The organism is Mycobacterium sp. NGS51, from assembly GCF_059812525.1.
The window spans coordinates 1-54,949 of record NZ_JCALCV010000015.1; the positions used below are offsets into that span (position 1 = coordinate 1).

The window sequence follows — 54,949 nt, forward strand, 5'->3', positions numbered from 1 at the left end:
CAAGATGGTGACCATGCCCGACAGGCCCGCTGCCGGTTCACGGCAGATTGCCGGCTTGGCACTACCGGCGCTCGGTGTGCTTGCGGCCGAGCCGCTCTACCTGTTGTTCGACACCGCGGTCGTCGGCCGGCTGGGTGCGCTGAGCCTGGCCGGACTGGCCATCGGGGGGCTGATCCTCGCTCTCGTCGGCTCCGACCTGACGTTTCTGTCCTATGGCACGACGGCACGTTCGGCCCGCTATTTCGGTGCCGGCGACCGCGCCTCGGCAGTGGCCGAGGGTGTGCAGGCGACCTGGCTGGCGCTGGGTCTGGGCGCGCTGATCGTCGTGGTCGTGCAGGCCGCAGCGGTGCCGCTGGTCTCGGTGATCGCATCCGGCAGCGACATCGCCGATGCCGCACTGCCATGGCTGCGGATCGCGATCTTGGGCGCCCCGGCGATCCTCATCTCGCTGGCTGGCAACGGGTGGCTGCGCGGGGTCCAGAACACCGTGCGGCCGCTGCGCTACGTGGTCGTCGGTTTCGGGCTGTCGGCGCTGCTGTGCCCATTGCTGGTGTACGGCTGGCTGGGACTGCCGCGCATGGGGCTGGCCGGTTCGGCGCTGGCCAACCTCGTGGGCCAGTGGCTGGCCGCAGTGCTGTTCGGCCGCGCGCTGCTGGTCCAGCGGATACCGCTGGGGCTCGACCGCGCCGTACTGCGAGCGCAGCTGGTGATGGGCCGCGATTTGATGGTGCGCACCCTGGCTTTTCAGGCCTGTTTCGTGTCGGCCGCCGCCGTGGCGGCGCGGTTCGGCGCCGCGGCGCTGGGTGCCCACCAGGTGGTACTGCAGTTGTGGACGTTTCTGGCGCTTGTCCTGGATTCGCTGGCGATCGCGGCACAGGCACTGGTGGGCGCGGCGCTCGGGGCCAACCGCGTCGAGCATGCCAAATCGGTGGCCCTGCGGGTCACGGTGTTCTCGACGGTCGCTGCCGGAGCTCTGGCCGTGGCGTTCGCGGCCGGGGCTGCGGTGCTGCCTCACCTGTTCACCGACGACCATTCGGTGCTGGCTGCGATCGCTGTGCCGTGGTGGTTTTTGGTTGCCCAATTACCAGTCGCCGGAATCGTTTTCGCGCTCGACGGGGTGTTGTTGGGTGCCGGCGACGCCGCCTTCATGCGTACCGCGACGGTGCTCAGCGCGCTGGTTGGATTCCTGCCGCTGGTCTGGCTATCGCTGGTCTTCGCCTGGGGCCTGGCCGGAATTTGGTCGGGACTGACCATGTTCATGGCGCTGCGGCTGCTCTTCGTGGGATGGCGCGCGTTGTCGGGTCGCTGGGCGGTGACGGGGAGTTGAGCCGAAACCCGTTGAGCGGCAAACCGGCATCCGCCTGGCCGTAGGATCGGTGGGCGTGACCAGTCAGCGCGAGCGGATGCTCAGCGGCGCCCTCTACTACGCCAACGACCCCGAACTCGTCGCGAGCCGCAGGGCGTGTCAGCGCCTACTCGACGCGTTCAACGCGACGCAGGCCGACGACGACGAGCGACGCCAACAGCTGCTGACGAAGTTATTTGCTTCGCTGGGCGAAGGGGCGACGATACTGCCGCGGTTTCAGTGCGACTACGGGACACAGATAAGCATCGGGGCAAACAGCTTCATCAACTACGACGCCATCATGCTGGATTGCGCACCGATCACCATCGGCGACGACGTGTCGATCGGTCCACGCACGCAGCTTGTCACGGCGCTGCATCCCGTCGAGGATCACGATGTACGACGGCAAGGCTGGGAGTCGGCGTCACCCGTGGTGATCGCCAACAACGTGTGGATTGCTACCGGCGTTATCGTCTGCCCCGGAGTGACCATCGGCGACAACTCGGTCATTGGAGCCGGCAGCGTCGTCATCAAGGACGTGCCGGCGAACGTGTTCGCCGCCGGCAATCCGTGCAAAGTGATCCGACAAATTTCGTCGCCGAGCGGCCAGTCACCCGCCGGGTAGGGCGGATCGGGCGTCATGCTTTGCTCAGCGCACCTGCGCACGGCCCCGCTGCAGCACCGCCTCCCGGTTGCCGGCGATGTCGTCGCCGGTCGCGGTGCTCATCCACTGCTTGGCCGCGCTCGCTTCCAGCCACAACCCGGCGGCAGTCTGCGACTCGTCAATGCGGTGGTAGGACGCCAGCAAGGCCCGCACCGCGTTCTGGTTGTTGCCCGCGATCGAGGCCGCTACCTGCCGGGCGGCGGTGAGCAGCTCATCGTGGGCAACCACCTCGGTGACCAGCCCGGCGCGCAGCGCGTCGGATGCGGACAGGTAATCACCGGTCAGGCTCATCCGCCGGGCCAGGCCGACACCCACCTTCTGCGGTAGCCGCACACTCAACCCCCAGGTGGGCAGCAGACCCACCCGGGCGTGAGTATCGGCGAATCGGGCATGTTCTGACGCGATCAGAATGTCGCAATACAGCGCCAACTCCAGCCCGCCGGTCACGGCCGCGCCATTGATCGCGCCGATCACCGGCTTGCTCATCGCCGGCCAGCGCGGCGAAATATCCGGCAGCGCCGACTGCCCGCCCAGCTCTTTGAGGTCCAGTCCCGCGCAGAACACCGGGTCGGCCCCGGTGACGATCACGACGTCGACGGCGTCGTCGGCCTCGGCCTGGGCCAGGGCGGCGAAGAATCGGTCCCGCAGCGCCGTCGACAGCGCATTGCGGGATTCGGGACGGTTCAACGTCAGGACGCGGACCCGCTCGTCGGTGTCGATCAGCAAGATGTCGGTCATCGCATCACCGTAGCCAGTGCCGGCGCACCTATCGTGAGGGGTATGTGCCGGAACATCACCGAACTGCGCGGCCTCGAACCGCCGGCCACGGCCGTCGAGATCGAAGCCGCGGCGCGCCAATACGTCCGCAAAGTCAGCGGCATCGCGCGGCCGTCGTTCGCCAACGCCGAGGCGTTCGAGGCGGCGGTCGCGCAGGTCGCCACCGCGACGGCCCAACTGCTCGACGCGCTGCCTGCGCGGCGCCAGCCTCCCAAAAGCGTCCCGCCGCTGCGCCGACCCGAAGTGGTTGCCCGGCTGGCGGCGCGATGACCCAAACCGCGACGATGCCCGCGCTCAAGGAGTGGAGCGCGGTCGTGCACGCGTTGCTGGACGGGCGGCAGCAGGTGTTGTTGCGCAAGGGCGGGATTCACGAAAAGCGCTTCGACGTCACCGCTCCCGAGTTCGTCTTGTTCCCGACGGTCGCGCACAGTCACGCACAGCGGGTCCGCCCTGAACACGAAGATCTGCTCGCGCCCGCGACCGCGGACAGTACCGACGACCGGGTAATCGTTCGGGCAGCGGCGAAAGTTGTTGCCGCGCTGGCGGTCAACCGGCCCGACGAACTCGGTGCGATCGAGGATCTGCATATCTGGACCGCCGAGTCAGTGCGGGCGGATCGGCTGGACTTCCGGCCCAAGCATCGCCTGACGGTACTGGTCGTGCAGGCGATCCCGTTGGCGAAGCCGCTCCAACTGGCGCGCACCCCGGAGTACGCGGGCTGCACCAGTTGGGTGCATGTCCCGCTGACCCCGACATTGGCTGAACCGGTGTACGACGAGACCGCGCTACGCCAGGTCGCCGCCCGTGTCCGCGAGACCGTCGAATGACGACGTCTGGTCGACCAGCACTGCGCCGTCGGGCCGGTTACCCAAGGTCTGCAGGGGCATTTCCGCACCGCCTACCGTGCTCCGAATGATGTCGGCCAGCTGCGGTGCCGTGTCGCACTGCAGGTAGTGGTCTGCGGCCGGCACGATCCAGTAGCGGTTACGTCCGGGCTTGTCTTTGAGAAACCTCTGCCAGACGAAGTTCGCCACTCGCAGCGGGGCCACGTTGTCGTGGCAGCCCCAGACCAGACTGGTGTTGACGTCATTGCGGGACAGCGCTGTCAGCCAATTGGTTTCGTCGGCAGCGCGCTCATGCAGGTATTGAATCGTGTCGGGGAGCACGGCGATGCCGTCGTTGTACGCGAAACATTGTGCCAACGCGCTGATTTCGGGATCATCCAGGGTTCGTCGCGGCATGAATGTCGTCGCTCCCATGCCGGCGGCCAGCATCTCCGGTGTAGTGGCGCGCGCTGTGTCGCGCGCGGTCGCAGGGTCGAGCAGCGCCTTTTGGAATGCGGTGAGATTGGCCAGCGGCAGATAGATGTTGGCGTTGGTCAAGATGACTTCGGCGGGTGGGATCGGCTGCGGTGCGGCGGTGATCATCTCCAGCGCAATCATGCCGACGCTGGTGCCCCGGTCATGGGTGAGCATCGCGTAGCGCTTCAGTTCCCACACGTCGGCGATCGCGTGGACCAGCAGGCGGGCATCGTCGTAGAGCGAATACACGTGTGGGGCGGGCGGCTTGTCGGAGAATCCGTAGCCGGGGAAGTCCAGCAGGAAGATCTCGAACTCGGCGCCCAGTTCCCGCGTCAACGCGTAGTAGTCGATGCTGGATGTCGGAAACCCGTGAACACACACCAGCGCCGGGGCCCCCGGCGTGCCGCAGCGGCGGGCGAAGACCGTGACGTCGGCTCCGCTGTTGGCAGCCGTCGACGACCGCCAACGGATTTCGGTGCCGCCGCGTTGCCAGTCATCGACGATACTCATCGGCTAATCCGGAGCGGCACCTGCGTCGGCGGCTTTAGAAGACGTAGTAGGGGGAAAGCTCGTTGGCCCGTTGCAGGTTGGTGGACGGGCAGTCCACGTCGGGATCGGAATAGACCGTGGAGTAGAACAGCGCCTGCTGGATCAACCCGTAACTGGTCTTGAACGCCACCATGCAGGAGGCGAACCAGTAGCTGTTGTGATACGTCGGCTTCAAGATCCAGTACTGCGCGACGCGGTGGCCGTTGACGGTGGTCTCGAGCGCGTCGGCGGGCAACGTCTGGTCATAGTTGCGCCAGATGATCGGTTCGACGGCCAGCTGGTAGTTGCCGGCGTCGTATTGACAGCGCAGCCCCTCTTGGGGCTCCGGCGGGGTGAACGACAGGCCGAGCCGCTGGACGACATCGAACGGAACGTCGTTGCACGGGTCGAAGGGGCTGGGGTCGGTGGTCGCGATGATCGGGCTTTTCATCGTGCTGGCCGGCGACATCGGCATTCCGGTGGAGCGCAGCTGCACCGTTTCGTTAGCGGCGCCCGGTGGGGGTGCACTCTGCCAAACCACGACGACGGCCATCACCAACGCACCCAGCGCGGCGATCAGGCGCACTTTGGCGACCACGACACCCCTTCCGATCCGCTGGCTATTGCGTGGGAGTGTACAAGTCGCGACAGTGTGCCGATAGCAGAAACGAGAACCTGTTCTAGTCCGGTGTGCCGGCCGGTGGTTAGGCTGGTGAGTCGTGGCAACTCGGCAGGGCGCGACGCAACCCACGTTGTGGGCTGTTTCTGACCTGCACACCGGCCATCAGGGCAACAAGCCGGTCACCGAATCACTGCACCCGTCGTCGCCCGAGGATTGGTTGATCGTTGCCGGCGACGTCGGCGAGCGCACCGACGATATTCGCTGGTCGCTGGATCTGCTGCGGCGACGGTTCGCCAAGGTGATCTGGGTGCCCGGCAATCATGAGCTGTGGACCACCGGCAAGGACCCGGTGCAGGTCTTCGGCCGCGCCCGCTACGACTACCTGGTCCACATGTGCGACGAGATGGGCATCGTCACCCCGGAGCATCCGTTCCCGGTCTGGACGGAGCGGGGCGGGCCCGCCACGATCGTGCCGATGTTCCTGCTCTACGACTACACCTTCCTGCCGGAGGGCGCGACCAGCAAGGCCGAAGGGCTGGCCATCGCGCGGCAGCGCAATGTGGTGGCCACCGACGAGTTCCTGCTGTCGTGCGAGCCGTACGGCACCCGGGACGCCTGGTGTCGCGATCGGCTGGCCAGCACCCGCAGGCGCCTCGACGAGCTCGACTGGATGACGCCGACGGTGCTGGTCAACCATTTCCCGCTGGTGCGCGACCCCTGCGATGCGCTGTTCTACCCGGAGTTCTCGCTGTGGTGCGGCACCACCGAGACCGCCGACTGGCACACCCGTTACAACGCCGTGTGTTCGGTCTACGGTCATCTGCACATTCCGCGCACCACCTGGTACGACGGGGTGCGCTTCGAGGAGGTGTCGGTCGGCTACCCGCGGGAATGGCGACGCCGCAAGCCCTACAGCTGGCTGCGTCAAGTGCTGCCCGATCCGCAGTACGCGCCGGGCTATCTCAACGATTTCGGCGGTCATTTCGTCATCACCCCCGAGATGCGTGAGCAGGCCGAGAAGTTCCGGGAACGAGTCCGCCAGCGGCAGTCGCGATGACGGGAACGCTGTTGTCGTCGGTGCTGCCCGACGACGCCGGGGACCTCGCGTCGGCCGAGCTCTACGCCGACCCGCCCGGCCTCACACCGATGCCCGAAGAGGAGCCGTTGATCGCGCGGTCAGTAGTCAAGCGGCGCAACGAATTCACCACCGTTCGGCACTGCGCCCGGGTCGCGCTGGGCGAGCTCGGGTTTCCACCGGCACCGATTCTCAAGGGGGACAAGGGCGAGCCCTGCTGGCCCGGCAGCGTGGTGGGCAGTCTGACCCACTGTGCGGGGTTCCGCGGAGCGGTGGTTGCCCGCAGTTCGGCGGTGCGCTCGGTGGGCATCGACGCCGAACCGCACGACGTGCTGCCCGACGGGGTGCTCGGGTCGATCGCGCTGTCCGAGGAGCGCCATGAAATCGCGGCCATGCCGGACGGCCTGCATTGGGACCGGATCCTGTTCTGCGCCAAAGAAGCCACCTACAAAGCGTGGTTTCCGCTGACCAAACGGTGGCTTGGTTTCGAAGACGCTCACATCGTGTTCGACGTCGACCCGATGAACGGAATGGCCGGCGAGTTCGTCTCCAAAATTCTGATCGACGGGGCCGCGCTGTCCGGCCCGCCGCTGACGGCGCTGCGGGGACGGTGGTCGGTTGACCGTGGGTTGGTGCTCACGGCCATCGTGTTATGAGCACCGGGCCGGGCATCGTCGTCGTCGACAAACCGGCCGGCATGACCAGCCACGACGTGGTCGCACGCTGCCGGCGGATTTACGCGACCCGAAGAGTCGGGCATGCCGGGACGCTGGACCCGATGGCCACCGGCGTGCTGGCGATCGGTGTCGACCGCGCGACCAAGATCCTCGGGCTGCTGACAGCGACGTCAAAGTCCTATACCGCCACCATTCGCCTGGGCCAATCAACGTCCACTGAGGACGCGGAAGGGGAACTGCTGCATGCGGTTTCCGCACAACACCTGACCGACGACGCGATCGCGACGGCCATCGGGCAGCTGCGCGGCGACGCCATGCAGGTGCCGTCGGCGGTCAGCGCGGTCAAAATCGATGGCCGGCGCGCCTACCGGCTGGTTCGCGAAGGCCGGGCCGTCGAATTGGCTGCCCGGCCGGTGCGCATCGACCGCTTCGACATGCTGGCCGCGCGCCGCACCGGTGAGCTGATCGATCTCGATGTCGAGGTGGACTGCTCGTCGGGGACCTACATCCGTGCGCTGGCCCGCGATCTCGGAGCGACGCTGGGCGTGGGCGGGCATTTGATTGCACTGCGGCGCACCCGGGTCGGGCGGTTCGGGCTGGATCAGGCCCATACCCTCGATGAACTGGCCGAGCAGCCGCAGCTGAGTCTGGACCTCGACCAGGCGTGCCTGCTGATGTTTCCGCGGCGAGAGCTCAGCGCCGAGGAGGCCGAGGCGGCCGCCAATGGGCGGCCCCTGACACCTGCCGGTTTCGACGGCGTCTACGCCGCGGCTGCCGACGACGGCCGGGTGATCGCACTGCTGCGCGACGACGGCCCGAGGACGAAGTCAGTAGTCGTCATCCGGCCCGCGACGCTGTAGCCCGTTGTCCGCCACCGGCATGATTGCGACATGACCGCCGCCGTGATCGCGAAAATCGAGACCGTCCCGTTGCGTATCCCACTTCGCGCAGGCAGCACCCCAGGCGCGTCGCTGTGGGGCGAGAAGTTGTCTGCTGCTCATGCACTGCTCGTCAAGGTGACGACCCGGGACGGAATGGAAGGCTGGGGCGAAGCTTTCGGTTACGGCGCAGTGGATTCGGCCCGGCTCGCCGTCGATGAACTGATCGCGCCGTTGTGCATCGGTCAGGACGCCACACGCATCGGACCCCTGATGTTGGCGGTGCAGAAAAAGTTGCACGTCTTAGGCCGCGGGGGACCGGTGACCTATGGACTCTCGGCGGTGGACATCGCATTGTGGGATATCGCCGGCAAACGCGCTAACGCACCGATATCTGAACTTCTCGGTGGCGGCGCGCCTGCGTTGCCCTGCTATGCGAGCTTGGCCTGCTATGACGAGCCGACCCTGGTCCGCGCTGTGGTTCGGCAAGCCCTGGACGCCGGCTTTCAAGCGATCAAACTGCACGAGTCGGACTTGGCGGCGATCCTGGCAGCCCGCGCGGAAGTCGGCCCTGGTGTCGAGTTGATTGCCGATGTCGGCTGTGCCTGGACGTTGACCCAAGCACGTGCCGCGCTCGACAAGCTGACGACGGCCGGGCTGAAATTCCTTGAGGAGCCGCTCTGGCCACCGGAGAATTTCGACGGTCTCGCCGAGCTGCGGAGACTGCGCGGAACCCCGATTTCATCCGGGGAGAACGTCGCCACGCTCATGGAGTTCGAACGGATGCTCGCCGCGCAGGCGGTCGACTTCGTTCAGCCGAGTCCCGCCAAGATGGGCGGAATCACCGAACTGTGCAAGGTGTTTCCGCTGGCGGCTGCCCGCAACATCCCGGTGATGACGCACTCCTTCTACGATGGTCCGGGGTTGCTTGCGGCGATCCATGTGACTGCGGCGCTCGGTGGTGCCGATGCGATGATCGAGTGGCGCCGATTCGATCTGGAAGCATCAATCTACGGCGAGGCGCTGTCTGCGAACCGGGGACAGGTTTCGGTCCCGCAGGGGCCCGGACTGGGCCTCGACCCCGATCCTGCGGTCATTAGCGCCTATCGGCAAGAGCCGGGCACGATCTGAGATATGCCGGTGGGTGGGCTGAGATGCCGACCGCTTGCAGTTACGCACCCGGAAAACCGTACGCTGTGGCAATGACAAACAAGGTGTACGTCGTCGGGGTCGGCATGACGAAATTCGAAAAGCCGGGACGACGCGAAGGCTGGGACTACCCCGACATGGCGCGCGAGTCGGGAACCAACGCGCTGGCCGACGCCGGCATCCGCTATCACGAAGTCCAGCAGGGCTACGTCGGTTATGTCGCCGGCGATTCGACGTCGGGGCAGCGAGCGCTCTATGAGCTGGGTATGACCGGAATACCGATCGTCAACGTGAACAACAACTGCTCCACCGGGTCGACCGCCTTGTACCTTGCCGCGCAGGCGATCCGGGGCGGCCTTGCCGACTGCGCCATCGCGCTCGGCTTCGAGAAAATGCAACCCGGTTCGCTGAGCGGTGGTGCCCAGGACCGTGAATCGCCGATGGGCAGGCACGTCAAGGCGATGGCCGAGATCGACGAGTTCGCGATGCCCGTCGCGCCGTGGATGTTCGGCGCAGCCGGCCGCGAGCACATGCGCCAATACGGCAGCACCGCAGAGCATTTCGCCAAGATCGGCTACAAGAACCACAAACACTCCGTCAACAACCCGTTCGCGCAGTTCCAGGAGTCCTACACGCTGGACGACATCCTGGCGGCGCGGATGATTTCTGATCCGCTGACCAAACTGCAGTGTTCGCCAACCTCGGACGGCTCCGGTGCAGCGATTCTGGCCAGCGAGTCGTTCGTCGACCGACACGATTTGGCCGGCCAGGCGACGGAGATCGTCGGCCAGGCGATGACCACCGACTTCGGCTCCACCTTCGACGGCACCGCCAAAGCGCTCATCGGCTACGACATGAATGTGCAAGCCGCACAACAGGTTTATCAACAGTCCGGGCTTGGCCCGGAAGACTTCCAGGTCATCGAGCTGCACGACTGCTTCTCGGCCAACGAGCTGCTGCTCTACGAGGCGTTGGGCCTGTGCGGCGAGGGCGAGGCGCCCAAGCTGATCGACAACGGCGACACCACCTATGGCGGACGCTGGGTGGTCAACCCGTCCGGCGGCCTGATCTCCAAAGGCCACCCGCTGGGCGCGACGGGTTTGGCGCAGTGCGCCGAATTGACCTGGCAGCTGCGCGGCACCGCCGACAAGCGCCAAGTCGACAACGTCAGCGCGGCACTACAACACAACATCGGCTTGGGTGGCGCCGCCGTCGTCACCGCCTACCAGCGGGCCGAGCGCTGACCCGCGCGAGCAGACGCAAAAGCCCCCAAAGACACGTGTTGGCGGCTTTTGCGTCTGCTCGCCCCTAAGCCACCACCCAGATCGCCCGGGCGGCCGGGCTGCCCAGGTCCACGGTGGTCGGTGCGCTGTCACCGGACTCGACCGCGACCGAGATCATCCCGGCGAACTCCCGGCGGGTCAGCACCCGCAGCCGCGAATCAAGGCTGATACCGATGCTGTCGAAGTAGCGCAGCATCTCCGGGTCGGCATCGGAGATGCGCGCCACCGTCCCGGCTTCCCCGTCGCCGCAGGCCCACAGCTGACGGGCGGGCGGGGTCGGTACTTGCCCGTCGGTGGCAGGGATCGGATCACCATGCGGGTCGCGCTGTGGGAACCCCAGTTTGGCGTCGATACGGGCCACCAGTTGGTCGGAGACGGCGTGCTCGAGCACCTCAGCCTCGTCGTGCACCTCATCCCAGCTGTAGCCGAGCTCGTTGACCAGAAACGTCTCCAACAGTCGGTGCCGGCGCACCATGGCCAGCGCCGCACGGCGGCCGGAATCGGTGAGCGTGACAGCGCCGTACTTCTCGTGGTCGACAAGGCCTTGCTCGGCGAGCTTGCGGATGGACTCCGAGGCGGTACTGGCCGATACACCCAGCTTTTCGGCCAGCATCTTGGTGCTGATCTTCTCCCGAGACCACTCCTGGGCGTTCCAGATGATCTTCAGATAGTCCTGGGCAACCGCTGTGAGCTCGCCAGGCTCGTCGTCAGGTCGCACACCGGAAGTTTAAGCAATGCTCACCTGATCTGGGACTCTGGCGCGGTCAGAGACCGCCTCGCGCCGTACGCTTGCGGTTGTGCAACGGTGGCGCGGGCAGGACGAGATACCCACGGACTGGGGCAGATGCGTGCTCACCATCGGGGTGTTCGACGGGGTGCATCGCGGCCACGCTGAGCTGATCTCGCATGCGGTGAAATCCGGCCGGGCCCGTGGCGTGCCGACGGTGCTGATGACCTTCGACCCGCACCCGATGGAAGTCGTGTTCCCCGGTAGCCATCCCGCGCAGCTGACGACGCTGACCCGGCGCGCCGAGCTCGCCGAGGAGTTCGGAGTCGACGTATTTCTGGTGATGCCATTCACCACCGATTTCATGAAGCTGACGCCGGACCGCTACATCCACGAGCTACTGGTCGAGCGCCTGCACGTGGTCGAGGTCGTCGTGGGCGAGAACTTCACCTTCGGCAAAAAAGCCGCCGGCACCGTCGACATCCTGCGACGGGCCGGCGAGCGGTTCGGCTTCGCGGTGGAATCGATGTCGCTGGTCACCGAACACCACAACGCCGAGACCGTGACGTTCTCCTCGACCTATATCCGCTCCTGCGTAGACGCCGGTGACGTGGTGGCCGCCGCCGAAGCGCTCGGCCGTGCGCATCGTGTCGAGGGTGTGGTGGTCCGCGGCGACGGGCGGGGCAAGGCGCTGGGCTTTCCCACCGCGAACGTGGCGCCGCCGATGTACTCCGCGATCCCGGCCGACGGCGTGTATGCCGCATGGTTCACCGTGCTGGGGCACGGGCCGGTGACGGGCACCGTCGTCCCGGGCGAGCGCTACCAGGCCGCCGTGTCGGTGGGCACCAACCCGACCTTCTCCGGCCGCACCCGCACCGTCGAGGCGTTTGTCCTGGACACCACCGCCGACCTGTACGGCCAGCACGTGGCGCTGGACTTCGTTGCGCGGATCCGCGGGCAGGAGAAGTTCGCCGCGGTGGAGGACCTCGTCGCGGCGATGGGTACTGACACCGACCGGGCGCGGGCCCTGCTGTCGGCGGGCTGAGCTGCGGTTTGGGGCCCGCGCGGGGCCCGCTGCTAAACTTCCCGGCGACATGGCGCGTGCTGCAGTTCGCGGCGGCCGCGCCCCAGATTTCGATGATCGCGGACCAATTGATGGAGATATTTTCGTGGCGCTGACAGCCGAGCAGAAAAAAGAAATCCTGGGCTCCTACGGCCTGCATGAGACCGACACCGGTTCGCCGGAGGCGCAGGTCGCGCTGCTGACCAGGCGGATCGCGGACCTGACCGAGCATCTCAAGGTGCACAAGCACGACCACCACTCACGTCGGGGGTTGCTGTTGCTGGTGGGACGGCGGCGGCGTCTGCTCAAATATGTGGCCCAGATCGATGTGGCGCGATACCGCTCGCTCATCGAGCGCCTGGGCCTGCGTCGCTGATTCGCCGTCGCGATGCGCGCGCTTGCCGCGGCCGCGATCGCAGCAGTCGCCGTCCTCGCCGGACTGACCGGTTGCTCGTCGTCTGCGACCAACGCCGCGGACCTCAAAGTGGGGGATTGCCTCAAGCTGGGCGGCACCGCCGACCGGCCGGAGGCCAGCAAGGTCGCCTGCGGTAGCCCCACGTCGAACTTCAAGGTTGCGGCCACTGTCGCCGACCGCGATCAGTGCCCGGACGACGTCGACTCCTCGTATTCGATGCGGAACGCATTCAGCGACTCGACCAACACCGCGTGCCTCAATATCGACTGGGTGGTCGGCGGTTGTATGAGCGTGGACCCGGAGCACAACGCCGACCCGGTCCGCGTCGACTGCGACGACAAATCAGCACCGCATCGCCAACGCGCCACCCAGATCCTCACCGATCTCCGGGACCCGGTCAGCGTCGATCAGTGCGCCAGCGGCGTGGGCTACGCGTATGCCGATCAGCGGTTCACGGTCTGCGTGGAGGATGTCGCCTGAACTTCGCGACCGCCGTCGGGCTTAGGAATCGCCAGGTCGGCGTGTAGAGTGAGGTCGTTCTGGGCCAGATCGGCCCGGGCAGGTGCGGTTCGCGCGATCCGCGCGCACCGTCCCAGCGCGTCACAGCGCGACCGCGAACGCAGAAGGGCCACGTCTGTATCGGGCGGTCTTCGGTAGTGGCTGCCGGATGAGCTGTCCGGCCGCTTCGATCGACGGCCGTAGCCGTATCCAGGCAGGTTCTCTCGGGTTGCGCGTGACCGCGCAAAACAGCTGAAAATGAACCCAGAGAGGCCGCACGGACTCCATGTCTGTAGCTGAAATTGAACAAGGCGTGTTCGAATCCACCGCCACCATCGACAACGGGAGCTTCGGCACCCGCACCATCCGGTTCGAGACCGGCCGGCTGGCCCAGCAGGCCGCCGGCGCCGTCGTCGCCTACCTCGACGACGAGACCATGCTGCTTTCGGCGACCACCGCCAGCAAGGCGCCGAAGGAGCACTTCGACTTCTTCCCGCTGACGGTCGATGTCGAGGAGCGGATGTATGCCGCGGGCCGCATCCCCGGCTCGTTCTTCCGGCGGGAGGGCCGGCCGTCCACCGACGCGATCCTGACTTGCCGGCTCACCGACCGCCCGCTGCGCCCGTCGTTCGTCGACGGCCTGCGCAACGAGGTCCAGGTTGTGGTGACGGTGATGAGCCTGGACCCCAACGATCTGTACGACGTGGTGGCGATCAACGCCGCGTCGGCCTCTACCCAGTTGGCCGGGCTGCCGTTCTCCGGCCCGGTCGGTGCGGCGCGGGTGGCACTCATCGACGGCACCTGGGTGGCTTTCCCGACCGTCGAGCAACTCGAGCGGGCGGTGTTCGACATGGTGCTGGCCGGCCGGACGCTCGATGACGGTGATGTGGCGATCATGATGGTCGAGGCCGAGGCCACCGAGAACGTCATCGAACTGATCGACGGCGGCGCGCAAGCGCCGACGGAAACAGTTGTGGCCGAGGGGCTGGAGGCAGCTAAGCCGTTCATCGCCGCGTTGTGTGCCGCGCAGCAGGAGCTTGCCGAGGCGGCCGCCAGGCCGACCGCCGACTACCCGGTGTTCCCCGACTACGGCGACGACGTCTACTACTCGGTGTCCTCGGTGGCCACCGACGAGCTGTCGAAAGCGTTGACCATCTCGGGCAAGACGGAACGCAACGACCGCACCGACGAAATCAAGACCGAGGTGCTCGAGCGACTCGCCGACACCTACGCGGGCCGCGAGAAAGAAGTGAGCGCAGCCTTCCGTGCGCTGACCAAAAAGCTGGTGCGCCAGCGCATCCTGACCGACCACTTCCGCATCGACGGCCGCGGCATCACCGACATCCGCGCGCTCTCAGCTGAAGTGGCCGTGGTGCCCCGCGCGCACGGCAGCGCGTTGTTCGAGCGCGGCGAGACCCAGATTCTCGGAGTGACCACGCTGGACATGGTCAAAATGGCCCAGCAGATCGACTCGCTGGGACCGGAAACCTCCAAACGCTACATGCACCACTACAACTTCCCGCCGTATTCGACCGGGGAGACCGGCCGGGTCGGCTCGCCCAAGCGGCGCGAGATCGGCCATGGCGCGCTGGCCGAGCGGGCGCTGGTGCCGGTACTGCCCAGCATCGAGGAGTTCCCCTACGCCATCCGGCAGGTGTCCGAAGCGTTGGGCTCCAACGGTTCCACGTCGATGGGTTCGGTCTGCGCCTCGACGCTGGCGCTGCTCAACGCCGGTGTGCCGCTCAAGGCGCCGGTGGCAGGCATCGCGATGGGCCTGGTGTCCGACGATGTGGAAGTGGAGGCGGCGACTGGCACTACTACTGAGCGTCGGTTCGTGGCGCTGACCGACATCCTCGGTGCCGAAGATGCGTTCGGCGACATGGACTTCAAGGTCGCCGGCACCAAGGACTTCGTCACCGCGTTGCAGCTGGACACCAAGCTCGACGGGATTCCGTCGCAGGTGCTCGCCGGTGCGCTGTCGCAGGCCCGTGACGCGCGGCTGACCATCCTGGAGGTGATGGCCGAGGCCATCGACGCCCCCGACGAGATGAGCCCGTATGCGCCGCGGGTCACCACGATCAAGGTGCCGGTGGACAAGATCGGCGAGGTGATCGGGCCGAAGGGCAAGATGATCAACTCGATCACCGAGGAGACCGGCGCGCAGATCTCCATCGAGGACGACGGCACCGTGTTCGTCGGCGCCACCGATGGCCCGTCGGCGCAGGCCGCCATCGACAAGATCAACGCGATCGCCAACCCGCAGCTGCCCAAGATCGGCGAGCGGTTCCTCGGAACCGTGGTCAAGACCACCGATTTCGGCGCTTTCGTGTCGCTGCTGCCCGGACGTGACGGGCTGGTACACATCTCCAAGCTCGGCAGGGGCAAGCGGATCGCCAAGGTCGAGGACGTGGTCCACGTCGGCGACAAGCTGCGGGTAGAGATCGCCGACATCGACAAGCGCGGCAAGATCTCGCTGGTGCCGGTGGACGAAGAAGCCGCGGCCAGTCCCGCCCCCGACCCTGCTGCGGCGACTGGCGATTCGGGGGCCGCGACAGCCGATGCCGCGACCGCCAGCAGTTAAGACGGGCGCGCTGCGACGCGGCCGGCACAAGGCCGAACCGTCGGCTGCGCTGCGCCGTAGCACGTTGCCCGGTGGGCTGCGCGTGGTCACCGAGTACCTGCCGGCGGTGCGTTCGGCGTCGGTCGGTGTCTGGGTGGGCGTCGGTTCGCGCGACGAGGGCGCCACGGTGGCCGGAGCCGCGCACTTCCTCGAGCATCTGCTGTTCAAGTCGACGCCGACACGCACCGCGGTCCAGATCGCGCAGGCGATGGACGCCGTTGGCGGTGAGCTCAACGCCTTCACCGCCAAGGAACACACCTGCTACTACGCCCATGTGCTCGACAGTGACCTGGCGCTGGCCGTCGACCTGGTCGCTGACGTGGTGCTCAACGGACGCTGCCTGGCCGACGACGTCGAGCTGGAACGCGACGTGGTCCTGGAAGAGATCGCGATGCGCGACGACGATCCCGAAGACGCGCTCGGAGATCTGTTCCTGGATGCGATGTTCGGCGATCACCCGGTCGGGCGGCCGGTGATCGGCACCGCCCAATCGGTGTCGGCGATGACGCAATCCCAGCTGCGGTCGTTTCACGCGCGGCGCTACACACCCGAGCGGATGGTGGTCGCGGTGGCCGGCAACGTCGACCACGACGACGTGGTGGCGCTGGTGCGAGAGCATTTCGGGCCGCGCCTGGTGCGGGGACGACGTCCGGTGGCGCCGCGCAAGGGCACCGGACGGGTCGTCGGGCGGCCCCGGTTGGCGGTGACTAACCGGGAGGCCGAACAAACCCATCTCTGTCTGGGAGTGCGCGCACCGGGCCGGCACTGGGAGCATCGCTGGGCCCTGTCGGTGCTGAACACCGCGCTGGGCGGCGGCCTGAGTTCCCGTTTGTTCCAACAGATCCGTGAATCCCGCGGCCTGGCGTACTCGGTCTATTCGTCGCTGGACATCTTCGCCGACAGCGGTGCGCTGTCGGTGTATGCCGCCTGCTTGCCGGAACGTTTCGGCGAAGTGGTGCGGGTGACCACCGACGTGCTCGATGCCGTGGCACGCGACGGCATCACCGAATCCGAGTGCCGGATCGCCAAAGGTTCACTGCGCGGCGGGCTGGTGCTGGGCTTGGAGGATTCCGGCTCACGGATGAACCGCATCGGGCGCAGCGAGCTGAACTTCGGCGAGCACCGCAGCATCGAACGAACGCTGCACGAGCTGGACAAAGTCACCCTCGACGAGGTCAATGCGGTGGCCCGCAGGTTGCTGAACAAACCCCACGGCGCGGCTGTTCTCGGTCCGCACAAGTCGAAACGATCTCTGCCACAGCAGCTTCGGGCAATAGTACGGTAGCGCCATGGTACTGGGCTTCTGGGATCTCGAGGTGCCAGTGGTCGGTGCGCCGATGGCCGGCGGTCCCGGCACACCGGCGCTGGCTGCGGCGGTGTCGAATGCGGGCGGCATGGGGTTCGTCGCCGCGGGCTACCTGAGCCCGGAGCGGTTCGCCGACGACATCGCAGCCGCCCGCGCGGCGACCAGCGGTCCCATCGGTGTCAACCTGTTTGTTCCGCAACCCAGCGCCGCCGACTATGTGCAGCTGGACCACTACGCGGACCAACTCGACGAACTGGCCGAGCACTACGAGGTCGAGGTGGGCCGGCCCCGGTTCGGCGACGACGACAACTGGCAGCGCAAGCTCGAAGTCGTGGCCGACGTACGGCCCGAGGTGGTGTCGTTCACCTTCGGCGCCCCGCCGCCCGATGTCCTGCGGTGGTTCGGTGCGCTGGGCATCGTGCTGCTGATCACGGTGACGTCAGCCTACGAGGCAGGCGTCGCCATTGCCGCAGGAGCGGATGGTTTGGTGGTGCAGGGCCCGGACGCCGGCGGTCACCGTGGCACGTTCGCGCCGGACATGCAGCCCGGCCGTGAGTCGCTGGACGAACTGTTGGGCCGCATCAGCGCCGCCCACCACGTCCCGCTCATCGCCGCGGGCGGCCTGGGCGGCGCCGAGGATGTCGCCAGGGTTCTGCAGAGGGGAGCGGTGGCCGCTCAAGTCGGGACCGCGTTGCTGCTGTCCGACGAAGCCGGGACCAACAGCGCCCATCGCACCGCGCTGCAGAACCCCCAGTTCGCCAAGACGTTGGTGACGCGCGCGTTTTCCGGGCGGTATGCGCGCGGCTTGGAGAACGATTTCACTCGGCTGCTCGACGACGTTGCGCCGCTGGGCTATCCCGAGGTCAACCACATGACATCGCCGATTCGCAAGGCAGCGGTCGCCGCCGATGATCCGCACGGGACAAACCTCTGGGCGGGAACGGCTTTCGCCTCGGCCCGCCCCGGGCCGGCCGCGGATATCGTCGCGTCCCTCGCCGCCGGATGATCAGATGAGCAGCTGAGCGGAGCTATCATCGCCGGATGAGCGAATCCGGCCCGCCGTCGGCCACGGCCAGTGTGCACATCAACGCCGACGCCGACGCGGTATATGCGCTTGTCACCGATCTGGCGACGTTGGCGTCGATGGCTGAGGAGACTGTCGCGATGCGGTGGCGTAAAGGTGACGCGGTGCGCCCGGGTGCCGTGTTCACCGGCCGCAACCAGAGCGGCAACCGCCGCTGGAGCACCACCTGCACGGTGACCGACGCCGAGCCGGGCCGGCGATTTGCATTCGATGTGCGTTCGACTGTCATCCCGGTAGCGCGGTGGTGTTACGACTTCACCGCGGTCGACGGGGGCTGCCACGTCACCGAGAGCACCTGGGACCGCCGGCCAGGATGGTTTCGCAAAGTTGCCGGGCTGGCCACCGGCGTCAGCGACCGCGCGTCGGTCAACGCCGATCACATCCGGCTGACGCTGCAGCGCCTCAAAGCGCGCGCGGAAACCGGTTAACGCAGTATCTCCCGCCGCGACGGAATCACCGTTAACATATTGGCTATCTTTGCCCTCGGCGGGAAGGGGTAGATGTGCTCACCATGGTCGAGCGGGTCATGGACTTTCAGCTCACCTTCGTCGAACTCGTCTGCGTCGCAATGCTCTTGGCTGTGCCGTACCTGGCGATCGGCATTGCCTGGGCCAGTACGCACAGCGCTCATTTCGAGCAGCTGCAGGGGTTCGACCTGACAGCGTCGGTGCTCGGGTCGATCCTGTTGTGGCCGGTGCTCGGCTTCACCGGCTGCTTGGCGTGAGTCCCGGATGCTCACCCTGGTGCGCCGGCTGATGCACTACCCGATCAGCATCGGGGCGCTCGTCGAGGTCGCGCTGTTGTGCGCGATCCCCTATCTGATCGTGGGCGCAATCGTCGCCGGCACCTACGGCGAGGGACTGCGCCAGGCGCAGGTCGAGCAGGGCACTGACGGGTTGATCGCGCTCATGGCATCGATCATCTCCTGGCCGGCGCTGCTGTTCGCCAACTCCTGCACGCTGTGACGGGGCGAGGTCAGGCGTTGTCGTCCTCTTTGTTGAAGAACCGTTCGGGATCACGGTTGAATAAAACCGCTGACTGCTATGCGGCCGGTGCCCGCTTCTCGAACGGTGTGCGGGCACGGTGCGCCGTCATGGTCGCACCGAACGGGCTCGCGTTTTCTTATGGCCTGAGGGCCGCTCATGATTTAGGTGAGCGGATCTTTGGCGTTCTCTTCAAGTGCTCGCGCTGCCCGCTCGCCCTCGTCGGTGAGTTCCATCCAAATGACCCAAACCCACGCAGGCGGATCGTCATAGTGGGTTACATACACGTTGGAGACCCGCTGTATCAACTCATCAAGTGGCCCATCCCAGGCAACGAAACGCCCGCCCTCGGCCGATAGACCTCCTAGTTGAAACAGACCGTCTTTCACCAACGAGCGAATCGCCTCCAAGGTTTCGTTCTGAACCTCGGACACTGACGCCTGCGGATTGTGCCGCGTGACTTGGGAATCAACGGCACCAAGGTCGACATAATCAGCAAGGCCGTCAGTGAGCAGTTCCGCGCGTACTTTCTCGCGTGCGGTGTTCATTTGCCCGATACCTTGTCCATCGTTATCTGCTCCTGTGCTCATGGCTCGTCCTCAAAGATTTCTGACGGGGTTTCGCCTAGCCGTGGCGGTCCGTGATGGGTGTGCGGCGGCGGGACCGGATGGGGACCTGGGGCCAACCACTCGTTCGGGTCGTAGGGCATCGCGCCGCCGCCGCCACGGGCCGGTACCTGTCCTGGCTGCAGCTCAATGGGCGCACGGCCAGCAGGCGGTGACCCACTCGGCGCACGGGGCCCGGGTGCGGCCCCGCCAGACGACGGCCCCGGCCCTCCCGACGGGATGTTCGGCACGCCGCCTCTAGCCGGATTGACGTGAACCTTGAAGTAATCCTTGTTGGGAGAGCGGATCTCCATCGTCGGTCCGAACTTTTCGCTTTCGCGTATGCCAACTATGGTGCCGTCGGATAGCACGCGCTCCGTTCCCGGGTAGCCGGTACCCGTGCTATCTGGCGCGCCCTGGGTAAGCCAGTTCCAAAAGCTACGCAGATCCTCCCCACTGCGGATCTCTAAAAAGTTTGGCTTGGTGCCTTTAGGCAGTCCCTTGATCGCGTTGCGTGCATCTTGGTGTGTATGACCGGGGCTAGGTGTCGGGGTTGGCCCTTGTTTCCAGTCAACAAGTTGGACCCGGGCGTTGTGCTTATTCTCGGAGCGGTCTGGGCCGGGAAACGTGCGCTTGTTGATTTCGTCGCCGAGCTGCTGGTCGGTGCGTTCGTAGGCACTGGCCGCGCTCGCCACATTGGGGGCATTTTTACTCGCCTCATTTTGGAGAGCGGGTAGGCCTTCCGTCACCGGGGCGTCCACTTTGGATGCCTGGGCAGCGATGGCCGCCGAGAGCGGATCTGTACCTCTAGAGGTGTACGGGGCCGGGGATTGGGGGATCGCCTCAGCCGCAGCCAGCAATCGCTGGGCCGCAGCGGCCAACCGCTCCGGGTCGACGCTCAGCGGTTCCCGGGCCATGCTGCGATGGTAGCGGCGTCCGGCCCGCCGACAGCGCGGGAACCGTGGCCGGACCGACGAGGCTAGGGGATGTCATGCACCGCATTCCGCACGAAATGCAACCCGGTTAGTGTGAAGATCATGCGAGTAGGAGTGCTGGGGGCCAAAGGCAAAGTCGGTGCGACGATGGTGCAGGCGGTGCACGGCGCCGACGATCTGACATTGTCCGCCGAGGTGGACGCCGACGAGCCGCTGAGCCTGCTGACCGACAGCCAAACCGAGGTCGTTATCGACTTCACCCATCCTGACGTCGTGATGGACAACCTGAAGTTCTTGATAGACAACGGGATTCACGCCGTTGTCGGCACCACCGGCTTCACCGACGAGCGACTCCAACAGGTCCGGTCGTGGCTGGCCGCCAAACCGGGGACCGCGGCGATCGTCGCGCCCAACTTTGCGATCGGGGCGGTGTTGAGCATGCATTTCGCTAAGCAGGCCGCACCGTTCTATGACTCAGTCGAGATCATTGAACTGCATCACCCGCACAAGGCCGATGCGCCGTCGGGCACTGCGGCGAGGACCGCCGAGCTGATCGCGCAAGCACGAAAAGACTTGCCGCCCAATCCTGATGCCACCAGCAGCGGCCTGCCCGGAGCGCGCGGCGCTGACGTCGACGGTGTCCCAGTGCATTCGGTGCGGCTGGCCGGCCTGGTCGCTCACCAGGAGGTGTTGTTCGGCACCGCCGGAGAAACTTTGACGATCCGCCACGACAGCATCGACCGCACTTCGTTTGTGCCCGGCGTACTGTTGGCGGTCCGCCGCGTCGCCGAACGCCCGGGTTTGACCATCGGCATTGAATCGCTACTGAACGTGCAATGACCAACGCCGTGCGCCTCCAGCTGTTGATCGCGTTCATGTGCGCGGCGCTGCTGGTCTACCTCGCACTGCTGGCCCGCACCGCTGTCGTGATGATCGGCTCCGGCCGCGCCGCCGCCATCGGCCTGGGAGTGGCGCTGTTGGTCCTGCCCGTCATCGGATTGTGGGCGATGATCGCCACCCTGCGCGCCGGGTTCGCACATCAGAAGCTGGCCCGGCTCATCGCCGAGGACGGACTGGAACTCGACGTCAGCGCGCTACCGCGGCGGCCGTCCGGCCGCATCGAGCGGCAAGCCGCTGACACGCTATTCGAAGCGGTCCGAACGGAATTGCACGATGATCCGGACAACTGGCGGCGCTGGTACCGCCTGGCCCGCGCCTACGACTACGCAGGTGACCGCGCTCGCGCCCGGGAGGCCATGAAGAAGGCCGCCGAGCTGCAGGGGCGCCAATGAGCACAACGCTGTTGATCGTCCACCACACGCCGTCGCCGCATTGCCAGGAGATGTTCGAGGCCGTGCTGGCCGGCGCCACCGATCCCGAGATCGAGGGCGTCGAGGTGGTGCGGCGACCCGCGCTCACGGTCTCACCGACCGACATGTTGGAGGCCGACGGGTACCTGTTGGGCAGTCCCGCCAACCTCGGATACATGAGCGGCGCTCTCAAACATGCCTTCGACGTCTGCTACTACCCGATCCTGGACGCCACCGGTGGGCGACCGTATGGGCTTTACCTGCACGGCAACCAAGGCACCGAAGGAGCCGAACGTGGTGTCGACTCCATCACTACAGGGCTCGGCTGGGTAAAAGCCGCTGAGACCGTGGTGGTTTCGGGGAAGCCCACCAAAGACGACCTTGAAGCGTGCTGGAACCTCGGCGCGACCGTCGCTGCCCAGCTGATGGCTTAGCTGGCCGTCGTGCACCGCCGAGATCCAATGGCGGCGCTGAAACGCGTCGGATCAAACGACGCGAGTGCTGTACTGGTGTTCGGCGACCGCAAAAAGATCCAACGAGGATGAGCACATCGAGGCCGGTCGGTGACGTCAGCTCCTGACCCGAGCGATGATGCGGCGGGGAAGAACCGGAAGGAAACGGTGATGGCTTCAGTGAGCGCGGTGACTGAGATTCCACGTGACCACAACCCCTTCCCGACGACGGGGGTCTCCCGCGACTCGCACGGCGTCCCGCGCTACGACGAGTTACCGGCCACGCTGCTGGATATGCTTGCCGAGCATGTCCATACCCGCCCCGATAGCGAGGCGCTGGTCGAGGTGGGCTCCGATCGGTTGACCTACCGGCAGTTGTGGGATCGCGCGGCCCGGGTGGCCGGCGGGCTGCGGGCCGGTGGGCTGCAGCGAGGTGACCGCGTCGCACTGCGTTATCCCGCGGGCATCAATTGGGTGCTCGCGTTCTGGGGCACGGTGATGGCCGGCGGGGTGGCAGTGCCGGTGAACACCCGGTCGGCCCAGCCGGAGGTCGATTTCGTTGTGTCCGACGCCGGAGCCCAGCTGGATATGGCCGACACCCCGTTGCCCGACGGTGAACCCTATGTGGTCGACGGGCTCGAGCGCGGAGACGTCGCGGCGATCTTCTACACCTCGGGAACCACCGGACGGCCCAAAGGTGTACCCACGACTCACGAGGCCTTCCTGACCAACGCCGAGAACATGATCCGATGCCTGGGGCAACCGCGCGATCTCGGTGAGGAGCTGCGCACGCTGATTTCGGTGCCGCTGTTTCACGTGACCGGCTGCAACTCCCAACTGCTGTTCGCCGGGTATGTCGGCGGGGCGTCGGTCATCATGCCCGCGCTGAACCTGACCGAGCTGGTCACGGTGCTTTCGGCCGAGCGCATCTCATCCCTGGTGACCGTGCCGGCCGTGTACGCATTGCTGTTGCGGCACAGTGACTTCGCGGCATCGGATGTCTCCAGCGTCCGTTGGGTCGGTTACGGGGGCGCGCCGATCGCGCCGTCGTTGGTCAGGTCGGTGAAGCAGGCGTTTCCGCAGGCCACCGTGTTCAACGGGTACGGCATGACCGAAACCGCCTCGCTGATGACCGTGCTGCCCGACGAAGACGCCGTCGAGCACGCCGACTCGGTCGGGTATGCAGTGCCCTCGGTTGACCTCGGCGTGGTCCGCTATGGCGATGACCCGGCCGTGGGTGAGTTGGTCGCACGCGGCGCCAACGTGACGGTCGGCTACTGGGACCGGCCGGACGCCACCGCGGCCACGATCGTCGACGGCTGGCTGCACACCGGTGATGTAGTCCGGGTTGACGATGCGGGCCGAGTGCACATCGTCGACCGGCTCAAGGACATCATCAACCGCGGGGGCGAGAACGTCTCCAGCGTCGAAGTCGAGGCGGTCCTGCTGTCGGCTCCCGGCGTCGCCGACGCCTGCGTGTTGGCGGTGCCCGACGAGGTCATGGGTGAAAAGGTCGGCGCCGTGTTGTTCGGCGAGCGGATCGACGTGGCGGCGGTGCTGGACTACTGCCGCGGACAGCTTGCCGACTTCAAGATTCCGCAATACGTGGCGGTGGCCGGCGAGCCACTGCCGCGCAATCCGGGCGGCAAGCTCCTCAAGGGCCAGTTGCGCGAACATGTGCAGTGGGGCGCTGCACTGCGATGACCTTGCTGATCGCCAACCGCGGCGAAATTGCGCTTCGGATCATCCGCACCGCAACCGAATTGGGTATCGGAACCGTCGCGGTCTATGCCGAAGACGATGCCGACAGCCCGCATGTGCATGCCGCAGACGAAGCGATCGGACTGTCCGGCAGCGGCCCCGCAGCCTACCTGGATCACGCCGCGATCCTGGCGGCGGCCAAGCAGTCCGGTGCTGCGCTGATTCACCCCGGCTACGGGTTCCTCAGTGAGAACGCCGAATTCGCGCGTGCATGCGCTGCAGCAGGGTGCGCCTTCGTGGGGCCCGATGCCGACCTGCTGGAGTTGTTCGGCAACAAGTCCGCAGCCCGCAGCGCCGCGGCCGCGGCCGGGATCCCGGTGCTGGCCGGCACCGATGGGCCCAGCAGCCTGGACGACATTCGTCGCTTCTTCGCTGCCCACGACGAAGCGATAGTGATCAAGGCCTTGGCCGGCGGCGGCGGCCGGGGAATGCGGATCGTACGCCGCGGAGAGGACATCGACGACGCGTATCGCCGCTGCGCTGCAGAGGCGCAACTCGGCTTCGGCAACCCGGCGGTGTTTGCCGAGGCGTTGTTCGACGACGCCCGCCACATCGAAGTACAGATCGCGGCGACACCGGACCACGCACTCGCACTGGGGGACCGGGATTGCAGTATCCAGCGGCGCTACCAGAAGCTCGTCGAAATTGCGCCGGCGCAGGGCTTTTCAACGTCACTTCGAAGCGCGCTGCACTGCGCCGCAGCGCGGCTGTGCGCCCAGGTCGGTTACCGCGGGCTGGCTACGGTCGAATTCCTGGTCACCGGCGACCAGTTCGTGTTCCTCGAGGTCAACCCGCGCCTGCAGGTTGAGCACACCGTCACCGAGGAAGTGACCGGGATCGACTTGGTCGCGCTGCAGCTGGCAATCGCAGGCGGCGCGGCGCTCGTCGAACTCGAATTGCCGGCCGGTATCGACGGAGTCGACGTGGTGGCCGAACCTGCTGTGGCTCGCGGCATCGCGATCCAAACCCGGGTCAACATGGAGACTTTCGCACCCGACGGGGCGGTGCTGCCGGCGGCCGGCACTCTGTCGGTGTTCTCGCCGCCGAGTGGGCCCGGGGTGCGTGTCGACACCTACGGTCGTCCCGGGCTGACCGCGAGCCCGGCCTACGACTCGCTGCTGGCCAAAGTGATCACCCATGTGCACGGATCGTCCTTCGCTGCGGCACTGCGCAAAGCACAGACGGCGCTGGACGAATTCTGCATTGACGGCATCCGCACCAATATCGCATTCCTGCGGGAGTTGCTGGCCGACAGCCAAATACAGGCCGGTGTGGTGACGACGGGTTTCGTCGACGAGAAGCTGCCTGCGCTGGCGGGAGCCATCATCCGTCAACCCCAAACTCCGATTGCGCCGCTCGAGTTGTACCCCGGTGAAGAGGCGCTGCGGGCACATCTCGCCGGCACCGTCGTGGAGATCGCACCCGAAGGCGCGGACTTGGCCGCCGGCGCGCAGGTGGTGGTACTGGAAGCGATGAAGATGCAGCACGTGCTCACCGCACCGGATGCGGTGCGCACCGTGCGCAACCTGGTGGCGCCCGGTCAGGTCGTGGGCACCGGAGACCCGTTGGTGGTTTTCAGCCGCACTGCCGCGGGTGCCGAAGGGCAAGCGGCCGCTGAACTCGACTTGGACCGCGCCCGCGGCGATCTCGACGAGGTCCGCCGCCGCCACCTGCTCACCCTCGATGAGGGTCGGCCCGCCGCGGTGGCCAAACGGCACAGCCAGAATCGCCGCACCGCCCGGGAAAACATCACCGACCTGGTGGATCCCGGCAGCTTCGTCGAATACGGCGCGTTAGCGGTTGCAGCGCAACGCAGCCGGCGATCCGAGGACGATCTGATCGCCAATACGCCCGCCGACGGTTTGGTTGCCGGTTTGGCCATGATCGGCGGGGGCGAGGCAGTGGTGGTGTCCTATGACTACACCGTGCTAGCCGGCACCCAGGGCATGCGCAATCACGCGAAGACCGACCGCGTCTTCGATGTGGCTGCCCGCAAGCGCATTCCGGTGGTGTTGTTCGCCGAGGGCGGCGGCGGTCGGCCCGGTGACACCGATGTGGCCAACATCGCCGGCCTGGACGTGCCGACCTTCCGCGCGCTCGGCGCGCTGAGCGGCCAGGTGCCGCTGGTGTCCATCGTGTCGGGGCGCTGCTTCGCCGGCAACGCCGCGCTGGCCGGAACCTGCGACGTGATCATCGCGACCCCGGACGCCAACATCGGCATGGGTGGTCCGGCGATGATCGAAGGCGGCGGACTCGGCGTCTACCGGCCGGAGGACATCGGACCCATCGACGTGCAGCGGCGCAACGGCGTGGTGGGACTGGCCGCCCGCGACGAGGCGCATGCGGTAGCACTGGCCAAGCAGTATCTGTCCTACTTCCAGGGCAGCGTCGACGCCTGGGCGGCGCCGGACCCACGCCTGGCCCGACACGTGGTGCCGGAGAACCGGTTACGGGCCTACGACGTGCGCCGGGCCATCGAATCCGTTGTCGACGTGGGTTCGGTGCTGGAGGTGCGGCCCGACCACGGCGTCGGGGTGGTTACCGCGCTGGTGCGTGTCGAGGGCACACCGTTCGGGCTGCTGGCGAACAGCAGCCATCATCTCGGCGGCGCCATCGACGCAGAGGCGGCCGACAAGATCGCCGACTTTTTGATCGTGTGCGAATCGTTTGGCCTGCCGGTAATCTCGCTCTGCGATACGCCGGGGTTCATGGTTGGGCCGGACGCGGAAAAGGAAGCCGCGGTGCGGCGGTTCAGCCGGCTGTTCGTCCACGGCGCACGTTTGACCGTCCCGTTTGGAATGATCATCCTGCGCAAAGGCTATGGGTTGGGAGCGATGGCGATGGCAGGCGGATCATTCCATGCGCCGGAGTTCACCGTGGCCTGGCCGACCGGCGAGATCGGCGGGATGGGGTTGGAAGGCGCGGTGCGGTTGGGTTTCAGCAAGGAACTGGCGGCCGTCTCCGATCCAACCGAGCGTCAAAATTTGTTCGACAAACTCGTCGAGGCTGCCTATCAACACGGCAAAGCGCTCACGTCGGCCACCACCTTCGAGCTCGACGACGTGATCGACCCGGCGGATTCGCGGGCATGGATCATGAGATTGGTCCGCCGTTGACGGCCACTGGGCCCCATCTGGTATGGCTGGCCGCGACCGCTCATCAACCAGACGACACGACGGCTGGTGGGATACCACATTCCTGCTGATTACGCCAGCGTGTTACGGGTCTGTGTTACGATGCCGTGTATGGCCGAGACGCTGACGATTCGACTCGACGCTGAGGATCGGGCGGTGCTCGAGGCGGCAGCCCGTAGGCAAGGCAAGGGACTGAGTGCGTTCATTCGAGAGCTCGCCGAAGCCGCGGCGCGACAGGTGCGGCGGGAGACGATTCGGGCCGATGGGGATCGAGTGATGGCTCACCTGGCGAAGCACCCCGAAGCACGAAACGAACTCGATGCGCTCGGGACGCCGCTGACCGAGCTCCCGTGAGTCGGCACGCGGCCGGCAGCATCGTGGTAGTCGATTGGCGGGGCGGTGCATTGCCGCACGAGCCCAGCAGGGTGCGTCCCGCAGTCGTCGTCGAGGACCATGAGTTATTTCCGGACGAGTACCCGAACGTGCTGGTAGTTCCGTTGACCCGCGATGAGGGGTTGGCGCATGGGTCGTTCGCCGAGCGCATCGAACCGACCGTCGAAAACGGAGCCGATGCGACGTCTTGGGCGTTGGCCCATCACGTCACCAGCGTGTCGCTGGGGCGTGTCAACCCGACCAAGTCGCGAATTACTCCCGTGCAGTTAGCGAGTATCCGCGAACGCATCATGGTCGCGATAGGCGCCATCTGACGCCATCACATCAATCTGGCGCAATTGTGGCCCGTAACTAGAAGGATTGTGCGTGTGAAGGTTGACCACAAGGTCGCGATCGTCACCGGCGGTGGCGGCGGAATCGGCGGCGCGCTGGCGGCAAAGCTGGCGCAACAGGGCGCGCGGGTCGTCGTCGCGGATTTGGATCCGGCTGCCGCGGCGGGGGTCGTTGGACAGATCAACGCCGAGCGCTCGGGCGCGGCCGTCGGCGCGGGTGCAGACGTCTCCGACGTCACCGAGATCCGCAAGCTGATCGCACTGGCCCAAGGCGAATTCGGGCCGGTGGATTTGTATTTCGCGAACGCGGGCATTACCGGCGCTCCGGGGCTGGACCTCAGCGAGGACGACTGGGACCGGTCCATCGACGTCAATCTGCGTGCGCACATCCGCGCAGCCCAACTGCTGATACCCGAGTGGATCGAACGCGGTGAGGGTTACTTCGTCAGCACCGCGTCAGCGGCGGGGCTGCTCACCCAACTCGGCTCGGCCGCCTACTCGGTCACCAAACACGCTGCCATCGGATTCGCCGAATGGCTGAACATCACCTACGGCGACCAAGGGGTGCGGGTGAGTTGTCTGTGCCCGATGGGCGTGAACACCAAGCTGCTGTACTCCGGCGAGCAATCCGGCGACCCGCTCGGGGATCTCGCTACCCGGGCGGTGACGACCGCCGGTGACGTGCTGGAGCCGTCCGCCGTCGCCGACAGCGTGCTGACGGCCATCGACGAGGAACGGTTTTTGATCCTTCCGCACCCGCAGGTGCTGGACATGTACCGCCAGAAGGGCACCGACTACGACCGCTGGCTGCATGGCATGCGCCGTTACCAGCGCAGCCTCCAGAGGGAATCGCGATGACCGATCTCACCGGCAAAACCGCGATCGTCACCGGCGCGTCGCGCGGAATCGGGCTCGCCATCGCGCAGCGGCTGGCCGATGCCGGCGCGAACGTCGTGCTCACTTCTCGCAAGCAGGAAAGCGCAGAGGCAGCAGCCGCACAGGTTGGCGCTAACGCCGTCGGGGTCGCGGCCCACGCTGTCGACGAAGACGCGGCGCGTCACTGCGTGGAGCTGGCGCTCGACCGCTTCGGCAGCATCGACATTCTGGTCAACAACGCCGGAACCAATCCCGCCTACGGCCCGCTGATCGACCAGGACCACGCCCGCTTCGCCAAGGTCTTCGACGTCAACCTGTGGGCGCCGCTGCTGTGGACGTCGCTTGTGGTCAAGCAATGGATGGGCGAGCATCACGGGGCGGTGGTGAACACCGCGTCCATCGGCGGGCTGCATTACGCGCCGAACATGGGCATGTACAACGCCACCAAGGCCGCGCTGATCCACGTGACCAAGCAACTGGCGCTGGAGCTTTCGCCGCGGATCCGGGTCAATGCGGTGTGCCCCGGCGTGGTCCGCACCCGGCTGGCCGAGGCGCTATGGAAGGACCATGAAGACGCCTTATCGGCGTCGACTCCGTTGGGACGCGTTGGCGAGCCGGTCGACGTGGCCGCGGCGGTCGCATTCCTGGTGTCGGATGAGGCGAGTTGGATCACCGGCGAGACCATGGTGATCGACGGGGGCACGCTGCTCGGCAACGCGCAGGCGTTTCGTGGCTAACGTATTGGGCGTCGATCCGGCGGCGATCGCGGACTGGTTGCCGGAACTCGGGATCGATTTCCGTCCGCCGCTGAGCTTCGAGCGAATCGGGCTGGGACAGTCGAATTTGACCTATCGCGTGCACGACGCCCGTGGCGATCGCAGCTGGGTGCTGCGCCGCCCGCCGCTGGGGACGTTGTTGGCGTCGGCGCACGACGTCGCCCGCGAGGCGCGGATCCTGTCGGCGCTGCAGGACACCGCGGTGCCGACGCCGGCGGTGTACGGCCTGACTCGGGATCTCGATGGTGTTCCGCTGCTGTTGATGGAATTCGTCGACGGCTTGGTGCTGGACCGGATGCCGGTCGCGGAATCGCTGACGCCGCAGCGTCGCAGACAGATTGGGCTGTCAATGGCCAAGACGCTGGCCAAGATCCACGCGGTCGACATCGAGCAGGTCGGCCTCGACGACCTGGCCAGCCACAAGCCGTATGCGCAGCGGCAACTCAAGCGGTGGGCCGGACAGTGGGAGCTGTCGAAGACCCGGGAGCTGCCCGATCTCGACGACCTGACTCAACGGTTGATCGCCGCGGCGCCCGAGCAGCAGGAATTGGCCTTGGTGCACGGCGACTTTCATCTGCGCAACGTCATCACATCGCACGAGACCGGGGATGTCGTGGCCGTCGTGGACTGGGAATTGTCCACCCTCGGCGACCCGCTGGCCGACATGGGCAGCCTGCTGGCGTATTGGCCGGAATCAGCTGCTGAGGACCCCACCGGCGCGTTTGCCGCCGCTGCGCTTGACGGGTTCCCGGACCGCGCCGAGATGGCACAGGTATATCTTGCCGAAAACGGCCGCGACGCAACGACACTGAAGTACTGGCATGCGCTGGGCCTGTGGAAGGTTGCCGTCATTGCCGAGGGCGTGATGCGCCGCGCCATGGACGAGCCGCGGAACAAGGCCGCCTCGGGCACCCCGACCACCGGACGCATCGACGCGCTCGTGAGCAGGGCCCGCGAAGTGGCCGACGACGCCGGCATCTGAAAAATGGTCAAGCGCGCGAGACGCGACGGGCCACCTCGCCGTAGCGCTCGACGCGGCCCGGATCGGTCAGCGCGTTGTACAGCACGAGCCGGGTCGCGACGTCGGCGTACTTGTCGGTCAACGCGTCGGCCAGCCCGTCCCACGTCGACTCGGTGGCGAAGGCGGCGATGTGCTCGTCGCTGATCTGCGCGGCCATGCCGGCGAAGTCGCCGGCCTTCTGCTTCTCCCGGATCCGGGCGGTGGTGCCCTCGAATCCGGCCTCGTCCCAGATGAACGCGTAATTGGGCGTGCTTCCGTAAAAAGCCATGCTGACGCGCACGCGTTCGCGCTCGGCGGCCCGCTCTTCGTCATTGTCGCCGATGATCGTCAGCACCGGCACGATCACGGCGACATCCGATGCGCTGCGCCCCGCTTTCGCCGCCCCGGCGGCAATGTTCGGCACGGCGTGCCGGGTCAGGTAGCCGGGCTCGGCGATCGGATGGATGTGCACCCCGTCGGCGACTTCGCCGGCCATTCGCAGCATCCACGGATTCACCGCCGCGATATCCACTTTGGGATCGGGCGCCTCGATGGGTCCGGCGCTCCACTGCGGAGTGATGAAGTCGAGGTTGTAGAACTCGCCGTGGTGATCGAGGGTTCCGCTGCGAAACGCCGAGAAGCATGCCTTCACGGCGCGCACGTAGTCGCGCAGCCGTGGGCCGGGCCGCTCGAAGGCCACGCCGTAGCGCCGCACCACGTGCGTGCGCACCTGAGTGCCCAGACCCAGCCGAAACCTCCCACCCGTTGCCTCCTGAAGCTCCCAGGCCGCAGCGGCCGTCACGAAGGGACTGCGCGGGAAGGCCACCGCCACGCCCGTGGACAGCTCGAGGCCGGGTGCGGCCTGCGCGGCCATGGCCGCGTTGAGATAGGCCGTGCGGCCCGTCTCGGTGAACAGCAGACCGGAGAACCCCGCCGATTGGGTTCGCCGGGCGAGCTCCCCGGTCTGGAGCAACGGGACCGGGCTCGTCATCGCGTCGACGTGCATCTGCGCCGACTATTTGGCCAGCTTGGCGCCGAAGAAGTCCCGCATCGCGGTCCAATGCCGTTCGGCGGCGTCGGCGTCGTACGGCGGGTTGTCCGGGACCGCGAAGCCATGCTCAGCGGGATAGGTCTCGATGGTGTGCTCGACGCCTGCGGCGGTCAGCGCCTTGCCGAGCTGCTCGGCCTGCTGTGGTGTGAACGAGCCGTCGTTTTTGGCGCCCGCCACGTACACCGCCCCCTGAATTTGGTCGGCCAGCAGGTGTGGGCTCTCGGGGCTGTCGGTCACCAGGCCGCCACCATGAAACGACGCCGCCGCAGCGACCCGTTCCGGTTGGCGACCGGCCACCACCACCGACGTGCGTCCGCCCATGCAGTAGCCGCAGACACCGAAGCGGTTGCCGCTCACCTCCGGGCGGCCGGCCAGGTAGTCGAAGAAGGCCTCGGCGTCGATCGCCATCTTCAGTGGCGTGACGGTACCGATCATCGAAAAGAGCCGCTGACGTTCTTTGGCGTCGCTGAACGCGGTGGACATGTCGAATGGAGCCCAGTCGCCGGAGCGGTAGTAGACGTCGGGCAGCAGCACCGCGTAACCGAAGCCGGCCAGCTTGGCGGCCATCTCGTAGAAGGTGTCCCGCACACCCCCGGCGTCGGGGTACATGACCACACCGGGCCAGGGACCCTCGCCCTCGGGTGTGTAGAGCCAGATCGGGCAGCTTCCATCGGCGGTGGTGACGGTGTCGGTGATGTTCGGCATGGCTACCGTTCTACTCGCCGCGATCGTGGCTAGTTCATCGGCGTCGACCCGCCGCGCCCGGCTTCGCCGCGCTTGCGATCGCCGCTAGGCTCAGGGGCGTGTCGATCGCCACACCGTACGAGGATTTGCTGCGCCTGGTACTCGAGCGCGGCACACCGAAAGCCGATCGCACCGGCACCGGCACCCGCAGCTTGTTCGGCCACCAGATGCGCTACGACCTGTCAGCCGGCTTCCCGCTGATCACCACCAAAAAGGTGCACCTCAAATCGGTGATCTACGAACTGCTGTGGTTTTTGCGCGGCGACTCCAACATCGCCTGGCTACACGAGCACGGCGTCACCATCTGGGACGAATGGGCCTCGCAGACAGGCGATCTCGGCCCGGTGTACGGCGTGCAATGGCGATCCTGGCCCACCACCTCCGGTGCGCACATCGACCAGATCAGCGCGGCGCTGGAGTTGCTGCGCACCGATCCGGACTCGCGGCGCATCATCGTGTCGGCCTGGAACGTCGGCGACATCCCGCAGATGGCGCTGGCGCCGTGTCACGCGTTGTTCCAGTTCTACGTGGCCGACCGGAAACTGAGCTGCCAGCTCTACCAGCGCAGCGCCGACCTGTTCCTGGGCGTGCCGTTCAACATCGCCGGCTACGCGCTGCTGACCCACATGATGGCCGCCCAGGCCGGTCTTGGCGTCGGCGAATTCGTCTGGACCGGCGGCGACTGTCACATCTATGACAACCATCTCGAGCAGGTCACCGAGCAATTGCGACGCGAACCTCGGCCGTATCCCGAACTTGTTCTCGGACCGCAAGATTCGATCTTCGACTACACCTACGACGACGTCGTCGTCAAGAACTACGACCCGCACCCGGCGATCAAAGCCCCCGTCGCCGTATGACACACCTGAGCTTGATCTGGGCTCAGTCGACTTCGGGGGTCATCGGCCGCGGCGGCGGCATTCCGTGGCAGCTGCCAGAAGACCAGGCCCACTTCAAACAACTCACCATGGGCCACACCGTGGTGATGGGCCGGCTGACCTGGGAGTCGCTGCCCGAGCGGTTCCGGCCACTGCCGGGGCGCAGAAATGTCGTACTGACCCGCCAGACTGACTTCATGGCTGATGGCGCCGAGGTGGTCGGCACCCTGGAACAAGCACTGACCGACTCCGAGACCTGGGTGATCGGCGGGGAACAGATCTATGCGCTCGCAATGCCACGGGCCACCCGATGTGAGGTCACCGAGATCGAGATCGACCTGCCCCGCGACGACGGCGACGTGCTGGCCCCGATGCTCGACGAGACCTGGGTGGGCACGGCGGGGGACTGGCGCACCAGTGGGTCCGGGCTGCGTTACCGGCTGCACACCTACCTGCGGTAATGCGCACGTTGACGGTGGCGCAGGCCCGCCGGATAGCGGTCGCTGCGCAAGGATTCGCCGATGCCACCCCCACGGGCTCGATCACCCGCGGCCATCTGCGGCGCGTGATTTCCCGCATTCAGGTGCTGCAACTGGATTCGGTGTCGGTGGCCGTGCGGGCCCACTACGCCCCGGTATTCAGCCGGCTCGGACCCTACGACCGCGAGGTGCTGGACCGCGCGGCATGGAGCCATTCGGCCCGAACACCCCGGCTGCTGGTCGAGTACTGGGCACACGAGGCGGCGCTGATGGCCGTCGACGATTGGCCACTGTTGCGCTGGCGGATGCGCCGGTACCGGCACGGCCGCTGGGGTTCCCACATCGTCAAGGCCAATCCGCAACTGGCCGACGACATCGTCGCCGCTGTCGCGCAACTCGGGCCGTCGACCGCCGGACAGATCGAGGCTCATCTGGCCGCGGAACCGCGTAAAGCCAAGGGGGCCTGGTGGAATCGCAGCGACACCAAGTGGGTCGCCGAAGCGTTGTTCGCCTCCGGGGTACTGACCACCGCTACCCGGGTCGGCTTCGCCCGCCACTACGACCTGACCGAGAACGTGCTGCCGGCCGAGGTGCTGGCCCGTCAGGTGGACGACGACGAGGCCGTCCGCGAGCTGGTGCTGCGGTCTGCCACCGCGCTGGGCGTCGGCACTGACGCCGATATCCGCGACTATTTCCGGTTGTCCGCGAGCCAGGTCAAGCCGGCCATTGCCGAGCTTGTCGCCGATGGCGAGCTGGAACGCGTCGACGTCGACGGTTGGCCCGCGTCGGCCTATCTGCGGGCTGGGCAAGCGATACCGCGACGGGATCGCGGTACTGCGCTGCTGTGCCCGTTCGACCCGCTGGTCTTCTTCCGGCCAAGGGTGCAGCGGCTGTTCGGTTTTCACTACCGCATCGAGATCTACACGCCCGCTAACCAGCGCCGGTACGGCTATTACGTATGGCCGTTTCTGCTCGACGGCGAACTGGTCGGGCGAGTCGACCTCAAGGCGGACCGCGGCCGGGATGCGCTGCAGGTCGTCGGCGCCTTCGTCGAGGACGGCCGGTCACCGTCGCGCGTAGCCGAAATGCTGGCTGCCGAGCTGGAGTCGATGGCGTCCTGGCTGGGGTTGGGCAACATCGCGGTGAGCAGTCACGGCAATTTGGCGACCCAGCTCAAGACGTCGGCATGATGCGCGCGCAGGCAACCCAAGCCGGGCGACGCGGCGGCTCGCCACTGCGCGGCCGGCGCTAGGGTGAGCGCCGTGGCCGAGACGGCGCCGCTGCGCGTGCAATTGATCGCCAAGACCGAGTTCTTGGCGCCGCCCGAGGTGCCATGGAGCACCGACGCCGACGGCGGCCAGGCGCTGGTCGAGTTCGCCGGCCGGGCCTGCTACCAGAGCTGGTCAAAGCCCAACCCCAAGACCGCGACCAACGCCGGCTACCTCAACCACATCATCGACGTCGGGCATTTCTCGGTGCTCGAGCACGCCAGCGTGTCCTTCTACATCACCGGCATCTCCCGATCGTGCACCCACGAGCTGATCCGGCACCGGCACTTCTCCTACTCGCAGCTGTCGCAGCGCTACGTGCCGGAAAAGAACTCACAGGTGGTGATCCCGCCGGGCATCGAAGACGACCCGGAGCTGCAGCAACTCCTGGCCCAGGCCGCCGACGCCAGCCGGGCCACCTACACCGAACTGCTGGCCAAACTGGAAGCAAAGTTCGCTGACCAGCCCAATGCGGTCCTGCGGCGCAAGCAGGCCCGCCAAGCCGCCCGCGCCGTGCTGCCCAGCGCCACCGAAACCCGCATCGTGGTCACCGGCAATTACCGGGCCTGGCGCCACTTCGTCGCGGTGCGAGCCAGCGAGCACGCCGATGTGGAGATCCGGCGGCTGGCCATCGCCTGCCTGCGCCAACTCGCCGAGGTCGCGCCGACCGTCTTCGCCGACTTCCAGATCGCCACGCTGGCCGACGGGACAGAGGTCGCGACCAGTCCGCTGGCCACTGAAGCTTGAACCCGCGGGTAATCTGGGACCGTGAATACTGCCGGCTTCGACGCGCGGACGCGCCTGGGCACCGTCCTGACCGCGATGGTGACGCCGTTCGGTTCGGACGGCTCGGTGGACACCGTAGCGGCGGCGCGGCTGGCCAACCACCTCGTCGACGCCGGTTGTGACGGTCTGGTGCTGTCCGGCACCACGGGTGAGTCGCCGACCACCGCCGACTACGAGAAGCTCACGCTGCTGCGGGCGGTGTTGGAGGCGGTCGGCGATCGTGCCCGTGTCATCGCCGGCGCAGGGAGCAACGACACCGAACACAGTGTTCGACTGGCCGAGGCCTGCGCGGGCGTGGGCGCCCACGGGCTACTGGTCGTCACGCCGTATTACTCCAGGCCGTCGCAGGACGGGCTGTTGGCGCACTTCACCGCGGTCGCCGATGCCACCGCGTTGCCGGTCCTGCTCTACGACATCCCGCCGCGGTCGGTGGTGCCGATCCAGCCCGACACCATCCGCGCCTTGGCATCTCACCCCAATATCGTCGGGATCAAAGACGCCAAGGGTGATTTGCATGCCGGCGCGCAGCTGATGGCCGAAACCGGACTGGCCTACTACTCGGGCGACGATGTGCTGAACCTGCCGTGGCTGGCGATGGGCGCGACCGGCTTCATCAGCGTGATCTCCCACTTCGCGGCAGGGCAACTGCGAGACTTGTTGACTGCCTTCCAATCCGGAGATGTGGCGACCGCCCGCAAGATCAACGTCGCGCTCGGTCCGCTCTGCGATGCGATGAGCCGGCTGGGCGGGGTGACGATGTCCAAGACAGGGCTGCGGTTGCAGGGTATCGACGTCGGTGACCCCCGGTTGCCGCAAGTGCCGGCCAGCCCTGAGCAAGTCGAGCGGTTGGCTGCCGATATGCACGCGGCCTCGGTGCTCAGGTGACTCCCAAGTGGATGTAGACCTTTCGCCGCCAGGACCTTTGACCACTGGCGGATTGCGAGTTACTGCGCTGGGCGGGATCAGCGAAATCGGCCGCAACATGACGGTTTTCGAGCATCTAGGCCGACTGCTGATCATCGACTGCGGAGTCATGTTTCCCACCCACGACGAGCCCGCCGTCGACCTGATCCTGCCGGACCTGCGGCATATCGAAGACCGACTCGACGACGTCGAAGCGCTGGTGCTGACCCACGCGCACGAAGACCACATCGGCGCAATCCCGTTCCTGCTCAAGCAGCGCCCCGACATTCCGGTCGTCGGCTCGAAGTTCACGTTGGCCCTGGTCGCCGCGAAATGTCGTGAACACCAGCTCAAACCGGTCTTCATCGAGGTTGCCGAAGGCATGCGCAGCACGCATGGGGTGTTCGAGTGCGAGTACTTCGCGGTCAACCACTCGATTCCCGATGCGCTGGCGATCGCGGTGCGCACGGGCGCGGGAACCGTTTTGCACACCGGCGACATCAAGCTCGACCAGTTACCGCTCGACGGGCGGCCCACCGATCTGCCCGGTATGTCACGACTCGGTGCCGACGGGGTGGATCTGTTTCTGTGTGACTCGACCAACGCCGAAATTCCCGGGGTCGGGCCGTCGGAAAGCGAGGTCGGCCCGACGCTGCACCGGTTGATCCGCGGTGCCGAGGGCCGGGTGATCGTGGCGTGTTTCGCCTCCAATGTGGACCGGGTGCAGCAGATCATCGACGCGGCGGTGGCATTGGGCCGGCGGGTGTCGTTCGTCGGGCGTTCCATGGTCCGCAACATGGGCATCGCCCGCGAGCTCGGATTTCTGCGGGTGGACGACTCGGACCTGGTCGACATCGGGGCCGCGGAAATGATGCCACCCGAACGGGTGGTGCTGATCACCACCGGCACCCAGGGCGAGCCGATGTCGGCGCTGTCGCGAATGTCGCGCGGCGAGCACCGCAGCATCACGCTCAACGCTGACGACCTGATCATCCTGTCGTCGTCGCTGATACCCGGTAACGAAGAAGCCGTGTACGGCGTCATCGACGCCCTGTCCAAAATCGGCGCTCGAGTTGTCACCAACCAGCAAGTGCGGGTGCATGTTTCGGGGCACGCGTACGCGGGTGAGCTGTTGTTCCTCTACAACGGGGTGCGGCCTCGCCAGGTCATGCCGGTACACGGGACCTGGCGGATGCTGCGCGCCAACGCCGCGCTGGCCGCTCGCACCGGGGTGCCCGAGGAGTCGATCCTGTTGGCCGAGAACGGTGTGAGCGTCGACCTTGTTGCCGGCAAAGCCGCCATCGCCGGTGCGGTGCCGGTCGGCAAGATGTTCGTCGACGGGCTGATCACCGGCGACGTCGGCGACATCACCCTTGGTGAACGGCTCATCCTCTCATCGGGTTTCATCGCCGTCACCGTCGTAGTGCGCCGCGGCACCGGTCAGCCCGCGGCTTTGCCGCACCTGTATTCACGCGGCTTCTCCGAAGACCCCAAGGCGCTGGAGCCTGCGGTGCGCAAGGTCGAGGCGGAACTGGAATCGCTGACGGCCGAGAACGTCACCGATCCGGCCCGGATCGCCCAGGCGGTGCGGCGCACGGTCGGCAAATGGGTGGGCGAAACCTACCGTCGCCAGCCGATGATCGTGCCGACGGTCATCGAGGTGTGAGCGTCGCGAAGCCGTACTGCTTCAGCGTTTTTCCGCGTACGCCGACCACTCGATTTGCGATGCGGTGAGAGTGCGGCCGGTCGGCTCGACGTAACGCTGGACCAGCTGTTCGGGCCCCACCTGCTCGATCAGCCGCCAGCCGAACTGGTCGAGAAACGGCGCCACCTCGTGGGGCGCCAGCCCGAAGTGCCACAGTCGGCGACGTTGCCGAACCTTGCGGTACAACGACTTTGCACCGTAGAGGTTGGTGCCGTCGATGAAATCGCGCCGAACATAGGTGAATGCCAGCCGACTACCCGATGCGACGGGTCGCAGTCCTGCCAGCGTCGCATGCACGGCGTCAGCGGTGAGGTACTGCGTCACGCCTTCCCAGATGAAAAACGTGCGATGGCCGGCTCGGTAACCGAGCCCGGTCAAGACCGTGAGCAGGTCGTCGTGCTCGAAGTCCACCGGCACCAACCGGACGGATAGCGGTTGCTCGCCCAGCACCCGCTGCACCGCCGCCGCCTTGCGGGCGATGTTGACCGGCTGGTCGACCTCGAAGATCGGGATGCGGGTGTGTTGCGCCAGATGATAGGCGCGAGTGTCCAACCCGGCGCCGAGGACTACCACGGTGTCGATACCGTCCAGTGCCTCGTCGAGCTTGTCGGCGATGTAGTGCTTACGACAGGCGAGGTTGGTCCACAGTCCCGGGCCGCCTCGCTCCATGCCGGCCATCATCAGCCGCCGCAGCGGCGCCGGGCGTAACGCGGCGACCAGCCACCGCGTGGGTGCCGGCAGGAACCGGGCCGCCAGGTCGTCATTGACCAACCGTTTTGCCGGTGGTTCATGCTGTTCGATCGCTGTCAGCGCGATCGGGCCGAACGCGGTCTGCGCCGCCGGGTTTCGCGCCATCGCTAGCGCTTATTCACAAAGCCCGCGTCGACCGGCAACGTGATCCCGGTGATGTAGCGGGCCTGATCGGAAACCAGCCAGGCCACCGCGTTGGCGATGTCATCGGGCTGCAACACCTGCACCGGCAACGCGTTGCCCATGTCCGGCGGTGCACCGGACTCGGCGACCAGATCAGCCAACCATTGGCGGGTGAACTCGTTGTTGATCATCGGAGTGTCGACACCGGCCGGGTGCACCGAGTTGACCCGAATACTATGCGGCGCAAGATGGTTGGCGTAGACGCGCATCAGGCCGACCAGGCCGTGCTTGGCGGCGGCGTAGCCGATGGAGCCAGCGTCGGTGCTGCCGATCCCCGAAAGCCCGGCGGCCGAACTGATCAAGACGATCGACCCGCCGTCGCCCTGGGAGATCATCGTCGGTATCGCGACTTCCACGGTGTGATGAACTCCGGTCAGGTTGACATCGATGACGTCGCGCCAGCCGTCGGCGCCGGCCTGCATCGGTGCGATACCGGCGTTGGCGACCACGATGTCCAACCGACCGAGATCATCGAGGCCCGCCTGCAGCGCGGCGGTCAGCGAGTCGCGGTCGCGCACATCACCCTGACTCGCCACGATGCGGGCTCCGGTGTCCTCGACGAGCTTGACGGTGGCGGCCAGATCGTCGGCGGTGGCCAGCGGATACGGCACGCTGGCGATCCGGTCGCACAAATCGACCGCGATGATGTCGGCGCCGTCAGCGGCCAGTCGCACCGCATGGGCGCGGCCCTGGCCGCGCGCGGCGCCGGTGATCAGCGCGACTTTGCCGGCGAGAGGGCGGCCCATCAGGGACGTAGCTGACCCTTGGCAGGATCGCCGGCGACGACCGGTTGCAGCATCTTGATGTCGGGTGCCCCGGCCAGGTGCTCGCCGGCGTCTTTGAACATCGTCGCCATCGCAGGCGCGGTGCTGTGAGCTTTGAGCGCGTCTTCGTCCGCCCACTGCTCGACGAACACGAACGTTTCGCCCGATTCGTGCAGGGAGTACAGCTGACAGCCCGGTTCGCCGTGCACGTCCTGGACCGCGCGGCTCAGGATGTCGCGGACGGTGTCGACCGACTCCGGCTTGACGGTAAGGGTGGCGACGACAACGACGGGCATAGTGGAAGCTCCTCGAGGTAGCTGACGTGACGGCTGTCACCCTACTCAGGCTTTCTGCTCGTCCCGGTAGCCAGGTGCCGGTTACCAGTGTGGCGGATGGTGCAGATGGTGCACTTGCGACTAGGCTTGCCGACATGGCTAGTAAGACCGTGGCCCGATCCGGTGCCCGAACGAGCAGGTCAAAGGCCACGCCGCGGCGCGGCACCCGATCCACGCGCTCAGCATCGCCACGGCGGCGGCCGTCAGCGCCCGCCAAGCGCCGCAACCCATCGTTGGTTGCCACGGCCGGGCTGACCTGTGGGCGTGCGGTGCGCGCCGGGTGGCTGATGCTGGCCAAGGGCACCGGCACCACCGCGCGGTCGGTGGGCCGGGCCCGTGACATCGACCCGGGCCACCGCCGCGACGGGATTGCGCTGGCCCTGCTGGCGCTTGCCGTCGTCATCGCCGCCAGCTCGTGGTTCGATGCAGCCCGCCCGGTAGGAGCGTGGGTTGACTCCGTGTTGCGGACGTTCATCGGATCAGCCGTGGTGGTGCTGCCGGTGGTCACGGCCGCGGTGGCGGTGCTGCTGATGCGCACGGAGCCCGACCCGGACGCCCGGCCGCGGCTGGTGCTCGGCTCGGCGATGGTTGCGCTGCCGGTGCTGGGACTGTGGCATCTGTGGGCCGGCTCGCCCGGCGCGCCGGAGGCACGCCAGCACGCGGCGGGCTTTATCGGGTTCGCCATCGGGGGACCGCTCTCGGACGGATTGAGCAAGTGGATCGCCGCACCGCTGTTGTTCATCGCCGCACTGTTCGGACTACTGCTGTTGACCGGCACCACGATCCGCGAGGTGCCCGACACGGTGCGTGCCATGTTCGGCACCCGGATGTTCGGCTACGACTACCCGGATGAATCCGAGTACGACGAGCCGGAAGCCGAAAATGCTGCGCCGGAGGACTTTTCCGACGGCTACTACGACGACCCAGCGGGCTACGGCGACGACGAACCGCAGGTGTGGCCATCCCGCGACCAGCCCGTCGCCGCCGACGACACCCCAACGGTTCCGGAGCCTGCCGTCGCACGCAGCCGTCGCAAAGCCAAGCGCGAACCGCAGGTCACCGATCGGGTCGTCGAGGGGCCCTACACCCTGCCGCCATTGAGTCTGCTGGTCGCCGGTGATCCGCCGAAGCGGCGCAGCGCCGCCAACGAGCAGATGGTCGACGCGATCACGTCGGTACTGCAGCAGTTCAAGGTCGACGCGGCGGTGACCGGTTGCACCCGCGGACCCACCGTCACCCGCTATGAGGTCGAACTCGGCCCGGGCGTGAAGGTTGAGAAAATCACTGCGCTGCACCGCAATATCGCCTACGCGGTGGCCACCGAGAGTGTCCGGATGCTGGCCCCGATCCCCGGCAAATCCGCGGTCGGCATCGAGGTGCCCAACACCGACCGGGAGATGGTGCGCCTGGCCGACGTGCTCACCGCACGAGAGACCCGTCGCGACCACCATCCGCTGGTGATCGGCCTGGGCAAAGACATCGAAGGCGACTTCATCAGCGCCAACCTCGCCAAGATGCCGCACCTGCTGGTGGCCGGCTCGACCGGGTCCGGTAAGTCCAGCTTCGTCAACTCCATGCTGGTGTCGTTGCTGGCGCGGGCCACCCCCGAGGAGGTCAGGATGATCCTGATCGACCCCAAGATGGTGGAACTCACGCCCTACGAAGGCATTCCGCACCTGATCACTCCGATCATCACCCAGCCCAAGAAGGCGGCCGCCGCGCTGGCCTGGCTGGTCGAGGAGATGGAGCAGCGCTACCAGGACATGCAGGCCTCCCGGGTGCGCCACATCGACGACTTCAACGAGAAGGTGCGCTCTGGGGCCATCACCACGCCACTGGGCAGCCAGCGCGAGTACCGGCCCTATCCGTATGTGGTGGCCATCGTCGACGAGTTGGCCGATTTGATGATGACCGCGCCCCGCGACGTCGAGGACGCGATCGTGCGGATCACCCAGAAGGCCCGCGCGGCCGGTATCCATCTGGTGCTGGCCACCCAGCGCCCGTCGGTGGACGTGGTCACCGGCCTGATCAAGACCAACGTGCCGTCCCGGCTGGCGTTCGCCACGTCATCGCTCACCGACTCCCGGGTGATCCTCGACCAGGCGGGTGCCGAAAAACTGATCGGGATGGGCGACGGGCTGTTCCTGCCCATGGGCGCGGGGAAACCGCTCCGCCTGCAGGGGGCGTTCATCACCGATGAGGAGATCCACGCCGTCGTCGCCGCGTGCAAAGAACAAGCCGAACCCGAGTACACCGACGGCGTCACCACTGCCAAGCCCACCGGGGAACGCAAAGATGTCGACCCCGACATCGGCGACGACATGGACGTGTTCCTGCAGGCCGTCGAGCTGGTGGTGTCGAGTCAATTCGGCTCCACGTCGATGTTGCAGCGCAAACTGCGGGTCGGCTTTGCCAAGGCCGGCCGGCTGATGGACCTGATGGAGACCCGCGGCATCGTCGGGCCGTCCGAGGGCTCCAAGGCCCGAGAGGTCCTGGTCAAACCCGACGAGCTGGCCGCGACGCTGACGTCGATCCGGGGCGGCGGGGAGGACGCCGAGGACGCCGACTAGCGCCGAAAGTGAAACTGTTGCGAATTTTCGGCCGGGTTTTCGCAACAGGTTCACGCTCGGCGGCTACAGCACCAGCAGCATGCGGGTGTTGCCGAGGATGTTGGGCTTGACGTAGCTCAGGTCGAGGAATTCGGCGACACCGATGTCATAGGAGCGGCACATCTCCTCGTAGACCTCGGCGGTCACCGGGGTGCCGTCGATCTCGGCGAAACCGTGCCGGCTGAAGAATTCGATCTCGAAGGTCAACACGAACAGCCGCTGCAATTGCAGATCGCGGGCCACCTCGAGCAGGCGATCGACGATCGCATGGCCGATACCACGGCCGGTCACGCTCGGGTCGACCGCGACGGTGCGCACCTCGCCGAGGTCCGACCACAACACGTGCAGCGCTCCACAGCCGACCACCTCGTCCTCGTGTTCGGCCACCCAAAACTCCTGCACGGCCTCGTACAGCGTTACCAGGTTTTTTTCCAGCAAAATCTTGCCGGCGTAGGTGTCGACGAGTCGCTTGATCGCCGGCACATCGGAGGTCCGTGCGCGCCGGACGGCCGGCCGGTAGGCACGTGGACCCCCCACTGCGTTCACGGGTGCAGAGTATCGGTTTCGGCCCTGCGGCGATCGCAAGCGCGGCGGAGCGGGGCGCAGGGGGTCGCCGCCATTCGGCTCAGCCAAGGTCAACCGATATTCTGATGCCGTGACGGGGCAGCCTCAAACCGGTCCGATGGTCCGGCGTGTGCGCGTCACCAACCTCGCCAACATGCTCACGCTGCTGCGTCTGGTGTTGGTTCCGGTCTTCCTGTTGGCACTGTTTGCCGGGGATGGACACGAAACCCCCAGCCGCATCGTGGCTTTCGTGATTTTCGCGGTAGCGGTCATCACCGATCGCTTCGACGGCGCGCTGGCCCGCAACTACGGGATGGTGACCGAGTTCGGCACGATGGCCGACCCGATTGCCGACAAGACCCTTATCGGCGCGGCGCTGATCGGGCTGGCGATGCTCGGCGACCTGCCGTGGTGGGTCACCGTGCTGATCTTGGTGCGCGAGGTCGGCATCACCGTGCTGCGGTTCGCCGTGCTGCGCCGCGGCGTCATTCCCGCCAGTCGCGGCGGCAAGCTCAAGACGCTCGTGCAGGCGGTGGCCATCGGATTGTTCGTGCTGCCGTTGTCCGGATCATGGCTGGTCCTGGCAACGGTGGTGATGGCGATTGCCATCGTGCTGACCGTGGTCACCGGTGTGGACTACGTCGCGTCTGCCGTACGAGACGTCCGGGGACGGTCTGCGCCCTGAGGCAATAGGGCCTGTGCACGGGGAACCAATGCCGACCCGCGTGGCGTTGACCTAGATGACCAGTGTCAATCTGCGTGACCGGACCAAGGAGTGCACAATGCCGCCATTGTTGCGTGAGGTCATCGGCGACGTGCTGCGCCGGGCCCGGACTTCACAAGGCCGCACCCTGCGCGAAGTCTCCGACGTCGCCCGGGTCAGCCTGGGATATCTCTCCGAGGTCGAGCGCGGCCGCAAAGAAGCCTCCAGCGAGTTGCTGAGCGCCATCTGCGATGCGCTGGAGGTGTCGCTGTCGGACCTGCTCGTCGGCGCCGGTGAGCGCCTGGCCCGCCAAGAACACACCACGTCCAGCGCCGCCAACATCGACGCCGACACCAAGGTCGTCATCCCGCCGGTGGTCTCGCTGGCCGTCGCCTGAGCGTGGCGATCCGGCCGGCGCCGGGCGGTTTCCGCGCCGACATTGTCGAGCGTCTGCGCGCCGAGGGTGTAGCCATCGGCGCCAAGCCGATAAATTGAGCAGCAGGGCTAGCGCACCAGCCCCATCCGGCAGACACGAAAGAAGGCGGAGCTAAACAGATGGCCAATCCGTTCGTCAAAGCGTGGAAGTACGTGATGGCGCTGTTCAACGCGAAGATCGACGAGCACGCCGACCCGAAAGTCCAGATCCAGCAGGCCATCGAGGAAGCGCAGCGCACCCATCAGGCGCTGACGCAGCAGGCCGCCCAAGTGATCGGCAATCAGCGCCAACTCGAGATGCGGCTCAACCGGCAGCTGGCCGACATCGAAAAACTCCAGGTCAACGTGCGCCAAGCGCTGACGCTGGCCGACCAGGCCACCGCTGCCGGAGACACCGCCAAGGCCACCGAGTACAACAACGCCGCCGAGGCGTTCGCGGCCCAGTTGGTGACCGCCGAGCAGAGCGTCGAAGACCTCAAGGGCCTGCATGACCAAGCGCTGCAGGCCGCCGCGCAAGCCAAAAAGGCCGTCGAGCAAAACGCGATGGTGCTGCAGCAGAAGATCGCCGAGCGCACCAAGCTGCTCAGCCAGCTCGAGCAGGCCAAGATGCAGGAGCAAGTCAGCGCGTCGCTGCGGTCAATGAGCGAACTCGCCGCGCCCGGCAACACCCCCAGCCTTGACGAGGTGCGCGACAAGATCGAACGGCGCTACGCCAACGCGCTGGGCGCCGCCGAACTCGCGCAGAACTCGGTGCAGGGCCGCATGCTCGAGGTCGAGCAGGCCGGCGTGCAGATGGCCGGGCATTCGCGGCTGGAGCAGATCCGCGCGTCGATGCGCGGTGACGCGTTACCCGCCGGCGGCAATGCCGCCAGTCCGGGCACACCGGCCGCCGACCCGGCCGCCGCTGAGAAGCCGCTCGGTCAGCAGTAGCCGGGACGGGCGACATGGCGGTGAAATCGGGTCAACGCGTTACGGCAACCGGTCAGTGGCGCACGCTCGTGCAGCGGGGTCTGGACACGGCCGGCGAGTTCTCCGATCTGGTGATGCGCAAGATCAGCGCGGTCACCGACCCGCGAGCGCGACTGCTGCGTCGCCGCCGACGGGCATTGCGCTGGGGTCTGATCTTCGGCGCCGGTTGCGTGTTCTGGGGCCTGGTGACGGCGCTGCTGGCGGCGTGGGGCTGGTTCACGCTGCTGCTGGTGATCACCGGCTCGATCGCCGTCGCGCAGGCGATTCCGGCGACGCTGCTGCTGCTGCGCTACCGGTGGTTGCACGCAGTGCCGCTGCCGGTGCAGCGGCCCGGCAGCACACGCCGGCTGCCGCCGCCCGGCTCGGCCGCGCGATCGGCAATGTTTGCCCTGGGTGCCTCCGAACGCGGCTTCTTTTCGCTGCTGGGCGTTATGGAGCGGGGCAACATGTTGCCGCCCGACGAGATACGCGACCTGACTACCGCGGCCAACCAGACCGCGGCGGCCATGGCGGCGACAGCCGCGGAAGTGGTGTCGATGGAGCGGGCGGCGCATTTCACTCCGCAGTCACGCACACATCTAGTGCCCACGATCAACGCGTTCACCGCTCAGTTGGGCACCGGCGTGCGTCAGTACAACGAAATGGTCACCGCTGCAGCACAGTTGGTGTCGGCCGCGAACGGTGACGCCGCGGCGCCCTCGCCGTTGTCCCGGCAGCATTATCGCGAGGAACTGGTCGGGGCGACAGACCGTCTGGTCGGCTGGGCGCAGGCGTTCGACGAACTCGGCGGGTTGCCGCGGGCCTAGATGTCGTGGCTGCGATGCGGCGCTGACTCGGGCCGCGGGCCGTAGCGCTCGATGTACGCCCGATGGATGTGGGCGTCGCGTTGCCGGGCCCGTTCGTCGACCAGGTCGGGATCGAGATTGTGCATGCGCAGCATGTGGCGACGCCACACCTTGTTCAGCGCATGCGAGAAATACACGAACGGAATGAGAATCGGCAGCGTCATGCCCGCATGCACGTAGAGCGTCGTCGGGATCAGCCAGAACGGGGCGAGCACCAGCACCGCCGGAACGGCGACCCTGATCATCATCCGGGCAGTGGCACCCTTGCCGGCCAGGTCGTTGCGCACCCAATCGCGCATCGAACTGGGCAGCGGGTGGCCATAGCAGTAACGGATGTACTGGATAGCGTTAGGTCGTTCGCGCATTGCACTCGTACCTAGAACGACGCCTTTAGTGACGGCAGCGCCAGGGCCGCGAGACCACGAACCGTCGCTTTCAGCATGTCGTAGAAGTCGAAGTAGTCACGCCACAAGGTGATTTGCCCGTCGTGGACTTCAAACACCCCGCAGACCCAGAACTGCAGTCGCAGCGGGCCGAAGATCAGCGCATCGCTGCGTTCGGTGAGCACGGCGGCGCCGTCGGCGGCGATGCGATGGATCTTCACTTCGAAAGCGGTGCTGCCACCCTCCATCCGCCGGAACAGCTTCATCGCCCGGTGACGGCCATAGATCGTCGGTAGCCCGACGTTCTGGTACACCAGGTCGGCCGCCAACGCGGCCTCGGCGGTGTCGAAGTCCTCGTCCTGCAACGCGTTCAGGAATATCTCGACCGTTCGGGTGTTTTCCATGGTCTGCTCGGTCATGGTCACCAGCCTAGATGCGGCCGCTGTGGCAGGGTAGGCCCGTGCGCGTCGCTGTGGTCGCCGGGCCGGATCCCGGGCACTCGTTTCCCGCGATCGCGCTGTGCCAGCGATTCGCTGCGGCGGGTGACGCCCCGACTTTGCTCACCGGCACCGAATGGCTCGAGGACACGCGTGCCGCCGGCGTCGACGCCGTGGAGTTGGTGGGACTCGATCCGACCGCGGCCGACGACGACCGTGACGCCGGCGCCAAGATTCACCAGCGGGCGGCGCGGATGGCTGTGCTCAATGTTCCGCAGCTGCGGGGCCTGGCGCCGGGACTGGTGGTGTCCGATGTCATCACGGCGTGCGGCGGCATGGCCGCTGAGTTGATGGGACTCCCGTGGATCGAGCTCAACCCGCATCCGCTGTACCTGCCGTCGAAGGGGTTGCCTCCGCTGGGAAGCGGCCTCGCCCCGGGCACCGGCATGCGCGGTCGGCTGCGCGACTCGGTGATGCGGGCGCTGACCGCCCGATCCTGGCGCGAAGGGCTACGTCAGCGAGCGGCGGTGCGCGCCGAGATCGGTCTTCCGGCCCGCGACCCGGGGCCGTTGCGGCGGCTGATTGCCACGCTGCCCGCATTGGAGGTGCCCCGGCCGGACTGGCCGGCCGAAGCCGTCATGGTGGGGCCACTGCACTTCGAACCGACCCAGCACGTGTTGCCTGTCCCGCCCGGTTCCGGTCCGGTGGTGGTGGTGGCGCCGTCGACGGCGCTGACCGGAACACAGGGGATGGCCGAGACCGCCCTGGACTGCCTGGTGCCGGGAAAGCAGCTGCCGTCCGGGGCGCGCATCGTTGTCTCGAGGCTGAACGGTCCCGAGTTGACGGTTCCGCCGTACGCCGTGGTGGGGCTGGGCCGTCAGGACGAGCTGCTGGCGGATGCCGACGTGGTGATCTGCGGCGGCGGGCATGGAATGGTGGCCAAGACGCTGCTGGCCGGTGTGCCGCTGGTGGTGGTTCCAGGCGGTGGTGACCAGTGGGAGATGGCCAACCGGGTGGCGCGTCAGGGCAGCGGGCGGTTGATCCGGCCGCTGACTGCCGACGCGTTGGTCGCTGCGGTCGGCGAGGTGCTGTCGACACCGAGCTACCGCGACGCGGCCCGCCGGGCGGCAGCCAGCATCGGCGACGTGGTTGATCCGGTGCGGGTATGCCACGAAGCGCTGGTACACGCTGGGTAAGTTGGACGTCGTGCGTCTCACGGAGTTCAACGAGCTGGTCACTATGCGATTCGGTGTTACCTACGGTGCTTCGGTGCTGGCCGACCATGTGCTGAGCGGGTTCGACGGGCGCACCGCCGCACAGGCGATCGAGGACGGCGTGGATCCGCGCGACGTCTGGCGGGCGCTGTGCGTGGACTTCGATGTCCCTCGCGAACAGTGGTGAGGTCTGCATTCGGGGCGCCGGTCGCCTGAGAGACCCCCGTCCGCCCCACTGGACACACACTCGGCGCGCCTCCTTGCTCTCGAACACACGTTCGTTACTGTGGTGAGCGTTCGACGGCGAGGACTTGTCGGTGGGCTGTTCTAGCGTCACGGCCAACTGACCAAGACCGGTCAACCGAACACCGACTACACCGAGAGGTAGCACCATGGCGCAAATCCCTGACCGCGAGAAAGCCCTCGATCTGGCGATGGCCCAGATCGAGAAGAATTACGGCAAAGGATCGGTGATGCGCCTCGGGGACGAGGTGCGTCAGCCGATATCGGTCATCCCGACCGGATCGATCGCACTGGACGTTGCCCTGGGCATCGGCGGCCTACCGCGCGGCCGCGTCGTCGAGATCTATGGCCCGGAGTCCTCGGGTAAGACCACTGTCGCCCTGCACGCGGTGGCCAACGCCCAGGCCGCCGGCGGTATCGCGGCATTCATCGACGCCGAGCACGCGCTGGACCCCGAGTACGCCAAGAAGTTGGGTGTGGACACTGATTCGCTGCTGGTATCCCAGCCCGACACCGGTGAGCAGGCACTGGAGATCGCCGACATGCTGATCCGCTCCGGCGCGCTGGACATTCTGGTCATCGACTCGGTGGCCGCGCTGGTGCCGCGGGCGGAGATCGAAGGCGAGATGGGAGACAGCCACGTCGGTTTGCAGGCCCGGCTGATGAGCCAGGCTCTGCGGAAAATGACTGGTGCACTTAATAATTCGGGTACCACCGCGATCTTCATCAACCAGCTGCGCGAAAAAATCGGTGTGATGTTCGGGTGCATGAACTATGCCACCCGAGTGACCTTGGCCGACGGCAGCACCGAGAAAATCGGCAAGATTGTCAACAACAAGATGGATGTCGAGGTGCTGTCCTATGACCCGGCGACCGATCAGATCGTGCCCCGCAAGGTGGTGAACTGGTTCAACAACGGCCCAGCCGAGCAGTTCCTGCAATTCACTGTCGAAAAGTCCGGCGGCAACGGCAAGTCACAGTTCGCCGCCACGCCCAACCATCTGATCCGGACCCCGGGCGGCTGGACCGAAGCCGGCGACCTCACCACCGGTGATCGGGTGCTGGCCGCAGAACCGCATCGGCTTAGCGACCAACAGTTCCAGGTCGTGCTCGGCTCATTGATGGGCGACGGAAATCTGTCGCCGAACCTGCGGGACCGCAACGGTGTTCGCTTCCGGATGGGGCACGGTGCCAAGCAGTTCGAGTATCTGCAGTGGAAGACCGATTTACTCGGTAATATTCAGCATTCAAAGCGGGAGAACGACAAGGGTGCGCACTTCGTCGACTTCACACCGTTACCCGAATTAGCTGAACTGCAGCGCGCGGTATACCTAGGTGACGGCAAGAAGTTCCTCTCCGAGGAGTATCTCAAGGCATTGACGCCATTAGCCCTAGCCATTTGGTACATGGACGACGGTTCCTTCGCTCTCCGTTCCAAGGGGCTGCAACAGCGCACTGCTGGAGGTAGCGGTCGTGTCGAGATCTGTGTCGAAGCTATGACCGAGGGCACTCGGGAACGACTGCGTGACTACCTACACGACATGCACGGGCTGGATGTACGCCTGCGGCAATCGGGCGCCGCCGGTAAGGCAGTGCTCGTATTCTCCACCGCGTCCAGCGCCAAATTTCAAGAAGTGGTAGCGCCCTACATGGCGCCGTCCATGGAATACAAGCTGCTACCGCGATTCCGCGGACAGAGTAGCGTCGTGCCGCAGATCGTCGAACCGACTCAGCGGCTGGTCCCAGCGCGGATTCTCGATGTCCATGTCAAACCCCACACGCGGTCGATGAATCGCTTCGACATCGAGGTTGAGGGCAACCACAACTACTTCGTCGATGGTGTGATGGTGCACAATTCACCTGAAACAACAACGGGCGGAAAGGCTTTGAAGTTCTACGCTTCGGTTCGCCTGGATGTCAGGCGAATCGAGACGCTCAAGGACGGCACTGACGCGGTCGGTAACCGCACCCGGGTCAAGGTGGTGAAGAACAAGGTCAGCCCACCGTTCAAGCAGGCCGAGTTCGACATCCTTTACGGCAAGGGCATCAGCAAAGAAGGCTCGCTGATTGACATGGGTGTAGACCAGGGCTTCATCCGTAAGTCCGGCTCCTGGTTCACCTACGAGGGCGAACAACTCGGCCAGGGCAAGGAGAATGCTCGCAACTTCCTGCTGGAGAACACCGACGTGGCCGCCGAGATCGAGAAGAAGATCAAGGAAAAGCTCGGTATCGGCGCGGTGGTGACCGATGACGACGTCTTGCCCGCCCCCGTCGACTTCTGACGGGGCGCCGGCTCGCGAAGAGCAGGCGCGGGCATTGTGCCTGCGCCTGCTCACGGCGAGGTCACGCACCCGAGCCGAACTCGAAGGCCAGCTGGCCAAGCGGGGATATCCGGACGATGTGAGCACCACGGTGCTGGACCGGCTGGCCGCGGTCGGCTTGGTCGACGACGTCGATTTCGCCGAACAGTGGGTGCACTCCCGTCGAGCGAACGCCGGAAAAGGCAAGCGGGCGTTGGCAGCTGAGCTGCGCACCAAAGGTATCGACAACGAGGTGATCACCGCGGTGCTCAGCGACATCGATGCCGGAGCCGAGCGGGATCGAGCCGAACAGCTGGTGCGGGCCAGGATGCGCCAAGAGCGTTTGAACAACGACGACGATGCACGAGTCAGCCGCAGGCTGGTCGCGATGCTGGCGCGCCGCGGCTACGGCCAAACCATGGCTTACGACGTGGTCAGTACCGAGCTGGCCGCCGAGCGGGAGCGTCGACGGGTTTAGACCGTACCCAGCCGCGCCGTACCATGGCTCCGTGACTTCGACGCTGGCACCGCACGTAGGCAGGACGTATCAGGTCCGCACCTACGGCTGCCAGATGAACGTCCACGACTCGGAGCGGTTGGCGGGGCTGCTGGAGGCGGCCGGCTACCGGCGGGCCCCGGAGGACAGCGACGCTGACGTGGTGGTCTTCAACACCTGCGCGGTGCGGGAGAACGCCGACAACAAGCTGTACGGCAATCTCAGCCACCTGGCCCCGAACAAACGCAGCAATCCGGATATGCAGATCGCGGTCGGCGGATGCCTGGCCCAGAAGGACCGCGACACGGTGCTCCGCAGGGCGCCGTGGGTCGACGTCGTCTTCGGCACCCACAACATCGGGTCGCTGCCCACGTTGCTCGACCGGGCCCGCCATAACCGGGTCGCGCAGGTGGAGATCGCCGAGGCGTTGCAGGAGTTTCCGTCCAACCTGCCGACGGCCCGTGAATCTGCTTACGCTGCTTGGGTTTCCATTTCGGTGGGTTGCAACAACAGCTGCACGTTTTGCATCGTGCCGTCGCTGCGCGGCAAGGAAGTTGACCGTAGCCCGCACGACATCCTGGCGGAGGTGCGGTCGCTGGTCGCCGACGGCGTGCTGGAGATCACCCTGTTGGGCCAGAACGTCAATGCCTACGGGGTGTCTTTCGCTGATCCCGCGTTGCCCCGCGATCGCGGGGCATTTGCGCAGTTGTTGCGCGCCTGTGGAGACATCGACGGGCTGGAACGGGTGCGGTTCACCTCACCGCATCCGGCCGAGTTCACCGACGACGTCATCGAGGCGATGGCGCAAACCCCCAACGTTTGCCCGGTCCTGCACATGCCGCTGCAGTCCGGCTCCGATCGGATCCTGCGCTCGATGCGGCGCTCCTACCGCGCGCAGCGCTATCTGGGCATCATCGAGCGGGTTCGGGCGGCGATGCCGCACGCGGCCATCACCACCGACCTGATCGTCGGTTTCCCCGGCGAAACCGAAGAGGACTTCACGGCCACCCTCGACGTCGTACGGCAGGCCCGGTTCTCGGCCGCGTTCACCTTCCAGTACTCCAAACGTCCCGGCACTCCGGCTGCTGAACTCGACGGCCAGCTGCCCAAAGCGGTGGTGCAGGAACGCTATGAGCGGCTGGTCGAGCTGCAGGAGCAGATCTCGCTGGAGGAAAACCGCGCCCAGATCGGGCGCAGCGTCGAATTGCTCGTCGCCACCGGCGAAGGACGCAAAGACAGCCGCACCGCACGGATGAGCGGTCGCGCCCGGGACGGCCGGTTGGTGCATTTTGCGCCGAAAGACCAGCAGGTGCGTCCCGGCGACGTCATCACCACGCTGGTCACCGACGCCGCACCCCACCACTTGATCGCCGACGGCGACATCGTCGCCCACCGCCGCACCCGCGCCGGTGACGCGCAGGCCGCCGGCCAGCGTCCGGGCGGCGTCGGTCTGGGCATGCCCGGCATCGGCCAGTCGGCGCCGGTAGCGACCGGATGCAGCCGATGAACGAGCAGAATCACGGGGATTTCGAAGCCTACCGAGCAGATTTGGAGGCCGCCGAACGGCGCATCGCCCACGAGATCGACCCGGGCGCAAGGGCTTTGGTAGTAGCGATCTTGGTAGTTGTGCTGGTGGCGTCGTTCATCCTGCCGCACACCGGGCACGTCCGCGGATGGGACGTGCTGTTCGGCGGCGACGACGCGGCGGCCGCCGCGGTGGCGCTGCCGTCGCGGCTGTTCGGCTGGCTGGCGCTGGTGTTCGGCGTCGGGTTCTCGATGCTGGCCTTGGTGACCCGGCGCTGGACGTTGGCCTGGATCGCGCTGGCAGGCTCGGCGGTGGCCAGCGCCGTCGGCCTATTCGCGGTCTGGTCGCGCCAGACCGTGGCCCTGGGGTATCCCGGTCCCGGGGTGGGCCTGATCGTCGCCTGGATCACCGTGATGGCGCTGACGTTTCACTGGGCCCGCGTGGTGTGGTCGCGCACGATTGTGCAGCTGGCGGCCGAGGAGCAGCGCCGTCGCGCGGCGGCGAGCCAGCAAACCCGCACACTGCTGGAAACTCTGGACGACGAGAAACCGCCCGAATAGTCGGCGCTGTCAGGACTTCAGCGCATCAGCGGCCGCGTCGGCCCATTGCCGCCACTGCGCGGCGTTCGCCTTGGCCTGTTCGGCCTCCTTGCTGCGGCCTGCCGCTTCGGCCTTTTCCGCTTGGCGTTCGAACTGCTCGGCGCGAGTCCGGAACTGCTCGGCACGGTCTTGGGCCTGCGGGTCGGACCAGTCCGATTCACCGGCCTCGCGCACCTTCTTCTCGACCGCGCGCAGCCGCCGCTCCAACTCCGCCGACCGCTCTCGCGGCACCCGGCCGATCGCGTCCCACTTCTCGGCTATCGACCGCAGCGCCGCCCGCGCTGCGTCGAAATTGGTGGTATCGAGCTTTTCGGCCTCGGCCAGCAGCGCTTCCTTGGCGGTGGCGTTCGCTCCCAACTCCGCGTCGCGTTCGGCCGTCGCCGCGTTGCGGGCCTTGAAGAAGGTGTCCTGAGCGGCCTTGAACCGCCGCCACAGTGCATCGTCGACGTCGCGGGCGGCTCGACCGACGCCCTTCCACTCGGTGAGCAACTTGCGGAACGCCGCGCTGGTGGCGCTCCATTCCGTCGATCCGGCCAACTCTTCGGCGCGCTCACACAGCCGTTCTTTGGCGTCGCGAGCTACCGACCGCTCCCGGTCCAGCTCGGCGAAATGCGATCCGCGCCGCCGGTTGAACGTTTCCCGGGCCGTCGAGTAGCGCTTCCACAACGCGTCGTCGGTTTTGCGGTCCAGACCGCCGATCGTCTTCCATTCCTCGAGGATCGCGCGCAACCGGTCACCGGCGGCTTTCCAGTGCGTCGAGTTGGCGGCCAACTCCTCGGCTTCGTCGGCCAGCGCCTCCTTGCGGGCGATCTGGGCGGCGCGATGCTCCTCGCGGCGGGCGCGATCCGCGGAAGCGACGGCGTCGGCATGTTCGCAAATGCCCGCCAGTCGGACCACCAACGCATCGACGTCACCGAGCACGCACGCCGTCGGCAATGCCTCAGCCAGCGCGGCGGCGTTGGCTTTGATCTTGCGGGCATCACCGGTGCCGGATGCCAGTCGCTCCTCCATCAGGGTGACTTCGGTGCTCAGGTCATCGAAGCGCCGGCCGAAATGGGCGAAGGCGGCCTCGGTGTCGCCGGCCTGCCAGGAGCCGACGACTCGCTCACCGGCGGCGCTGACCAGCCATACCGTGCCGTCGGCGTCTACCCGCCCGAACCGGTGCGGGTCGCTGGCCGGCGGCGCGGCGATCGGGGAGGGTCGCGGTGTCGG

60 protein-coding genes (1 of these 60 cut by a window edge) are annotated in these 54,949 nt (G+C 66.6%); 45 read left to right on the forward strand and 15 right to left on the reverse strand.

Translation table 11 applies throughout. The annotated features are described in order from the left end of the window. Positions 1-13 precede the first annotated feature (13 nt). Together AC5Y5W_RS17790 and AC5Y5W_RS17795 are read left to right on the forward strand one after the other, a co-directional pair. Positions 14-1,327 (forward strand): MATE family efflux transporter, encoded by a 1,314-nt coding sequence (locus AC5Y5W_RS17790; protein ID WP_500022432.1) that lies wholly within the window; start codon positions 14-16, stop codon positions 1,325-1,327. 55 nt (positions 1,328-1,382) lie between these two features. After that, a complete protein-coding gene (locus AC5Y5W_RS17795; protein ID WP_500022400.1) occupies positions 1,383-1,970 on the forward strand; it encodes a sugar O-acetyltransferase in 588 nt (195 codons plus the stop codon). Positions 1,971-1,994: 24 nt separating this feature from the next. Here AC5Y5W_RS17795 and AC5Y5W_RS17800 read toward each other — a convergent pair whose 3' ends face one another. After that, positions 1,995-2,747 carry an enoyl-CoA hydratase gene (locus AC5Y5W_RS17800; protein ID WP_500022401.1) on the reverse strand — a complete coding sequence of 251 codons (753 nt, stop codon included), beginning with the start codon at positions 2,745-2,747 and terminating at the stop codon, positions 1,995-1,997. A gap of 42 nt (positions 2,748-2,789) precedes the next feature. Between AC5Y5W_RS17800 and AC5Y5W_RS17805 the strand changes: the two genes are divergently transcribed. Together AC5Y5W_RS17805 and AC5Y5W_RS17810 are read left to right on the forward strand one after the other, a co-directional pair. Then, positions 2,790-3,056, forward strand: coding sequence for a DUF2277 domain-containing protein (locus AC5Y5W_RS17805; protein WP_500022402.1), 267 nt, complete (start codon positions 2,790-2,792; stop codon positions 3,054-3,056). Then, positions 3,053-3,613, forward strand: a complete 561-nt coding sequence (locus AC5Y5W_RS17810) for a DUF1802 family protein (RefSeq protein ID WP_500022403.1) — start codon at positions 3,053-3,055, stop codon at positions 3,611-3,613. Before AC5Y5W_RS17805 ends, AC5Y5W_RS17810 begins: the two co-directional genes overlap by 4 nt. On the opposite strand, the gene AC5Y5W_RS17815 is transcribed toward AC5Y5W_RS17810, so the two are convergent. Both AC5Y5W_RS17815 and AC5Y5W_RS17820 read right to left on the reverse strand, forming a co-directional pair. Then, positions 3,572-4,597: an alpha/beta fold hydrolase gene (locus AC5Y5W_RS17815; RefSeq protein WP_500022404.1), complete on the reverse strand. Its 1,026-nt coding sequence runs from the start codon at positions 4,595-4,597 to the stop codon at positions 3,572-3,574. The two genes, AC5Y5W_RS17810 and AC5Y5W_RS17815, sit on opposite strands and share 42 nt — an antisense overlap. Positions 4,598-4,631: 34 nt before the next feature. Further along, a complete protein-coding gene (locus AC5Y5W_RS17820) occupies positions 4,632-5,168 on the reverse strand; it encodes a DUF3558 domain-containing protein (RefSeq protein ID WP_499886326.1) in 537 nt (178 codons plus the stop codon). Between the two features lie 166 nt (positions 5,169-5,334). Here AC5Y5W_RS17820 and pptH point away from each other — a divergent pair, with 166 nt between their 5' ends. From pptH to AC5Y5W_RS17845, 5 genes are all read left to right on the forward strand, one after another. Continuing rightward, positions 5,335-6,294, forward strand: coding sequence for an ACP phosphodiesterase PptH (gene pptH, locus AC5Y5W_RS17825; protein ID WP_500022405.1), 960 nt, complete (start codon positions 5,335-5,337; stop codon positions 6,292-6,294). Continuing rightward, complete coding sequence (pptT, locus tag AC5Y5W_RS17830; RefSeq protein ID WP_500022406.1) at positions 6,291-6,968, forward strand: 4'-phosphopantetheinyl transferase PptT; 678 nt, start codon at positions 6,291-6,293, stop codon at positions 6,966-6,968. Before pptH ends, pptT begins: the two co-directional genes overlap by 4 nt. Further along, a complete protein-coding gene (gene truB, locus AC5Y5W_RS17835) occupies positions 6,965-7,849 on the forward strand; it encodes a tRNA pseudouridine(55) synthase TruB (RefSeq protein WP_500022407.1) in 885 nt (294 codons plus the stop codon). Before pptT ends, truB begins: the two co-directional genes overlap by 4 nt. A 30-nt stretch (positions 7,850-7,879) precedes the next feature. Continuing rightward, the gene (locus AC5Y5W_RS17840; RefSeq protein ID WP_500022408.1) at positions 7,880-8,998 is read left to right on the forward strand and encodes a mandelate racemase/muconate lactonizing enzyme family protein; all 1,119 of its coding nucleotides are present in this window, start codon (positions 7,880-7,882) and stop codon (positions 8,996-8,998) included. 71 nt (positions 8,999-9,069) lie between these two features. Beyond that, entirely contained in the window at positions 9,070-10,260 is a 1,191-nt protein-coding gene (locus AC5Y5W_RS17845) for a lipid-transfer protein (RefSeq protein ID WP_500022409.1), read from the forward strand. 64 nt (positions 10,261-10,324) lie between these two features. On the opposite strand, the gene mntR is transcribed toward AC5Y5W_RS17845, so the two are convergent. Beyond that, entirely contained in the window at positions 10,325-11,017 is a 693-nt protein-coding gene (gene mntR / locus AC5Y5W_RS17850) for a manganese-binding transcriptional regulator MntR (RefSeq protein ID WP_500022410.1), read from the reverse strand. A 79-nt stretch (positions 11,018-11,096) separates the two neighbouring features. On the opposite strand from mntR, the gene AC5Y5W_RS17855 reads away from it, so the two are divergent. The 9 genes from AC5Y5W_RS17855 to AC5Y5W_RS17895 all read left to right on the forward strand — a co-directional run bounded on the left by AC5Y5W_RS17855 (position 11,097) and on the right by AC5Y5W_RS17895 (position 18,977). Then, complete coding sequence (locus AC5Y5W_RS17855) at positions 11,097-12,071, forward strand: bifunctional riboflavin kinase/FAD synthetase (protein WP_500022411.1); 975 nt, start codon at positions 11,097-11,099, stop codon at positions 12,069-12,071. 124 nt (positions 12,072-12,195) lie between these two features. Then, entirely contained in the window at positions 12,196-12,465 is a 270-nt protein-coding gene (gene rpsO, locus AC5Y5W_RS17860) for a 30S ribosomal protein S15 (protein WP_065016389.1), read from the forward strand. A gap of 12 nt (positions 12,466-12,477) precedes the next feature. Further along, a complete protein-coding gene (lppU, locus tag AC5Y5W_RS17865; RefSeq protein WP_499885716.1) occupies positions 12,478-12,984 on the forward strand; it encodes an LppU family putative lipoprotein in 507 nt (168 codons plus the stop codon). Positions 12,985-13,288: 304 nt separating this feature from the next. Then, positions 13,289-15,583, forward strand: coding sequence for a polyribonucleotide nucleotidyltransferase (locus AC5Y5W_RS17870; protein WP_500022412.1), 2,295 nt, complete (start codon positions 13,289-13,291; stop codon positions 15,581-15,583). Continuing rightward, on the forward strand, positions 15,561-16,907 hold the full coding sequence (locus AC5Y5W_RS17875; RefSeq protein ID WP_500009249.1) for a M16 family metallopeptidase: 1,347 nt from the start codon (positions 15,561-15,563) through the stop codon (positions 16,905-16,907). The genes AC5Y5W_RS17870 and AC5Y5W_RS17875 overlap by 23 nt, the downstream gene beginning before the upstream one ends. A gap of 4 nt (positions 16,908-16,911) precedes the next feature. Further along, entirely contained in the window at positions 16,912-17,934 is a 1,023-nt protein-coding gene (locus AC5Y5W_RS17880) for a nitronate monooxygenase (protein WP_500022413.1), read from the forward strand. A 35-nt stretch (positions 17,935-17,969) separates the two neighbouring features. Then, on the forward strand, positions 17,970-18,440 hold the full coding sequence (locus AC5Y5W_RS17885) for an SRPBCC family protein (protein WP_500022414.1): 471 nt from the start codon (positions 17,970-17,972) through the stop codon (positions 18,438-18,440). Positions 18,441-18,523: 83 nt separating this feature from the next. Beyond that, positions 18,524-18,736, forward strand: a complete 213-nt coding sequence (locus AC5Y5W_RS17890; RefSeq protein WP_500022433.1) for a hypothetical protein — start codon at positions 18,524-18,526, stop codon at positions 18,734-18,736. A gap of 7 nt (positions 18,737-18,743) precedes the next feature. Beyond that, positions 18,744-18,977 (forward strand): hypothetical protein, encoded by a 234-nt coding sequence (locus AC5Y5W_RS17895; protein WP_500022415.1) that lies wholly within the window; start codon positions 18,744-18,746, stop codon positions 18,975-18,977. Positions 18,978-19,159: 182 nt separating this feature from the next. On the opposite strand, the gene AC5Y5W_RS17900 is transcribed toward AC5Y5W_RS17895, so the two are convergent. After that, positions 19,160-19,585 (reverse strand): hypothetical protein, encoded by a 426-nt coding sequence (locus AC5Y5W_RS17900; protein WP_500022416.1) that lies wholly within the window; start codon positions 19,583-19,585, stop codon positions 19,160-19,162. After that, positions 19,582-20,517: a hypothetical protein gene (locus AC5Y5W_RS17905; RefSeq protein ID WP_500022417.1), complete on the reverse strand. Its 936-nt coding sequence runs from the start codon at positions 20,515-20,517 to the stop codon at positions 19,582-19,584. Before AC5Y5W_RS17905 ends, AC5Y5W_RS17900 begins: the two co-directional genes overlap by 4 nt. Before the next feature lie 120 nt (positions 20,518-20,637). Between AC5Y5W_RS17905 and dapB the strand changes: the two genes are divergently transcribed. The 10 genes from dapB to AC5Y5W_RS17955 all read left to right on the forward strand — a co-directional run bounded on the left by dapB (position 20,638) and on the right by AC5Y5W_RS17955 (position 30,551). After that, the gene (gene dapB, locus AC5Y5W_RS17910) at positions 20,638-21,375 is read left to right on the forward strand and encodes a 4-hydroxy-tetrahydrodipicolinate reductase (RefSeq protein WP_500022418.1); all 738 of its coding nucleotides are present in this window, start codon (positions 20,638-20,640) and stop codon (positions 21,373-21,375) included. Further along, complete coding sequence (locus tag AC5Y5W_RS17915) at positions 21,372-21,827, forward strand: hypothetical protein (RefSeq protein WP_500022419.1); 456 nt, start codon at positions 21,372-21,374, stop codon at positions 21,825-21,827. The genes dapB and AC5Y5W_RS17915 overlap by 4 nt, the downstream gene beginning before the upstream one ends. Next, complete coding sequence (locus AC5Y5W_RS17920) at positions 21,824-22,279, forward strand: flavodoxin family protein (protein WP_500022420.1); 456 nt, start codon at positions 21,824-21,826, stop codon at positions 22,277-22,279. Before AC5Y5W_RS17915 ends, AC5Y5W_RS17920 begins: the two co-directional genes overlap by 4 nt. 207 nt (positions 22,280-22,486) lie before the next feature. Beyond that, positions 22,487-24,001, forward strand: coding sequence for a class I adenylate-forming enzyme family protein (locus AC5Y5W_RS17925; protein WP_500022434.1), 1,515 nt, complete (start codon positions 22,487-22,489; stop codon positions 23,999-24,001). Further along, entirely contained in the window at positions 23,998-27,174 is a 3,177-nt protein-coding gene (locus tag AC5Y5W_RS17930; protein ID WP_500022421.1) for an acetyl-CoA carboxylase family protein, read from the forward strand. Before AC5Y5W_RS17925 ends, AC5Y5W_RS17930 begins: the two co-directional genes overlap by 4 nt. Before the next feature lie 129 nt (positions 27,175-27,303). Beyond that, complete coding sequence (locus AC5Y5W_RS17935) at positions 27,304-27,546, forward strand: ribbon-helix-helix protein, CopG family (protein ID WP_499897111.1); 243 nt, start codon at positions 27,304-27,306, stop codon at positions 27,544-27,546. Continuing rightward, on the forward strand, positions 27,543-27,899 hold the full coding sequence (locus AC5Y5W_RS17940) for a type II toxin-antitoxin system PemK/MazF family toxin (RefSeq protein ID WP_500022422.1): 357 nt from the start codon (positions 27,543-27,545) through the stop codon (positions 27,897-27,899). Before AC5Y5W_RS17935 ends, AC5Y5W_RS17940 begins: the two co-directional genes overlap by 4 nt. Positions 27,900-27,953: 54 nt before the next feature. After that, positions 27,954-28,775, forward strand: a complete 822-nt coding sequence (locus AC5Y5W_RS17945) for an SDR family oxidoreductase (RefSeq protein ID WP_499897114.1) — start codon at positions 27,954-27,956, stop codon at positions 28,773-28,775. After that, positions 28,766-29,530: an SDR family oxidoreductase gene (locus AC5Y5W_RS17950; protein ID WP_500022435.1), complete on the forward strand. Its 765-nt coding sequence runs from the start codon at positions 28,766-28,768 to the stop codon at positions 29,528-29,530. Before AC5Y5W_RS17945 ends, AC5Y5W_RS17950 begins: the two co-directional genes overlap by 10 nt. After that, positions 29,523-30,551, forward strand: a complete 1,029-nt coding sequence (locus tag AC5Y5W_RS17955) for a phosphotransferase family protein (protein ID WP_500022423.1) — start codon at positions 29,523-29,525, stop codon at positions 30,549-30,551. Before AC5Y5W_RS17950 ends, AC5Y5W_RS17955 begins: the two co-directional genes overlap by 8 nt. A 7-nt stretch (positions 30,552-30,558) precedes the next feature. On the opposite strand, the gene AC5Y5W_RS17960 is transcribed toward AC5Y5W_RS17955, so the two are convergent. Both AC5Y5W_RS17960 and AC5Y5W_RS17965 read right to left on the reverse strand, forming a co-directional pair. Further along, on the reverse strand, positions 30,559-31,575 hold the full coding sequence (locus tag AC5Y5W_RS17960; protein WP_500022424.1) for a TIGR03617 family F420-dependent LLM class oxidoreductase: 1,017 nt from the start codon (positions 31,573-31,575) through the stop codon (positions 30,559-30,561). Positions 31,576-31,584: 9 nt separating this feature from the next. Then, positions 31,585-32,325, reverse strand: coding sequence for a dienelactone hydrolase family protein (locus AC5Y5W_RS17965; RefSeq protein ID WP_500022425.1), 741 nt, complete (start codon positions 32,323-32,325; stop codon positions 31,585-31,587). A gap of 98 nt (positions 32,326-32,423) precedes the next feature. Here AC5Y5W_RS17965 and AC5Y5W_RS17970 point away from each other — a divergent pair, with 98 nt between their 5' ends. The 6 genes from AC5Y5W_RS17970 to AC5Y5W_RS17995 all read left to right on the forward strand — a co-directional run bounded on the left by AC5Y5W_RS17970 (position 32,424) and on the right by AC5Y5W_RS17995 (position 38,344). Continuing rightward, entirely contained in the window at positions 32,424-33,224 is an 801-nt protein-coding gene (locus AC5Y5W_RS17970) for a thymidylate synthase (protein WP_499897119.1), read from the forward strand. Next, positions 33,221-33,703 carry a dihydrofolate reductase gene (locus tag AC5Y5W_RS17975; protein ID WP_500022426.1) on the forward strand — a complete coding sequence of 161 codons (483 nt, stop codon included), beginning with the start codon at positions 33,221-33,223 and terminating at the stop codon, positions 33,701-33,703. Before AC5Y5W_RS17970 ends, AC5Y5W_RS17975 begins: the two co-directional genes overlap by 4 nt. Continuing rightward, positions 33,703-34,911 (forward strand): winged helix-turn-helix domain-containing protein, encoded by a 1,209-nt coding sequence (locus AC5Y5W_RS17980; protein ID WP_500022427.1) that lies wholly within the window; start codon positions 33,703-33,705, stop codon positions 34,909-34,911. Before AC5Y5W_RS17975 ends, AC5Y5W_RS17980 begins: the two co-directional genes overlap by 1 nt. 72 nt (positions 34,912-34,983) lie before the next feature. Continuing rightward, positions 34,984-35,736: an FAD-dependent thymidylate synthase gene (thyX, locus tag AC5Y5W_RS17985; RefSeq protein ID WP_500022428.1), complete on the forward strand. Its 753-nt coding sequence runs from the start codon at positions 34,984-34,986 to the stop codon at positions 35,734-35,736. 21 nt (positions 35,737-35,757) lie between these two features. Further along, positions 35,758-36,660, forward strand: a complete 903-nt coding sequence (gene dapA, locus AC5Y5W_RS17990; RefSeq protein WP_499897124.1) for a 4-hydroxy-tetrahydrodipicolinate synthase — start codon at positions 35,758-35,760, stop codon at positions 36,658-36,660. A 7-nt stretch (positions 36,661-36,667) separates the two neighbouring features. Beyond that, a complete protein-coding gene (locus AC5Y5W_RS17995; protein WP_500022429.1) occupies positions 36,668-38,344 on the forward strand; it encodes a ribonuclease J in 1,677 nt (558 codons plus the stop codon). Positions 38,345-38,365: 21 nt separating this feature from the next. Here the strand turns inward: AC5Y5W_RS17995 and AC5Y5W_RS18000 are convergent, their stop codons facing one another. From AC5Y5W_RS18000 to AC5Y5W_RS18010, 3 genes are read right to left on the reverse strand one after another with little or no spacing between them, the layout of a single operon-like run. Further along, a complete protein-coding gene (locus tag AC5Y5W_RS18000) occupies positions 38,366-39,238 on the reverse strand; it encodes an SAM-dependent methyltransferase (RefSeq protein ID WP_500009266.1) in 873 nt (290 codons plus the stop codon). A gap of 2 nt (positions 39,239-39,240) precedes the next feature. Next, entirely contained in the window at positions 39,241-40,065 is an 825-nt protein-coding gene (locus AC5Y5W_RS18005; protein WP_500009357.1) for a mycofactocin-coupled SDR family oxidoreductase, read from the reverse strand. Next, the gene (locus AC5Y5W_RS18010) at positions 40,062-40,376 is read right to left on the reverse strand and encodes a putative quinol monooxygenase (RefSeq protein WP_500009267.1); all 315 of its coding nucleotides are present in this window, start codon (positions 40,374-40,376) and stop codon (positions 40,062-40,064) included. The genes AC5Y5W_RS18005 and AC5Y5W_RS18010 overlap by 4 nt, the downstream gene beginning before the upstream one ends. Before the next feature lie 134 nt (positions 40,377-40,510). Here AC5Y5W_RS18010 and AC5Y5W_RS18015 point away from each other — a divergent pair, with 134 nt between their 5' ends. After that, complete coding sequence (locus AC5Y5W_RS18015) at positions 40,511-42,985, forward strand: FtsK/SpoIIIE family DNA translocase (RefSeq protein ID WP_500009268.1); 2,475 nt, start codon at positions 40,511-40,513, stop codon at positions 42,983-42,985. 63 nt (positions 42,986-43,048) lie between these two features. On the opposite strand, the gene AC5Y5W_RS18020 is transcribed toward AC5Y5W_RS18015, so the two are convergent. Beyond that, positions 43,049-43,561: an amino-acid N-acetyltransferase gene (locus AC5Y5W_RS18020; RefSeq protein WP_500009358.1), complete on the reverse strand. Its 513-nt coding sequence runs from the start codon at positions 43,559-43,561 to the stop codon at positions 43,049-43,051. Positions 43,562-43,679: 118 nt separating this feature from the next. On the opposite strand from AC5Y5W_RS18020, the gene pgsA reads away from it, so the two are divergent. From pgsA to pspM, 4 genes are all read left to right on the forward strand, one after another. Then, on the forward strand, positions 43,680-44,273 hold the full coding sequence (gene pgsA / locus AC5Y5W_RS18025) for a CDP-diacylglycerol--glycerol-3-phosphate 3-phosphatidyltransferase (RefSeq protein WP_499885774.1): 594 nt from the start codon (positions 43,680-43,682) through the stop codon (positions 44,271-44,273). Between the two features lie 97 nt (positions 44,274-44,370). Next, on the forward strand, positions 44,371-44,688 hold the full coding sequence (gene clgR / locus AC5Y5W_RS18030; protein WP_500009359.1) for a transcriptional regulator ClgR: 318 nt from the start codon (positions 44,371-44,373) through the stop codon (positions 44,686-44,688). 158 nt (positions 44,689-44,846) lie between these two features. Further along, complete coding sequence (pspA, locus tag AC5Y5W_RS18035; RefSeq protein ID WP_500009269.1) at positions 44,847-45,656, forward strand: phage shock protein PspA; 810 nt, start codon at positions 44,847-44,849, stop codon at positions 45,654-45,656. Between the two features lie 14 nt (positions 45,657-45,670). Beyond that, positions 45,671-46,501, forward strand: a complete 831-nt coding sequence (gene pspM / locus AC5Y5W_RS18040) for a phage shock envelope stress response protein PspM (protein WP_500009270.1) — start codon at positions 45,671-45,673, stop codon at positions 46,499-46,501. On the opposite strand, the gene AC5Y5W_RS18045 is transcribed toward pspM, so the two are convergent. Together AC5Y5W_RS18045 and AC5Y5W_RS18050 are read right to left on the reverse strand one after the other, a co-directional pair. Continuing rightward, positions 46,498-46,905 carry a DUF5313 domain-containing protein gene (locus tag AC5Y5W_RS18045; protein WP_500009271.1) on the reverse strand — a complete coding sequence of 136 codons (408 nt, stop codon included), beginning with the start codon at positions 46,903-46,905 and terminating at the stop codon, positions 46,498-46,500. The genes pspM and AC5Y5W_RS18045 overlap by 4 nt on opposite strands. Before the next feature lie 11 nt (positions 46,906-46,916). Beyond that, the gene (locus AC5Y5W_RS18050; protein ID WP_500009272.1) at positions 46,917-47,342 is read right to left on the reverse strand and encodes a limonene-1,2-epoxide hydrolase; all 426 of its coding nucleotides are present in this window, start codon (positions 47,340-47,342) and stop codon (positions 46,917-46,919) included. A 41-nt stretch (positions 47,343-47,383) separates the two neighbouring features. Between AC5Y5W_RS18050 and AC5Y5W_RS18055 the strand changes: the two genes are divergently transcribed. The 6 genes from AC5Y5W_RS18055 to AC5Y5W_RS18080 all read left to right on the forward strand — a co-directional run bounded on the left by AC5Y5W_RS18055 (position 47,384) and on the right by AC5Y5W_RS18080 (position 53,698). Further along, on the forward strand, positions 47,384-48,556 hold the full coding sequence (locus AC5Y5W_RS18055; protein WP_500009273.1) for a glycosyltransferase: 1,173 nt from the start codon (positions 47,384-47,386) through the stop codon (positions 48,554-48,556). Between the two features lie 10 nt (positions 48,557-48,566). After that, on the forward strand, positions 48,567-48,761 hold the full coding sequence (locus AC5Y5W_RS18060; RefSeq protein WP_065016413.1) for a DUF3046 domain-containing protein: 195 nt from the start codon (positions 48,567-48,569) through the stop codon (positions 48,759-48,761). A 205-nt stretch (positions 48,762-48,966) separates the two neighbouring features. Next, a complete protein-coding gene (recA, locus tag AC5Y5W_RS18065) occupies positions 48,967-51,099 on the forward strand; it encodes an intein-containing recombinase RecA (protein ID WP_500009274.1) in 2,133 nt (710 codons plus the stop codon). After that, positions 51,065-51,595 (forward strand): recombination regulator RecX, encoded by a 531-nt coding sequence (gene recX, locus AC5Y5W_RS18070; protein ID WP_500009276.1) that lies wholly within the window; start codon positions 51,065-51,067, stop codon positions 51,593-51,595. The genes recA and recX overlap by 35 nt, the downstream gene beginning before the upstream one ends. A 31-nt stretch (positions 51,596-51,626) precedes the next feature. After that, entirely contained in the window at positions 51,627-53,120 is a 1,494-nt protein-coding gene (miaB, locus tag AC5Y5W_RS18075; RefSeq protein WP_500009277.1) for a tRNA (N6-isopentenyl adenosine(37)-C2)-methylthiotransferase MiaB, read from the forward strand. Next, the gene (locus AC5Y5W_RS18080) at positions 53,117-53,698 is read left to right on the forward strand and encodes an Rv2732c family membrane protein (protein WP_500009278.1); all 582 of its coding nucleotides are present in this window, start codon (positions 53,117-53,119) and stop codon (positions 53,696-53,698) included. The genes miaB and AC5Y5W_RS18080 overlap by 4 nt, the downstream gene beginning before the upstream one ends. Positions 53,699-53,707: 9 nt before the next feature. Here AC5Y5W_RS18080 and AC5Y5W_RS18085 read toward each other — a convergent pair whose 3' ends face one another. After that, positions 53,708-54,949: the 3' portion of a DUF349 domain-containing protein gene (locus AC5Y5W_RS18085; RefSeq protein ID WP_500009280.1), read on the reverse strand. It continues 69 nt past the right edge of the window; the window shows 1,242 of its 1,311 coding nt (coding positions 70-1,311); the start codon falls outside the window, past its right edge — the gene reads right to left on this strand; its stop codon occupies positions 53,708-53,710.

What these genes read in the sequence shown, in the direction of transcription:
- AC5Y5W_RS17930 (WP_500022421.1), top strand. Translation starts at nt 23,998, where the DNA reads ATGACCTTGCTGATCGCCAACCGCGGCGAAATTGCGCTTCGGATCATC.
- AC5Y5W_RS17810 (WP_500022403.1), top strand. Translation starts at nt 3,053, where the DNA reads ATGACCCAAACCGCGACGATGCCCGCGCTCAAGGAGTGGAGCGCGGTC.
- AC5Y5W_RS17900 (WP_500022416.1), bottom strand. Translation starts at nt 19,585, where the DNA reads ATGAGCACAGGAGCAGATAACGATGGACAAGGTATCGGGCAAATGAAC.
- AC5Y5W_RS17960 (WP_500022424.1), bottom strand. Translation starts at nt 31,575, where the DNA reads ATGCACGTCGACGCGATGACGAGCCCGGTCCCGTTGCTCCAGACCGGG.
- pspA (WP_500009269.1), top strand. Translation starts at nt 44,847, where the DNA reads ATGGCCAATCCGTTCGTCAAAGCGTGGAAGTACGTGATGGCGCTGTTC.
- AC5Y5W_RS17915 (WP_500022419.1), top strand. Translation starts at nt 21,372, where the DNA reads ATGACCAACGCCGTGCGCCTCCAGCTGTTGATCGCGTTCATGTGCGCG.
- AC5Y5W_RS17920 (WP_500022420.1), top strand. Translation starts at nt 21,824, where the DNA reads ATGAGCACAACGCTGTTGATCGTCCACCACACGCCGTCGCCGCATTGC.
- recX (WP_500009276.1), top strand. Translation starts at nt 51,065, where the DNA reads ATGACGACGTCTTGCCCGCCCCCGTCGACTTCTGACGGGGCGCCGGCT.
- truB (WP_500022407.1), top strand. Translation starts at nt 6,965, where the DNA reads ATGAGCACCGGGCCGGGCATCGTCGTCGTCGACAAACCGGCCGGCATG.
- AC5Y5W_RS18080 (WP_500009278.1), top strand. Translation starts at nt 53,117, where the DNA reads ATGAACGAGCAGAATCACGGGGATTTCGAAGCCTACCGAGCAGATTTG.
- clgR (WP_500009359.1), top strand. Translation starts at nt 44,371, where the DNA reads ATGCCGCCATTGTTGCGTGAGGTCATCGGCGACGTGCTGCGCCGGGCC.
- AC5Y5W_RS17840 (WP_500022408.1), top strand. Translation starts at nt 7,880, where the DNA reads ATGACCGCCGCCGTGATCGCGAAAATCGAGACCGTCCCGTTGCGTATC.
- lppU (WP_499885716.1), top strand. Translation starts at nt 12,478, where the DNA reads ATGCGCGCGCTTGCCGCGGCCGCGATCGCAGCAGTCGCCGTCCTCGCC.
- AC5Y5W_RS17905 (WP_500022417.1), bottom strand. Translation starts at nt 20,517, where the DNA reads ATGGCCCGGGAACCGCTGAGCGTCGACCCGGAGCGGTTGGCCGCTGCG.
- AC5Y5W_RS17870 (WP_500022412.1), top strand. Translation starts at nt 13,289, where the DNA reads ATGTCTGTAGCTGAAATTGAACAAGGCGTGTTCGAATCCACCGCCACC.
- AC5Y5W_RS18010 (WP_500009267.1), bottom strand. Translation starts at nt 40,376, where the DNA reads ATGCCCGTCGTTGTCGTCGCCACCCTTACCGTCAAGCCGGAGTCGGTC.
- AC5Y5W_RS17890 (WP_500022433.1), top strand. Translation starts at nt 18,524, where the DNA reads ATGGTCGAGCGGGTCATGGACTTTCAGCTCACCTTCGTCGAACTCGTC.
- pptT (WP_500022406.1), top strand. Translation starts at nt 6,291, where the DNA reads ATGACGGGAACGCTGTTGTCGTCGGTGCTGCCCGACGACGCCGGGGAC.
- recA (WP_500009274.1), top strand. Translation starts at nt 48,967, where the DNA reads ATGGCGCAAATCCCTGACCGCGAGAAAGCCCTCGATCTGGCGATGGCC.
- AC5Y5W_RS17935 (WP_499897111.1), top strand. Translation starts at nt 27,304, where the DNA reads ATGGCCGAGACGCTGACGATTCGACTCGACGCTGAGGATCGGGCGGTG.
- AC5Y5W_RS18050 (WP_500009272.1), bottom strand. Translation starts at nt 47,342, where the DNA reads ATGACCGAGCAGACCATGGAAAACACCCGAACGGTCGAGATATTCCTG.
- AC5Y5W_RS17875 (WP_500009249.1), top strand. Translation starts at nt 15,561, where the DNA reads ATGCCGCGACCGCCAGCAGTTAAGACGGGCGCGCTGCGACGCGGCCGG.
- AC5Y5W_RS17805 (WP_500022402.1), top strand. Translation starts at nt 2,790, where the DNA reads ATGTGCCGGAACATCACCGAACTGCGCGGCCTCGAACCGCCGGCCACG.
- AC5Y5W_RS17790 (WP_500022432.1), top strand. Translation starts at nt 14, where the DNA reads ATGCCCGACAGGCCCGCTGCCGGTTCACGGCAGATTGCCGGCTTGGCA.
- dapB (WP_500022418.1), top strand. Translation starts at nt 20,638, where the DNA reads ATGCGAGTAGGAGTGCTGGGGGCCAAAGGCAAAGTCGGTGCGACGATG.
- AC5Y5W_RS17800 (WP_500022401.1), bottom strand. Translation starts at nt 2,747, where the DNA reads ATGACCGACATCTTGCTGATCGACACCGACGAGCGGGTCCGCGTCCTG.
- AC5Y5W_RS18045 (WP_500009271.1), bottom strand. Translation starts at nt 46,905, where the DNA reads ATGCGCGAACGACCTAACGCTATCCAGTACATCCGTTACTGCTATGGC.
- AC5Y5W_RS17975 (WP_500022426.1), top strand. Translation starts at nt 33,221, where the DNA reads ATGACACACCTGAGCTTGATCTGGGCTCAGTCGACTTCGGGGGTCATC.
- AC5Y5W_RS17820 (WP_499886326.1), bottom strand. Translation starts at nt 5,168, where the DNA reads ATGGCCGTCGTCGTGGTTTGGCAGAGTGCACCCCCACCGGGCGCCGCT.
- AC5Y5W_RS17965 (WP_500022425.1), bottom strand. Translation starts at nt 32,325, where the DNA reads ATGCCGAACATCACCGACACCGTCACCACCGCCGATGGAAGCTGCCCG.
- AC5Y5W_RS18015 (WP_500009268.1), top strand. Translation starts at nt 40,511, where the DNA reads ATGGCTAGTAAGACCGTGGCCCGATCCGGTGCCCGAACGAGCAGGTCA.
- AC5Y5W_RS17880 (WP_500022413.1), top strand. Translation starts at nt 16,912, where the DNA reads ATGGTACTGGGCTTCTGGGATCTCGAGGTGCCAGTGGTCGGTGCGCCG.
- pspM (WP_500009270.1), top strand. Translation starts at nt 45,671, where the DNA reads ATGGCGGTGAAATCGGGTCAACGCGTTACGGCAACCGGTCAGTGGCGC.
- AC5Y5W_RS17980 (WP_500022427.1), top strand. Translation starts at nt 33,703, where the DNA reads ATGCGCACGTTGACGGTGGCGCAGGCCCGCCGGATAGCGGTCGCTGCG.
- AC5Y5W_RS17885 (WP_500022414.1), top strand. Translation starts at nt 17,970, where the DNA reads ATGAGCGAATCCGGCCCGCCGTCGGCCACGGCCAGTGTGCACATCAAC.
- AC5Y5W_RS18000 (WP_500009266.1), bottom strand. Translation starts at nt 39,238, where the DNA reads ATGGCGCGAAACCCGGCGGCGCAGACCGCGTTCGGCCCGATCGCGCTG.
- AC5Y5W_RS17845 (WP_500022409.1), top strand. Translation starts at nt 9,070, where the DNA reads ATGACAAACAAGGTGTACGTCGTCGGGGTCGGCATGACGAAATTCGAA.
- AC5Y5W_RS17895 (WP_500022415.1), top strand. Translation starts at nt 18,744, where the DNA reads ATGCTCACCCTGGTGCGCCGGCTGATGCACTACCCGATCAGCATCGGG.
- AC5Y5W_RS17815 (WP_500022404.1), bottom strand. Translation starts at nt 4,597, where the DNA reads ATGAGTATCGTCGATGACTGGCAACGCGGCGGCACCGAAATCCGTTGG.